Annotated in this window: 45 protein-coding genes (1 of these 45 only partly in view); 3 read left to right on the top strand and 42 right to left on the bottom strand. The window is 54.2% G+C overall.

Annotated elements, in window-relative coordinates:
* Positions 1-321 precede the first annotated feature (321 nt).
* The 14 genes from GXP52_03890 to GXP52_03825 all read right to left on the bottom strand — a co-directional run bounded on the left by GXP52_03890 (position 322) and on the right by GXP52_03825 (position 16,268).
* Positions 322-1,428 carry a hypothetical protein gene (locus GXP52_03890; GenBank protein NOY86426.1) on the bottom strand — a complete coding sequence of 369 codons (1,107 nt, stop codon included), beginning with the start codon at positions 1,426-1,428 and terminating at the stop codon, positions 322-324.
* 183 nt (positions 1,429-1,611) lie between these two features.
* On the bottom strand, positions 1,612-2,076 hold the full coding sequence (locus GXP52_03885) for a cytochrome C (protein ID NOY86425.1): 465 nt from the start codon (positions 2,074-2,076) through the stop codon (positions 1,612-1,614).
* A gap of 2 nt (positions 2,077-2,078) precedes the next feature.
* On the bottom strand, positions 2,079-3,314 hold the full coding sequence (locus tag GXP52_03880) for a hypothetical protein (GenBank protein NOY86424.1): 1,236 nt from the start codon (positions 3,312-3,314) through the stop codon (positions 2,079-2,081).
* Between the two features lie 250 nt (positions 3,315-3,564).
* Entirely contained in the window at positions 3,565-5,634 is a 2,070-nt protein-coding gene (locus GXP52_03875) for a glycine--tRNA ligase subunit beta (GenBank protein ID NOY86423.1), read from the bottom strand.
* 200 nt (positions 5,635-5,834) lie between these two features.
* Positions 5,835-6,743, bottom strand: coding sequence for a glycine--tRNA ligase subunit alpha (gene glyQ / locus GXP52_03870; GenBank protein NOY86422.1), 909 nt, complete (start codon positions 6,741-6,743; stop codon positions 5,835-5,837).
* 192 nt (positions 6,744-6,935) lie between these two features.
* Positions 6,936-7,685, bottom strand: a complete 750-nt coding sequence (gene recO, locus GXP52_03865) for a DNA repair protein RecO (protein NOY86421.1) — start codon at positions 7,683-7,685, stop codon at positions 6,936-6,938.
* 9 nt (positions 7,686-7,694) lie between these two features.
* Positions 7,695-9,047 (bottom strand): magnesium transporter, encoded by a 1,353-nt coding sequence (mgtE, locus tag GXP52_03860; protein ID NOY86420.1) that lies wholly within the window; start codon positions 9,045-9,047, stop codon positions 7,695-7,697.
* Between the two features lie 37 nt (positions 9,048-9,084).
* Complete coding sequence (locus tag GXP52_03855) at positions 9,085-9,975, bottom strand: GTPase Era (protein ID NOY86419.1); 891 nt, start codon at positions 9,973-9,975, stop codon at positions 9,085-9,087.
* Between the two features lie 75 nt (positions 9,976-10,050).
* Positions 10,051-10,725 (bottom strand): ribonuclease III, encoded by a 675-nt coding sequence (gene rnc, locus GXP52_03850; GenBank protein NOY86418.1) that lies wholly within the window; start codon positions 10,723-10,725, stop codon positions 10,051-10,053.
* On the bottom strand, positions 10,712-11,524 hold the full coding sequence (locus tag GXP52_03845) for an HAD-IIB family hydrolase (GenBank protein ID NOY86417.1): 813 nt from the start codon (positions 11,522-11,524) through the stop codon (positions 10,712-10,714). Before GXP52_03845 ends, rnc begins: the two co-directional genes overlap by 14 nt.
* Entirely contained in the window at positions 11,521-13,608 is a 2,088-nt protein-coding gene (gene fusA / locus GXP52_03840; protein ID NOY86416.1) for an elongation factor G, read from the bottom strand. The genes GXP52_03845 and fusA overlap by 4 nt, the downstream gene beginning before the upstream one ends.
* Positions 13,562-14,278, bottom strand: a complete 717-nt coding sequence (locus GXP52_03835; GenBank protein ID NOY86415.1) for a DUF4115 domain-containing protein — start codon at positions 14,276-14,278, stop codon at positions 13,562-13,564. Before GXP52_03835 ends, fusA begins: the two co-directional genes overlap by 47 nt.
* Positions 14,279-14,526: 248 nt before the next feature.
* On the bottom strand, positions 14,527-15,378 hold the full coding sequence (locus GXP52_03830; protein ID NOY86414.1) for a tetratricopeptide repeat protein: 852 nt from the start codon (positions 15,376-15,378) through the stop codon (positions 14,527-14,529).
* A 71-nt stretch (positions 15,379-15,449) separates the two neighbouring features.
* Positions 15,450-16,268: a hypothetical protein gene (locus tag GXP52_03825; protein NOY86413.1), complete on the bottom strand. Its 819-nt coding sequence runs from the start codon at positions 16,266-16,268 to the stop codon at positions 15,450-15,452.
* A 326-nt stretch (positions 16,269-16,594) separates the two neighbouring features.
* Between GXP52_03825 and nadB the strand changes: the two genes are divergently transcribed.
* Both nadB and GXP52_03815 read left to right on the top strand, forming a co-directional pair.
* Positions 16,595-18,220, top strand: a complete 1,626-nt coding sequence (gene nadB / locus GXP52_03820) for an L-aspartate oxidase (GenBank protein ID NOY86412.1) — start codon at positions 16,595-16,597, stop codon at positions 18,218-18,220.
* Positions 18,217-18,516 (top strand): chorismate mutase, encoded by a 300-nt coding sequence (locus tag GXP52_03815; protein NOY86411.1) that lies wholly within the window; start codon positions 18,217-18,219, stop codon positions 18,514-18,516. The genes nadB and GXP52_03815 overlap by 4 nt, the downstream gene beginning before the upstream one ends.
* A gap of 35 nt (positions 18,517-18,551) precedes the next feature.
* Here the strand turns inward: GXP52_03815 and GXP52_03810 are convergent, their stop codons facing one another.
* The 7 genes from GXP52_03810 to GXP52_03780 form a co-directional block, all read right to left on the bottom strand.
* A complete protein-coding gene (locus GXP52_03810; GenBank protein ID NOY86410.1) occupies positions 18,552-20,003 on the bottom strand; it encodes a PDZ domain-containing protein in 1,452 nt (483 codons plus the stop codon).
* Between the two features lie 10 nt (positions 20,004-20,013).
* Entirely contained in the window at positions 20,014-21,006 is a 993-nt protein-coding gene (locus tag GXP52_03805; GenBank protein NOY86409.1) for a sigma-70 family RNA polymerase sigma factor, read from the bottom strand.
* Positions 20,999-22,036: a 23S rRNA (adenine(2503)-C(2))-methyltransferase RlmN gene (gene rlmN / locus GXP52_03800; protein ID NOY86408.1), complete on the bottom strand. Its 1,038-nt coding sequence runs from the start codon at positions 22,034-22,036 to the stop codon at positions 20,999-21,001. The genes GXP52_03805 and rlmN overlap by 8 nt, the downstream gene beginning before the upstream one ends.
* A gap of 8 nt (positions 22,037-22,044) precedes the next feature.
* Positions 22,045-22,467, bottom strand: a complete 423-nt coding sequence (gene ndk / locus GXP52_03795) for a nucleoside-diphosphate kinase (protein ID NOY86407.1) — start codon at positions 22,465-22,467, stop codon at positions 22,045-22,047.
* The gene (locus tag GXP52_03790; protein ID NOY86406.1) at positions 22,464-22,691 is read right to left on the bottom strand and encodes a hypothetical protein; all 228 of its coding nucleotides are present in this window, start codon (positions 22,689-22,691) and stop codon (positions 22,464-22,466) included. The genes ndk and GXP52_03790 overlap by 4 nt, the downstream gene beginning before the upstream one ends.
* Positions 22,692-22,915: 224 nt before the next feature.
* Positions 22,916-25,000, bottom strand: coding sequence for an ATP-dependent DNA helicase RecG (recG, locus tag GXP52_03785; protein NOY86405.1), 2,085 nt, complete (start codon positions 24,998-25,000; stop codon positions 22,916-22,918).
* A gap of 20 nt (positions 25,001-25,020) precedes the next feature.
* Positions 25,021-25,230: a DUF1858 domain-containing protein gene (locus GXP52_03780; protein ID NOY86404.1), complete on the bottom strand. Its 210-nt coding sequence runs from the start codon at positions 25,228-25,230 to the stop codon at positions 25,021-25,023.
* 112 nt (positions 25,231-25,342) lie between these two features.
* On the opposite strand from GXP52_03780, the gene rpmB reads away from it, so the two are divergent.
* Positions 25,343-25,534: a 50S ribosomal protein L28 gene (rpmB, locus tag GXP52_03775; GenBank protein NOY86403.1), complete on the top strand. Its 192-nt coding sequence runs from the start codon at positions 25,343-25,345 to the stop codon at positions 25,532-25,534.
* Between the two features lie 436 nt (positions 25,535-25,970).
* Here the strand turns inward: rpmB and GXP52_03770 are convergent, their stop codons facing one another.
* The 21 genes from GXP52_03770 to GXP52_03670 form a co-directional block, all read right to left on the bottom strand.
* Positions 25,971-26,138 (bottom strand): hypothetical protein, encoded by a 168-nt coding sequence (locus GXP52_03770; protein ID NOY86402.1) that lies wholly within the window; start codon positions 26,136-26,138, stop codon positions 25,971-25,973.
* A 275-nt stretch (positions 26,139-26,413) separates the two neighbouring features.
* Positions 26,414-26,800 (bottom strand): reactive intermediate/imine deaminase, encoded by a 387-nt coding sequence (locus GXP52_03765; protein ID NOY86401.1) that lies wholly within the window; start codon positions 26,798-26,800, stop codon positions 26,414-26,416.
* Between the two features lie 447 nt (positions 26,801-27,247).
* Positions 27,248-29,410: a bifunctional (p)ppGpp synthetase/guanosine-3',5'-bis(diphosphate) 3'-pyrophosphohydrolase gene (locus GXP52_03760; protein ID NOY86400.1), complete on the bottom strand. Its 2,163-nt coding sequence runs from the start codon at positions 29,408-29,410 to the stop codon at positions 27,248-27,250.
* A gap of 97 nt (positions 29,411-29,507) precedes the next feature.
* Complete coding sequence (gene rpoZ / locus GXP52_03755; GenBank protein ID NOY86399.1) at positions 29,508-29,843, bottom strand: DNA-directed RNA polymerase subunit omega; 336 nt, start codon at positions 29,841-29,843, stop codon at positions 29,508-29,510.
* Positions 29,844-29,863: 20 nt separating this feature from the next.
* The gene (gene gmk / locus GXP52_03750; GenBank protein NOY86398.1) at positions 29,864-30,484 is read right to left on the bottom strand and encodes a guanylate kinase; all 621 of its coding nucleotides are present in this window, start codon (positions 30,482-30,484) and stop codon (positions 29,864-29,866) included.
* Positions 30,485-30,539: 55 nt separating this feature from the next.
* Positions 30,540-31,418 carry a YicC family protein gene (locus GXP52_03745; GenBank protein NOY86397.1) on the bottom strand — a complete coding sequence of 293 codons (879 nt, stop codon included), beginning with the start codon at positions 31,416-31,418 and terminating at the stop codon, positions 30,540-30,542.
* Complete coding sequence (locus tag GXP52_03740) at positions 31,399-31,950, bottom strand: DUF4416 family protein (GenBank protein NOY86396.1); 552 nt, start codon at positions 31,948-31,950, stop codon at positions 31,399-31,401. The genes GXP52_03745 and GXP52_03740 overlap by 20 nt, the downstream gene beginning before the upstream one ends.
* Entirely contained in the window at positions 31,940-33,742 is a 1,803-nt protein-coding gene (locus GXP52_03735; GenBank protein NOY86395.1) for a response regulator, read from the bottom strand. Before GXP52_03735 ends, GXP52_03740 begins: the two co-directional genes overlap by 11 nt.
* 14 nt (positions 33,743-33,756) lie before the next feature.
* Positions 33,757-36,312, bottom strand: a complete 2,556-nt coding sequence (locus tag GXP52_03730; protein NOY86394.1) for a response regulator — start codon at positions 36,310-36,312, stop codon at positions 33,757-33,759.
* A 455-nt stretch (positions 36,313-36,767) separates the two neighbouring features.
* Positions 36,768-37,283, bottom strand: a complete 516-nt coding sequence (locus GXP52_03725; GenBank protein ID NOY86393.1) for a chemotaxis protein CheD — start codon at positions 37,281-37,283, stop codon at positions 36,768-36,770.
* Positions 37,276-37,929: a hypothetical protein gene (locus GXP52_03720; GenBank protein NOY86392.1), complete on the bottom strand. Its 654-nt coding sequence runs from the start codon at positions 37,927-37,929 to the stop codon at positions 37,276-37,278. The genes GXP52_03725 and GXP52_03720 overlap by 8 nt, the downstream gene beginning before the upstream one ends.
* A 2-nt stretch (positions 37,930-37,931) precedes the next feature.
* Complete coding sequence (locus GXP52_03715) at positions 37,932-39,932, bottom strand: chemotaxis protein CheA (GenBank protein ID NOY86391.1); 2,001 nt, start codon at positions 39,930-39,932, stop codon at positions 37,932-37,934.
* 369 nt (positions 39,933-40,301) lie between these two features.
* Positions 40,302-40,688: a response regulator gene (locus GXP52_03710; protein NOY86390.1), complete on the bottom strand. Its 387-nt coding sequence runs from the start codon at positions 40,686-40,688 to the stop codon at positions 40,302-40,304.
* Positions 40,688-41,191 (bottom strand): hypothetical protein, encoded by a 504-nt coding sequence (locus GXP52_03705; GenBank protein NOY86389.1) that lies wholly within the window; start codon positions 41,189-41,191, stop codon positions 40,688-40,690. The genes GXP52_03710 and GXP52_03705 overlap by 1 nt, the downstream gene beginning before the upstream one ends.
* Before the next feature lie 52 nt (positions 41,192-41,243).
* Complete coding sequence (locus tag GXP52_03700; protein NOY86388.1) at positions 41,244-42,488, bottom strand: methyl-accepting chemotaxis protein; 1,245 nt, start codon at positions 42,486-42,488, stop codon at positions 41,244-41,246.
* A 49-nt stretch (positions 42,489-42,537) separates the two neighbouring features.
* The gene (locus GXP52_03695) at positions 42,538-43,392 is read right to left on the bottom strand and encodes a protein-glutamate O-methyltransferase CheR (protein NOY86387.1); all 855 of its coding nucleotides are present in this window, start codon (positions 43,390-43,392) and stop codon (positions 42,538-42,540) included.
* A gap of 206 nt (positions 43,393-43,598) precedes the next feature.
* Positions 43,599-44,933: a Trk family potassium uptake protein gene (locus tag GXP52_03690; GenBank protein NOY86386.1), complete on the bottom strand. Its 1,335-nt coding sequence runs from the start codon at positions 44,931-44,933 to the stop codon at positions 43,599-43,601.
* Positions 44,923-46,209 (bottom strand): GAF domain-containing sensor histidine kinase, encoded by a 1,287-nt coding sequence (locus tag GXP52_03685; GenBank protein NOY86385.1) that lies wholly within the window; start codon positions 46,207-46,209, stop codon positions 44,923-44,925. The genes GXP52_03690 and GXP52_03685 overlap by 11 nt, the downstream gene beginning before the upstream one ends.
* Before the next feature lie 17 nt (positions 46,210-46,226).
* Positions 46,227-46,649 (bottom strand): hypothetical protein, encoded by a 423-nt coding sequence (locus tag GXP52_03680; protein ID NOY86384.1) that lies wholly within the window; start codon positions 46,647-46,649, stop codon positions 46,227-46,229.
* Positions 46,650-46,665: 16 nt separating this feature from the next.
* Positions 46,666-47,646: a response regulator gene (locus tag GXP52_03675; protein NOY86383.1), complete on the bottom strand. Its 981-nt coding sequence runs from the start codon at positions 47,644-47,646 to the stop codon at positions 46,666-46,668.
* Positions 47,647-47,653: 7 nt separating this feature from the next.
* On the bottom strand, positions 47,654-47,774 hold the end of the coding sequence (locus GXP52_03670) for an HD domain-containing protein (GenBank protein NOY86382.1). Its footprint extends 1,460 nt past the window's final position; only the last 121 of its 1,581 coding nucleotides appear in the window; its start codon lies beyond the right edge, outside the window — the gene reads right to left on this strand; the stop codon is at positions 47,654-47,656.

Genomic DNA, 47,774 nt, shown 5'->3' with positions numbered 1-47,774 from the left:
CTGACAGCATAGTCCAAAAGGAGCTGAGAGGACTCTTCTTCGGGCCGGCGGACTTCATACAACAGATGCAAAGAACGCATCTGGGTATCTAGATCCGATGATTACAGGCCCCTGAGAGGTCCGGCGGACAGGTCCGCCGGAAACCCTCCCAAAACGGCTCCTGACCGTAGTTCAGGCAGAAAACATCGCCGCCAACACCTCAAATCCCCCCCAAACAACCACAACACAACAGCAAAGCAACGCCAAAATCCCCGGGCCGGGGAAAATAGCGGCACACATACCCATCTTCCAACCCCTGTCTCTGACACAGGGGGGATCTTCTTAGTACCAGGTCCTGTTCATTCTGTGGTTCTCGCCGTGGCAGAGACCGTTACAGGTTACGTTGCCGCCCCCTATGGTGAAGGTGATTCCCGAAGGCGCCTGAAGATTCACAATGTCGTCATAGCCGTGGTTGAGGCCCGTCCCCGACCCGCCGTCGTCATGGCAGTCGGAACAGGAGGTGAAGCTTTGGTGATAGTCATGCCTCCCTTGCAGATTGGGGAAATTGTTGTTTACGGGGGGTTCACCGTCGGGGGGATGCCCGTGGCAGGACCTGCAGTTAGTGTATATGTAGGGGCTTCCCCCCAGGTGGCAGGTGGTACACGCGGGGGCGAATGACTGGGCAGAACCGTCGATACTGTGGCAACCGGAACAGTTCGCATCGAAGTCCTCCTGCAGCGGCGCAACCTGGTTGTGGTCGAGAAAGGGAACGCTATGGGAACTTCCATGGCAGTTGTGGCAAAACGGTGTGGGCATGTTGCCGAACTGATTGTTGGTATCGTGGCAATTGACGCAGATGGACTCGTCAGAGGTTCCCTTGAACTGGCTATGGGTGACCACGGGATCCGTATGGGTGAGGGGGTGAGACCAGCCACCCGGCGTTCTGGCACCCGAGGTACCGAAGTGGCATGTATAGCATTTGCCGCCGTCAGGATCGTTCAGATCGGGCGGCTGGTGGCATAAAGCGCAACTCAGAATGCCGTTCTGGAAAGCGGTCCCGTGGAATGTGCTTGTCCCTATGGCGGTTTTGTTGAGCCAGTCGTCCGGATGAAAAGCCGGGCCGCCAACATGACACGATTGGCCGTTATAGGAAGGAGATGAGCAGGAAACGGTCGATATTCCCCCGTCAAGGTTTTCCCCATGACAGGACTTGCATAAGTCGCCATCCGGCGCAGCGTAGGATCCGTGGGCCTGGATCCACCCCGCCGGATGGTTCCCGTTCTCATCGAGCAGGCTAAAGGGAGAATCCTGGACGGCCGTGGAACACCCGAGTATCACCCCTGACGCCATCAGAAGAAATGCAAAACCGGCAAGTACTCTGACACCGGGTATCGAAAGGCCCGCGGTAATTCTCCGGCCCTTCTTTATCCTGTTTATCCCTGTTTTCATCCCAACCTCCGGAATATCACAGACCGTTCCCCTGGTTCCCGGGTTCTGTATATATAGAGTCGTAAAAAGTGCATCCGTTACATCTTACTCCACGGGAAGCGAAAAATGTCATTTTCGCTTCCCTCACAAATCTTCGATTTGAGCGCCCCTAAGCGGGCGCGGTGATGACTCCTTGTGAAGTCATCACTTATGGCACCTGCCGCATACCTGGTTGTTACGGTTGCCGTGACAAGTCAGGCACAACCCCGGGTTGATCCGCCCCTCCTTCTGGTGCTGTATTATGAAATCCCCCCGGTGAGGCAGGGTCAGGTCAGGGCGATTGCCGTACTTGATCCCGGGCTTGAGTTCCTCGCGGCCGGCATGACACGTCTGACACCAGGAGGGTGAGTGGCAGGCGGTACAGAGGTTCTGGTCCTGAGAGGCGTAAGATCCGTGTTCCTTGAGAAAAACCGCCGTGTGCGGGAAGGAGCCGTACGGTTTGAGGGCACCGGAGACGTCGTTATCGTGACATTCGAGGCAGTTGACCCTGCCCTGATCAAGCTCCTCCGGGTGCTGGAGCGGTATCGACTCTCTGGTGGATATCCCGGCGCAGGCGGCCAGGAGAAACAACAGCGTAAAAAAAAGCAGAAGTCCCTTCACGTACCTCATAATTACTTCCCTCCCCATGATCCGTCCAGGGCAAAGTCCGCCCTGAGCAGTACGGTCAGATCCTCGTCATACCGAGGGCTCTGGGTGTATCTCAGATCGCCGGAAAGGGAAAGAAGAGGGCTGGCCTTCCAGCCGGCCGAACTTACGATCTGGATGGAGGCATCCACTCCGTTGACGGGCACCTCGTACAGATACGTCAGGGCATCGAGGGAAAAACTCCACTTCTTGACCGATCCCATGAGCCACCCCCTTAATTCCCGATATTCATTCTCCGGCTGATCGGCGGTCTGAAGGACTGCCGAAAAACCGAGCAGGTTCAGGATGCCTCTCATCTGAAGGCGAAAACCAAGCTCTCCTTGCGCAGCGTCACCTGGATCATCGGCGTCGTGGCTGATCCTTTTGACGCCGGCATGGACAGACAACCTGTCGGAGGTATGCCACTCGCAGTCAGCGAACAGTTCCCGGACCTTGTCGCTGCTGTTCACCGACGGCGGCAGAAACGCCGGATGAAGGGATTTCTGAAACAGGCCATCGTAGCTGTAACCTTCCGTGCCCAATTCAAGGTCAATGGTGTCGATGGGAACCATGCGGAACGCGACCCGATGGGAGGCAAGATCGCTGGTGGTTAAATTGTAGACGAACTTACCGGTGAGGTCCCATGAATGCGCGAAATGCACCCAAAGATCACCGCCTGCTTCCTCCCGGTTTTCGCCCTGAAAATCCCCCTGCTCGATGAGGTAGCCAAGACCGGCTTCGGCAAGGCCGGGCCGAACGTAAAAGACCCTTCCCCCAACAAGGGAATCACCCCCGTTCGCAGTGATGAGGGAGGTCTCCACCGGGTTTCCGGCGTAGAAAGACGCGCCGAACCCCCCTTTCCATGTGCCCTTGAGAAACAGCCCGTCCAGAGTCTCGGCGGTGGTTCCCTCCGCCAGGAAGAACCTGCCCAGTTTCGCCTGACCGTTTCCGGTGGGATACCGGTATTGGAGGTAGGCGCTGGAAATGTAGCCGCCGGTCCTCCCGCCTACCGATTCATCCGCGAGGTCGAGCCTCCCCCACCCGTACGAGTGAAACGATAAATTCGCCTCCTTAAGGTTCCATAGGTCAAGGGACAGGTACTCGTAAAGCGGCGCCAGATGATCATTCGGATCGATTGCGTTATCACGTTCCTGGAGATAGAGATAGGATCTGGAAGAAAGGCTGTATTCGGCCGCCGCAGCGACGGAAATCATGGATGTCATCAGGACCATCAAACAACCCAAGGCCGTAAAAAAAACCGGAACAATCCGGCGACAATCTTTCCTGGAAGCTCCCACTCTCCCAGCTCCTTTCAAATGTTTGACCAAGGGCAACCTGACAGACACAGTCCCCAAGGCTCCAGAACAAAAAATCTTATCGGGCCTCATCTTGATGTATCTCTATGGTTCCGGTCAAGAACTTTCTCGGTGAGAGCCCTGATCCTGCCGGCCTGGGACGACAGGAGATGATGAACTATTCAGTGACAACCTTTCGGAAGTCGGCGATCCGCTCGAAAAGAGAGGAAACCATAGCCAGGATAGCGAGCCGATTTTCCCTGATCCCCGGGTCTTTATCCATAACCATGACTCCATCGAAGAAACCGTCTACCGGTGTCTTGAGGGCAGCCAAGGCGTTAAGGGCGCCCAGATAGTCCCCGGCACGCAGCATGCCTTCCACCTGGCTCCCGACGGAATCGGCGGCCGCAAGCAGCTCTTTTTCCGCTCTTTCGGACAAAGTATTTCGGTTCAAAGTACCCTCGAAATCAGCCGGGATGATGTTCATCACCCGCTTGAACGACAACATCAGATCGGCGAATCCGGCCTGCTGCGCGAATTCCCCCAGCGCCTCCAGTCGTGCGGCGGCATCTACCGGGTCTTCCCACTGTTCCTCCAGAACGGCCTGCACCAGATCGTAACGGTGGCCTTTCCCGGTGAAGAGGTTCTGCAGACGTCCCCTGAAAAATTCATGGAGTCTGGCCAATACTTTCTCCGATGGAACATCGATCTTTCCCTGGAGAAGATCCAGGGAGCGGGCCATCATGTCGGATATCGAGACCCTCCATCCCCGGTCCATGAGAATGGCGATAATGGCAAGGGCATGGCGCCTGAGACCGTAGGGATCGGCGGTCCCCGAGGGTGTGATCCCGATGCCGAAACACCCGCAAACGGTGTCAAGCCTGTCCGCAATGCTGACCACTGCCCCGCCCACGGTCCCGGGGGTCCTTCCCCCGGACGTCTTTGGCAGGTAGTGGTCGACAATACCCTGTGCGACCTCTTCCCCTACCCCTTCGAGCAGGGCGTATTCCTTTCCCATGACCCCCTGAAGATCCGCAAACTCACCTACCATCTGGGTCACAAGATCCCCCTTGCACAAACAGGCCACCTGGAGGACCTCATCCACCCGGTCGGGCGCCACCGTCTCCGCAAGGGTTCGAGCGATTTCCGAGAACCGCTCCATCTTTTCATAAGAGGTGCCGAGCTTCTCCTGAAAGACAACGTCTTTCAGTTCCTCGACCCTCTTCTCGAGTGGGATCTTCCTGTCCTCCTGGAAGAAGAACATGGCGTCCTCCAGTCTCGCCCGGAGCACCCGCTCGTTTCCTTTGATGACGACAGTGTCGTCGTTCGTCCTGGTGTTGCTTACCGTAATGAAATTGGGCTGAAGGTTTCCGTTGTCGTCGGTCACCGCAAAATATCGCTGATGGGACCCCATGGAGGTGATCAGGACCTCCCACGGCAAGGAAAGATACCTTTTCTCAAAGGATCCGAGCAGCACTACGGGATACTCGACAAGGAAGGTCACCTCGTCCAGCAGTTCCGGGGCCTCGATGGGGACACCATTGACACCGGCAGCGGCTTCGATAACCCCAGCCTCGATGATCTTCCGCCTCTCGTCCTGATCGAGGATAATACCGGCATCCCTGACGATCTTAAGATATTCGCCGGCATTCGGCACCTCAAAAGGTCCGGGAGCCATGAACCTGTGCCCCCTGGTCTTCCTGCCGGACGCGATACCGTCAAGTTCGAAGGGAACAGCCTCGGCCCCGAAAAGGCACAGTATCCATCGGATGGGTCTTGGAAATCTCAGGTTCAGGTATCCCCAGCGCTGGAACTTGGGGAAGTGAAGGGATGTGATCATCCGCGGCATCATCCGGGGAAGGACATCCATGGCAGCTGCGCTGGTCTCCTCCTTTACGGCCGCGACATACTCGCCCTTGGGCGTATCAACGATCTTCAGATCCTCAACCGCCACACCCTGGCCCCCGGCGAACCCTTCCGCCGCCCTGGTGGGCCTGCCGTCATCACCAAACGCCACTCCCCGGGCCGGTCCAAGCACCTCCTTCACGCTTGCCTTCTGCCTTTCGGAGACACCCTGCACTATCAACGTAAGGCGCCTGGGAGTCGCGTAAGCAAAAACGTCACCGTGGGATAGACGCTGTCCTTCCAACTCTTTGACCGCCAGCTTCTTAAGCTGTTCGATGGCCGGCGGCAGATAGCCCGCAGGAATCTCCTCAGTGCCTATCTCCAAAATCAGCTCGCGATTCATCTGTTAAATCCTCACAGTTTTCAAGTTCGATCATTCAGGGTCTTGGATCTAGGGTCTAGAGTCCACTCCTACTACACCCTTTCGTCCCCCGCGTCCGCCTTTCTTCTCTCTGGACTCTGGACTCCCTGTCCGCCATAGCTCGCAGAGCGAAGGTGGATGGACTCTGGACTGTTCTACCCCGCTGGACGTCGGACATGAAGTCACTCCAACCCCTTTTGCTCCGACAGAAGGTTCTTCCCCATGAGGGGGTATCCCATCGCCTCTCGCTGGGCGACGTAGGCCTCGGCGGCGCCGCGACAAAGATTTCTTACCCGGTGGATGAAGCTCGTCCTCTCAGTCACGCTGATGGCCCCGCGCGCATCCAACAGGTTGAATGTGTGAGAACACTTCAAACAGTAGTCGTAGGCGGGCAGAACCAACCCATTTTCAAGGGTTTTCCGGGATTCGGCTTCATACATATCAAACAGATTAAAGAGCATGGCCGTATCCGCGGTCTCGAAGTTGTAGGTGGAGTTCTCCACCTCCCCCTGGTGATGGACATCCCCGTAGGTCACACCGTCTGTCCAGGTCAGGTTGTACACATTGTCCACACCCTGCAGATACATTGTGATGCGTTCCAGTCCGTAGGTCAGTTCCGCACAGACGGGTTTAAGGTCGATACCGCCCGCCTGCTGGAAGTATGTAAACTGGGTAATCTCCATCCCATCCAGCCAGACCTCCCAGCCCAGCCCCCAGGCCCCCACCGTGGGATTCTCCCAGTCGTCCTCCACGAACCGGATGTCATGACGGTTGGGATCGATACCAAGGGCATAAAGGCTCTCGAGATAGAGGTCCTGGATGTTGTCGGGTGAAGGTTTAAGAATAACCTGATATTGATAATAGTGCTGGAGTCGGTTGGGATTTTCCCCGTACCGGCCGTCGGTAGGACGCCTGGAAGGCTCCACGTATGCCACGTTCCAGGGTTCGGGACCGAGGACCCTCAGCAGCGTGGCGGGGTTAAGCGTTCCCGCACCTACCTCCAGGTCGTAAGGCTGCTGAATGACGCAGCCTTTTTCCGCCCAAAACCGCTCAAGATCAAGGACAACCTGCTGATACGATTTTTTCTCCATCATTTCCAATTCCTCTCAAAACAGATGTAAACAGTCTGAGACTTCCCCTTTCACGGAGGATAATTAACCGTTAATACTCCATTATGTCAAGTTTTCCCATGGGTTCCGCTCATGGTCTGCTATTGATAGGGTCGTAAAAAGTCTATTAATGGCTTTTTACTCCACGGAAAGCGGAAAGTGTCATTTTATTCATTACTCGTTCTGCAGAAAGATCCGAAGCGCTTTCGTTTCGAAACCGAGATGGTGTACCGAAAAACGGTTCAGTCCCGGTAGTATCCTGCCTGCCGAACCATCCGCTATGGATAACCTGCCGATGGAATTCATTGGCTTCCCTGCGATAAAGCGAAGAGTTGCCAGATCCCCGGACGTAAGTTCCTCATTCCCCGCTCCGGAGGAACACTCCGGGTGCAGGAGTCCGCCCTTTGGAGGACTGATGAATGACTTGCCGGTGATATCCCTGCCACAGACCAGGCATCTGGATAGTTCAGGCGCCAGCCCAAGTTCTTTTAGAAACCTCATCTCGAAAATGAGGAGCACCCGCATGGAACCCGCGCCGGCGCCAAGCAGGCCAAGACAGGTTGACAGAAGCTCAAAAACGGCGGGAACAGGGTCGGCCTCCTGGATACAGTGCGCCACCAGTTCAGCCATTGCGGAGGCCACGCAAAGTCGCTTAAAGTCATCCCTGATCCCCAGGTAGGACTCCACGACATCAACCGTCCGGATCCGGCACAGCTTTCCCGGTTTGTCCGAAACGTAAAACCGGACGTTACTGAGGACGAAAAGATCAAGACGCCCCGTTTGTCCTTTTTTCAGGCTTCTTGCTCCACCGGCAGCCGCCCTTAACAGCCCGAAATCCCTGGTGAGAAAAGTGAGGATGCGATCCTCCTCGCCCACGTCCGTCCGGGAAAGCACGATGGCATCTGTCTGATGGATATTACCCATTCAGCTACCCTACGTCAGTACGATGGTTGCCATTCCCAGGTAAACAAGAATCCCGAGGCTGTCGATGGTACTCGTAACGAAGGGACCGGTGGCTACCGCCGGGTCAACCCCGGACAGGTGAAGGATTATGGGCATCAGGGTACCAACGGCGGCGGCCATGAGCATGGAGATCAGAAGGCTGGATCCCACCACAAAACCAAGGAAGCTTACGTCGCCGAACTGGAGATATACCAGGACCAAAAGCAGGACCCCGTAAAGCCCCCCGAGAATCAGAGCAACCCCGAGTTCCTTTAAGATAACCTTTCCCAGTTCTTTTACGTTCAGACGGCCGGTGGCAAGTCCGCGGACGACGATGGTGACCGAAGTGCTGCCGATATTGCCCCCCATAGCCAGGATAATGGGAAGGAAGTTGGCCAGAGCAACGATCTGTTCAATGGTTCCGCTGAAATAGTGCAGGAACTGAATACCGATACTCTCGCCGATGAAGGCCGCAAGCAGCCAGGGAAACCTCATCCGCGCACGCCGGAAAATGGACCGGGACAGGTACTCGTCGCCCGTACCCGCCATCTTCAGAATATCTTCGGTAGCCTCCTGACGGATAACATCGATGACGTCGTCAACCGTAACGATCCCCAGGAGCTTGTTCTCATGGTCCACTACCGGGACAGCCAGGAGGTCGTACCGTTCAACGACCCTCGCGACATCCTCCTGGTCGGTCTCGGGCTTCACACTGACTACATTCTGCGTCATGACATTCTTGATCGGGGTCTCGGGAGAAACCAGGAGCAATTGCCTCAGGGAGGAGACACCCACAAGATGATTGCGTTTATCGATAACATAGAGGTAAAAGACCATCTCGGTGGAATCGGTGCCCTTTCGCTGAAGTTCCGCAATGGCTTCAGCCACCGTCACATCCTCAAAAAGGGCGAATTGATTTGTATTCATGATGCGCCCGGCACTGTCGTCCGGATATTGAAGAAGTTCCTCCACCCTCTCGCTGTCGGACGTCGACATGAAGCTGAGGATCTCTTCCCGGATGTTATCATCCACTTCCTCAAGGACGCTTACCTCATCGTCGGGATCCATTTGCCTCAGGATGACGGCGGCTCGCTCGGCTCCAATCTGTGTGAGTATATTGGCACTCGAGGGCGTATCCAGCTGGCTGAGAATTTCGGAGGAGGTCTCAGTGTCATCGATAAGACCGAAAATCGCGGACTGTTCATTATCATTGAGGTATCTGAAGATATAGGCCACATCGGCGGCATGCATCTTCTCGATGATCTTCTTGACGTTCTGGGTGGCTCCACGCCTGATGAGTTTTTTAATACTGTCGATCAGAGTATCAATTTTACTGATGTACATCTTCTAACCCTCTCCTGGACGGCTTCCCGCCAACGATTCATCTGTAGCCGAACTGTCTGAGTATCCCTTCCCGGTCCGTCCATTTCTTTTTGACCTTGACCCTCAGGGCCAGGTACACCTTTCGGCCCAGCCATTGTTCCATGTCGAGGCGGGCGGCCTTTCCTATATCCTGAATCATCCTGCCGCCCTTGCCTATGATGATGCCCTTCTGTGTCTCCCTCTCGACGTAGATCATGCCTGAAACCTCAAGCAGTCCATCGTTCCTTGGTGATACGTCCTCAACAACAACAGCCGCGGCATAGGGAACTTCCTGTCCGGTCAGGTCAAACAGTTTTTCCCTGATGATCTCCGCCAATCTGAAGTCCAGGGGCTGGTCGGTAACCATATCCTCCGGAAAATACGGGACCCCCTCCGGCAGGTTCGCGATGATGTGCTCCCGTAGGCTTTCAATGCCCGTGCCCTTCAGGGCGCTCACGGGGAAGATACCACTGAAAGGGTATGCCTCTTCCAGCATTTTCGCCCGTTCTCCGGCCTTTTTTTCACCTGCCTGATCCACCTTGTTGACCGCCAGAATGACCGGTATGGCCGTCCCGGCGGGCATCAGGTCCAGCGCAAGGGCGTCCTCCCGACCCTGTTCGCGAGTCGCGTCCACCATGTAGATTACCGTGTCCACATCCTTCGCTACCCCTTCGATTACCCCGCGCATGTACCGGTTCAGCGCCTTTCCGAACTCATGCATCCCCGGAGTGTCCAGAAAGACGATCTGGAAACCGGACCCGTGCAGCACCCCGAGGATGCGGTTCCGGGTTGTCTGCGGTTTGGCCGATATGATGGCGAGTTTCTCCCCGCAAAGGATGTTGAGGAGGGTCGACTTCCCAACATTAGGCCTCCCGAGAATCCCGACAAAACCCGACTTAAAAACCGTCACTATTGATAACCCCTCGAAAACCTGTCGCCATGCCCTTTTTCATTAATGGCTTTTTACTCAACGCAAAGCGAAGTTTTATGGATCCTTCAGCTTTCTGAGCGCTCTTTCGGCCGCCGATTCCTCGGCCCTCTTCTTGCTCCTCCCCGAACCTGTTCCAAGCAACCTTTTCCCGTGGTAAACTGCAGCCTGAAACCTGCTCTCCGGAGTTCCATGGCTCAGTTCCTCAACCCTGTAGACGGGGACGTCGCCGTCAAAACGGCCCTGGATGATCTCCTGCAGGAGGGATTTGGACCCTTTCAGACCATCACCCGGATTCGGAAAATCCCCCAGGACCAAAACGGTCGCTTTCCTGGCCGCATCCCAACCACCGTCCAGAAATACCGCGCCAAAAATCGATTCCAGCGCCTCGGCCGCCACCGTCCTGAAGGCAACACTTTCGGCGGACGCAAGGCTGGGCCCCGTAATGATGTGCTCAAGTATCCCTATATTTTCTCCCCTGTCGGCAAGGTTCTCCTTCCTGACAATTTCCGACCTGATGAAACTAAGGTCCCCTTCACCCCGTTGGGGGTAACGGGACATGAGAATCTGGGAGACGACAAGCTGAAGGACCGCATCACCAAGAAACTCCAACCGCTGATAGTCAGGGCCATCGGACCTGCCCTCGGATACGGCCGATGGGTGGGTCAAGGCCTGGGTCAGGAGCCTTCTGTCCCGGAAGCGATATCCCAGCCGGGCCTCAATTGATTTCACTGGAAACGAACCCTTCTATGGCCAGCCGCCATCCCGCCGGACCGGGGGCTGCGACCCTCTCGGCCGCAACCGCCGGGATTCCGGGCGAGTAGGTCGCATCCGGGCGCTGTACCAGAAAGGGCAGGTCCACGGCCTGAAAAAGACCGATGTCGTTTTCGCTGTCACCTATGCCCATGGAAATAATATCTCCGCACTTTCTGCGAAAAAGGTCCATCAGTATCCGGACCGCCTTCCCCTTGTCACAGCCACCGACCAGATGGTAGAAACGCCCTCCACGAATGACCGTCATCCCCCTGGACCGCGCGGATTTCATTAACGCATCCTGATCATAATCTCCATCGACGAGGAAAGGTTCGTCGAATTCACGCCTTTTGCTGTTTTCCAACTCCCGGCCCTGCAGCCCCGTCGTTGATGCTATCTCGCCATATGACATGTCCCCGTATACCCGAATGGATAATCCGAGTTCAACGGCCATATCCCTCAGGGCATTCCGCACATCACAAATCTTCCTGCCCAGGGAAATCCTCAACCCGATCTCCTCCCTGGAAGCCCCCTGGACCTTTCCGGGGAAGTAGTCTTCGGGGATAATGATTCCGCCGCCATTTTCATAGATAAAGGGTCCTTTGATCCCGAGGATACCCATCCACCACCGTACCTCGGTCAAGGTTTTGCTGGTGACCGGCACAATCGCGATATTTCTCCTGAGCAGCATGTCCAGAGCGGGCAGAGCCATTCTGAATCCATAGGTATCATGGTCCAGGAGGGTGCCGTCCAGATCGGTAAACACAACGAACGTCATGATTGTTTTTCCACAGGCTTATAATGTGACAATTCCATGGAAAACACACCCCTTCCCTGGGTAACCGACCTTAAGGATGTAGTGTATCCAAACATCTCCTTGAGGGGCACCTTGGCCCTGACGACATCCACCTGGCCATGTCTGTCCGTGCCCTGTATCACCGCCCGCCTGGCATTGAGGCTTCCCATAACCTCACCCGTAAATTCACCCGGCGTTTCAACCTCCACCGACATGAAAGGCTCCAGAAGAACCGGGACACCTTCCCTTAAACACCTGTTAAAAGCGTTGACGGCGGCGGCACGGTAGGCAATGTCAGTGGAACGCTCATGGTTGTGGGCACAATCCAACAAGGTGGCTTGAATGTCAATGACCGGGTACCCGGCCAAGGCTCCGCTGGACGCCGCATCGTAAATACTCTGAGCGACAAGACCTTTGAATTCGGCCGGAACCTGACCGTCCGGGCATGCATCGACGTACTGGACCTTCCCCCCCCTTGGGAGCGGCTCCACTTTGAGGGTTATGGACACCTCGTGCTCTTTCCCGGCGATCTCCCTGGCAAATCTCTCCTGAGCCGTGACCTGCCGGGTGATGGTTTCGCGATATGACACCTGTGGCTTGCCCACCCTTCCTTCGACCTTGAAATCCTGAAAAAGTCTGTCGACCAGCACCTCCAGGTGAAGCTCACCCATGCCGCTGAGTATGACCTGACCTGTTTCCTCATCCACCTTGACGCCGAAACTGGGGTCCTCCTGGGCCAGCAGGGAAAGGACATCCATCATCCTCTCCTGGTCTTTCGCACTTTTCGGCTCGATGGCGATGAAGATAACAGGCTCCGGAAAGGAGAGTTCCTCCAGGACGATGGGAGTCTGTCCATCGCACAATGTATCCCCTGAACGGGCGTCCTTAAGACCCACCAGCGCAACGATGTCCCCGGCATCCATCTGTTGTATTTCCTCCCTGCGGTTGGCGTGCATCCTGAGGATTTTCAGGGCCCGCTCCACTTTCCCGGACCTGGCATTGAACATTTTCTCGCCGACCCGACGGCTCCCGGAATATACCCGAACGTAGTAGAGGTTGGGTCTCCCGGAGTAGGTCATGATCTTGAACATGAGGGCGCTGAAGGATTCATCAGGATCAGGAGCCCTGAAAATTTTCTCTCCCTTCCAGGTACCTGACACGGCCGAAAGGTCCAGAGGGGATGGGAGATAATCGACGATGGCGTCGAGCAGCGGCTGAACACCTTTATTCTTCAGGGAAGATCCAAACAGAACCGGGTAGAATTCCCTCCTGAGAGTCCCCCGGCGAACCGCCTCCATCACCAGGTCCCGGGGCACATCCTTTCCCTCGAGAAAAAGTTCCATTACCCTCTCATCGGACTCGGAAAGAAGCTCCAGAAGGGAGTCCCTACATGAAACTGCGTCTTCCCTCAGTTCTTCAGGCACCGGGGATCTAATGGGATTTGCCGTCTCGTCGTCTTCCCAGGTAATGAGTTCCATAGTCAGAAGATCCACGACGCCGGAAAACCCGGATTCCTCACCGACGGGCATTTGCAGAGGAAGGGGCGCAGCGTCAAGGATAGATTTCATCTCTTCAAGTGCTTTATTATGTTTTGCTCCTATCCTATCTAATTTATTAACGAATACTATACGAGGAACATGATATTTATCGGCCTGTCTCCAGACCTTCTCGGACTGTGGCTGAACACCGGCTACGGCACAGAAAATAACAACTGCGCCATCAAGGACACGGAGGGACCTCTCTACTTCGGCAGTAAAATCAACATGGCCGGGGGTATCAATGATGTTGATGAAACAATCCCGCCATCGGCAGGTTGTCGCGGCGGAGGTAATGGTTATACCCCGCTCCTGTTCCTGCGGCATCCAATCCATCTGGGTGGATCCATCATCCACCTCACCCATCCGGTGTATCTTGCCGGTGTAGAAGAGGATCCGCTCCGTTGTGGTGGTTTTACCTGCGTCTATATGGGCAATAACCCCGATATTTCGCAATCTTTCAACAGACAATTCAGATTTCACCTTAAAGATTATCCCTGGTAATGACGTAATTGGAGATAACCTGGCCATGGGAACCCGGAGGACCAAACCGCTTTCCGTTCAACTCGAAGAAGATTCCCCCGGCATTCCCGATCAGCAGAACAATGCTCTCATTCGCCCTCAGATGAACGACATCGCCGGGCCTCATCGTCGTCTCCCAGGGTGCGGACCCGTCCGTATGAATCCTCAGCCAGGTTTTTTCGACGGCATGAATAGCGAGGTCAAGATCCTGAAGCGCCTCCGACCGGCTGAGAGCCTGCTCATCGGTATCCATCGGGAGAAGATCGGCGGCAGCCTTCACCTTGCCCTGCTCACTCCTATCGGTCGGACGAACGCCACCGTTTCTCCCAAGGAGGAGATAGCCGCCGATCAAAAGGGTGACGAAAACGACTGAAGCTACGGCTGCCGGAAGGAAAACTCTCCGCGGGCCCCCATCGGCAGGGGGCGGCTCCTCAGGTTCCTCCTCAAAGAACCCCTCATCCAGCATATTGATAAGTTTCTGAGGATTGCGATTCAGTTCGGAGCAGATATTACGAATGTACCCGCGAATGAAAACGATGCCGGGAAGCTCGTCAAAGTCGCCATTTTCCAGTGCCGTGAGCTGCCTGACGCCTATCCTGGTACTTGCAGCCAGTGAATGCAGGTCCACCCCGGATTCTTCCCTGAGAAGCCTCAGATGTTCTCCGATCTCCCGATTCATCGGCGGCACACACTTTCAGCATTGATAAGATCGTAAAAAGTCCATCCATGGCTTTTTACTCAACGGAAAGCGAAAAATGTCATTTCCGCTTTCCTCACAAATCTTCGATTTGGGCGCCCTAAAGAGGGCGCGATGATGACTTCACAAGAAGTCATCATTATTGATAAGGTCGTAAAAAGTCCATCCATGGCTTTTTACTCAATGGAAAGCGAAAAATGTCATTTTCACTTTCCTCGCAAATCTTCGATTCATTTAATAAGATCCAGGTAGCCCCTGGCCAATTGCCCTTCAGCGCTTTTCTTGTCCACCAGTTCCAGGACCTTGTTAAACTCCTTTTTTGCGGCGCGGAAATCCTGCTCCTTATATAAGGCGATCCCCATATTCAACCTGGCATTGGCGTAATTGGGGTGGTTCTCTATGACTCCCGAGAGGATACGCTTGGCTTTATCGACATTTCCATCCTCAAGGTATATCCGTGCCATGGTGTTGGCCGACTGGGGCTCCTTCGGGTCAATGGCAAGCGCCCGCTGAAGGTATTCGATCGCCCTGCCCTTGTCGCCCTTTCTGTAGTAGGCCTTGCCGATAATTGTGAGAGCTTTCTCGGGTGTCTGGTATCCGATGGATTTCAGCGCCTTATTACAGGATTGGATGGCCTTATCCCACTGCCCTAATTTCAGATAAGCAAAACCCATGTTATTATAGGCGTCGGCATAATCCTTGTCGATAGCTACGGTCCGGTTGAACTGGACAATGGCCTCAGCGTATTCCTTTTTGGCAATGTCTACCGTTCCAAGCGCGAAATGGACCTCGGGATTACGGGGATTGAGACGCTCCGCTTTGCTCAGCTCGAAATCGGCCATTTCGATATTTCCCTTCACCAGATAATTGATACCTATCCGGAGGTGAAGATCAGCTTCCTGGATACCTACCGACTTTTTCTCCGGTGTGGAAACACAGGATGCAATAAAAACAGTAAAAAACAGCAGGAAAAGTCCGAGAAACACACTCTTCGGTCGGGTCAACACCTTATCCTCCTTGGAAATGGGTTTCTCACATCTGGTAGGATGGCTTTTTACTCCACGGAAAGCGAAAAATGTCATTTCCGCTTTCCTCACAAATCTTCGATTTGAGCGCCCCTTAAGCGGCGCGGTGATGACTTCTTACGAAGTCATCACATTTTGGACAGAAATCGGAGAATTCTTTCCGCATCAGAAAACTCTTCAGCTGCGGGAGAACCATGAGGGTCCGGCTCTGCCTTGACGACCTCGGCGATTTCCGGAGGTCGCTGTTCTTTCCCGGGATCCGGCCCCCCGGCGGAAACATCGTCCGAGGGGTTGATAAACGCCTTCTTGAGCATCTCGTCGAACTGATCTTCGGCAAAAACTATCTTTCCGTCCCCTCCGTCCAGGGTTCTTTTCAGCTCAACATCATTTTCCTCAGGGTCCTCTTCCGTCTCGGCAGCCCGGACGGGCTCCCCGGCCGACCCGGGTTCGATTTCCTCGCCAACAACATCTTCCGTTTCCACGGACAAGGGTTCCACAATCTGAATCTCTTCTAAAATATCATCACTTTCAACTTCCCCCGGTTCCGGATCCATCTCGGCGAGTTCATCCTCCGGGGAAAACAGGAACTGCTGACCCAGCCAGCCCATTCTGTTTTCGGCGGACATTGTCTCCCACCCTATGTCCTCAAGGATGGCCCCCATCTCCTCAACGAACTCCAGGGCTTCCGTCTCAACGTTTATTCTCTGCGGCGAAGGATAGGGATTTCCATCAAAACCGTAAAGGGCCCTGACCCCCGGCTCTGTCAGGTAGAAAACAATGTAGGTCGAGAGGTTTCCGCCGTCCTGGGCGGTTGCGATATATACCTCCGCCGGTTCAGAATGGTGTTCGCCCACTGAAACTTTAACCATGTTCATCCCGCGGTTGACCTTCACAAGGTCGTCGGGCAGGAAAGGAACCTCATCAAGCTCCGGTTTCAGCACGAACACAACAAACCTCCCTATGGTCTCAGGCGACCGGGCTATTAATACCAAATGGGTCAAGCAGGCGCAAGTCCCATCATGCGCAACTCACCGGAGCATATATCTTTTCCACCCTGAATAAATGTGTTAATTTGGGTGTGAGAGAAGCGGAAATGATACTTTTCGCTTTCCGTGGGGTAAAAAGCCACGAATGGACTTTATTACGACCCTGTCGATATTATCGTTCTGAAACACGACCTGAAAAACCATCATAAGGCAAGTGTAACCTTCTCCGGGCGCCACCCGGCCGGCAACCTCATGAATTTCAAAATCGGAACGAATGGGAGAAAGAGATGGCCAGAGAAAGCGACATCCTGATAATCGGCAGCGGGGTGGCGGGGCTCACGGCGGCCCTGAACCTGTCCAAGTTCGCCAGGGTAACGATTATTACCAAGAAGGAAGCGGATGACACATCAACATCCCAGGCCCAGGGAGGGATAGCGACCGTCCTGGATAGCGCGGACCGTTTTGAATACCACATAAGGGATACCCATACCGCCGGAGCGGGCCTCTGCCGCAGCGAGGCCGTGGAATCAATAGTGCGTGAGGGGCCCCAGGCCATCAGGGAACTGATCGATTTTGGCGCCAGGTTTAATGTTTCCGCGAAGGGCGAACTGGATTTGGGAAGAGAGGGAGGCCACTCCCACCGTCGCATCGTACACGCGGCGGACATGACGGGCAGGGAAGTTGAAAGGGCCTTGCTCCAGACCGTCCGCACCTCGGACCGTATCGACCTCCTGGAAAACCATACAGCGCTGAACCTGGTTACGGCCGGCCTTTCGGGAGGCGTGAAAGGGACGGATGCCACCCCTGAAAACAGATGCATCGGCTGCTACGTTCACAGTGCGGAATCCGGCGAGGTTATCCCCTGGTCCGCCCGTGCGGTAATCCTTGCCAGCGGGGGATCCGGGAAGGTTTATCTGTACACCAGCAATCCCGAGGTGGCCACCGGCGCCGGTGTGGCCATGGCCTACCGTGCGGGCGCCGATGTGGCGAACATGGAGTTCATTCAGTTCCATCCCACATGCCTTTTCCATCCTGAGGCGAAATCATTCCTCATCAGCGAGGCCGTTCGAGGCGAAGGGGCCGTCCTCCGAACCATGGACGGCGAGGCGTTCATGGAGAGGTACCATCCCATGAAAGACCTTGCGCCCCGTGACATTGTCGCCAGGGCCATCGACTCCGAACTCAAGAAGAGCGGGGACGACTACGTCCTGCTGGACAGCACCCATAAACCGGCGAAACAGATCATGGAACGTTTCCCGAACATTTATGAAAGGTGTCTCCAACTCGGGTACGACATGACGAAGGAGTCCATTCCGGTTGTCCCGGCGGCGCATTATACCTGCGGCGGGGTCCTGACCGACATGGACGGAAAAACAACCGTTCCCGGGCTTTTCGCCTGTGGTGAGGTGGCCTGCACCGGTCTGCACGGCGCCAACCGTCTCGCCAGCAATTCGCTGCTGGAAGCCGTTGTCATGGCGGACCATATAGCCGATGCCCTGAAAAGGGACTGGGGGGCAATCTCTTCGGCTCCTATGCCCCACATCCCTGATTGGGACCCGGGTGACGCGGTGGATTCCGACGAACAGGTGGTCATTACACACAACTGGGACGAGATCCGCAGGACCATGTGGAACTATGTGGGGATCGTCCGCACCAACCGAAGGCTGGAGAGGGCCAAGCACCGGATCGATCTCCTCCAGCGGGAGGTTGATGAATATTACTGGAACTTCCGCATCACTCGCGAGCTCATAGAGTTGAGAAATCTGGTCACCGTGGGCTCATTGATTGTGCGCTGCGCTATGGCAAGGAAGGAAAGCCGGGGGCTCCATTTTACCCTGGACTATCCTGAAAGCGACGACAGCCTGAAGTTCGACACGATCATCAACAGGAAGAACGAGGAGACCAGGAGATGACGGATGGCAAACGGCCGAAGACAGCGGATCACCCGGACAGGTTGTCCGACATCAGATCTTCCATCGACGAAATAGACGTCCGGACCATTGCGCTTTTTCAGGAAAGGGCGGAGCTCGCCATAAAAGCGGGGGAGATAAAAACCTCCCTGGGGCTGCCGATCCATGATTCCGTGAGGGAAAAGAGCATCCTGGACACCATCGTCAGATCTGCGTCCGGCCCGCTGTCCACCGACTCCCTCCAACGGATTTTCGAGACGGTCATCCGGGAATGCCGGGCCCTGGAGGAAAAATCGTAGGAGAAAGGACGGAACAGTCAGACCAGCCCTGCGCCCTATTGTGTCAGAATCATGGTCACGCTGTACGTTTTGGTGCCCCTCTCCATTTTGAGAGCGACTTCCGAACCCCACTCCATGGCCTTGAACCGTGTCTGGAAGGCCTTCAAATCGGGCGTATCATGGCCGTTTACACCCAGCACGAGATCGCCGGGCTCGATTCCGGCCCTGTCCGCCTTGCTGTATCTGACCACTGCCGTCACGAGGACCCCTCGTTCATATCTGTATCCAAGCCTGGAGGCCACATCCTCGGTCAACTCCTCTACGGAAAAACCCAGCGCCGTTCTCAGCCTTACCGATGAATCCTGGGGACGGGGGGGGAGGAAGCCTGCCTTGACCATGATCGTAATGGGAATCCCTTTTCTGATAACAACCACCGGCACCTTCTCATCGACAGGGAGCAGGCTGACAACGGTGTAAAAGATATTCACATCCGGGACATCCCTCCCCCTGACCCGGGCTATAAGATCTCCACGAACGATACCGGCCTTTTCCGCTACACTTCCCGGGATTACCTCGTTTACAACAACCCCTCTTCTATCTCCCGCTCCCAGGGCGTCAATGAGGTTTCCGGTAGCCTCCTGTACGCGCAGGCCCAGATCTGTACGGACGACCTTTCCAGTCTTCAGAAGGCTCTCCAGGATCGTCTTGACCATGTTTGACGGGATGGCGAATCCGATCCCCTGGTACCCCCCGCTTCTGCTGAAGATGGCGGTGTTGATTCCAATTACCTCGCCCTGAAGGTTGATAAGCGGTCCTCCGCTGTTCCCGGGGTTAATGGCGGCGTCCGTCTGGATAAAATCCTCCAGGTCGGCAATTCCCACGTTGGCCCTTCCCTTGGCACTGACCACACCCACCGTCACGCTCTTACCCAGGCCGAACGGGTTTCCAATGGCAACGACCCACTCACCTACTTCAAGGGAGTCGGAATCCCCCATCCGTGCGCTGGGATAGGACCCCCGGGGCAGCTTCAGGACGGCGATATCGGTCCGGGGGTCACTTCCGACAACACTGGCCTCGATCTCGGTCCGATCCTGGAGCGTGACCTTGATAAGATCGGCTCCTTTTATTACGTGGTTGTTGGTGAGGACAATCCCTTCGGGCCTGACGATGACACCGGAACCCAGGGAAAGCTGGACCATCCTCTCATCGGGGGTCCGGAAGAAGCGCCTGGTAAAATCATCACCAAAAAATTCCCTGAAAGGCTCCAGCATGTCCCCAAAACCGTGATCGCCCAGTGAGGCAGGCCCACCACCCTTCCGAAAGGTCTTGATATTGACAACCGACGGCGTGACGTCCCTGGCTATCCGAACGAAAGCACGGCTGGTATTTTTCAGGGCGAGGATTTCGTCGTTCTGTACATCGGCTGAGGCGGACACGGTTTTTCCGGTCAGCAACACCAGTGTCAGTGTAAGTATTATGAAGCCGGGAAATTTCTTTAGAGTCGGCATGAGGCCCCTCTCAGCTGAAAAAATCTGAGCCGCTGAGGCCCTCTTTTTCCAGGTACGCCCTAAGATTCTTCATGATTCTGGCCTCCAACTGACGGACTCTCTCCCGGGTAATGCCAAGTTTGTCGCCAATTTCCTGCAGGGTGTAAGGATCGTCCCGCATCCATCGGGAGGTGAAGATTTTTCTGTCCCTTTCGGAGAGAGCTGCGACGAACTCCGAAAGTTTTTCGAGATAGATGGTTCTCGCCTGAACATCCGCTACGATCTCGTCCGCTCCCGGTTCCGGGGACGGAATTGCGTCCAGCATGGTAAACCCGCTTTCCGCGTCTCCCCTGGCGGCCTCCATGGACACGTCCCCGCCGCTCAGCCGCTGGGTCATCTCCTCGACCTCCGACTCCTTGACCTGGAGGGATTTGGCCAGGGCCTTTGTGTCCGGTTCTATGCCCATCTTTCTGAGTCTTTCCCTCTCCTTTCCCATCTGAAAATAAAGGGTCCTCTGGGCCTGGGTGGTCCCAAGCTTCACCATCCTCGTATTGTTCATTATGTAACGGATGATATAGGCCCTGATCCACCAGGCGGCGTAGGAGGAGAATCGCACACCCCGGTAGGGGTCGTATTTCTTCACCGCCTGCATCAGGCCGACGTTTCCCTCCTGTACAAGGTCGATGATCTCTTTCCAGAGCCTGCGGTATTCCATGGCGATCTTGACGACCAGTTTAAGATTGGATGTGACCAGGCTGTAGGCCGCATCGATATCGTTTTCCTCGTGATAACGGATGGCGAGCGCCTTCTCCTCCTCCCGGGTGAGAACAGGGTAATGCCTGATATCGTTGTAAAATGCGGAAAGAGGATCATATCGAACCGGGCGATCCGATGGCGTGGACCCCTTCTTGATGGCCGCTTTCTTCTTCAGGTCTTTCCCTGACGGCAATATCTCCACGGGTTTGACGGCCTTACCGGCCTTTTTTGACCCGGACCCTCTCCCGCGGGTCTTTTTCTCAGCCATCGACGCCTCCCGCCGCGGACGCCGTCAACTGCCCGCAGGCGGCGCCGATGTCCTCTCCACGGCTCCTTCTGACCGTTGCGAGCAGGCCCGAACCGCCAAGCAGGTTTTGAAACCACTCCATGCGCTCATAGTCAGGGGCCGAAAACCCCGCTGAGGTCCTGTTGTAGGAGATGATGTTGACCTTGGCGGGTATGCCATGAAGCAGTTTCACCACCATCGCGGCATCTTCCGGACGGTCGTTGACACCCGATATCAGGACGTATTCAAAGGTGATCCTCTGCCGGGGACGCCGCGGAAATTTACGGATCGAGTTCATAACCGTCCTGAGAGGATATTTTCTGTTGACAGGCATAATCGCGCTTCTGGTCTCGTCGTCCGCCGCATTGAGTGAAAGAGCCAGATTAACACCAAGGTCCGCCCTTCCCAACCGGCGGATACCCGGCACCCAACCACAGGTGGAAACCGTAACCCTTCTTGGGCTGAAATCAAACCCTCTCCCGTCAAGAATAACACCAAGGGCGGGGATGAGTGATCCCAGGTTTAAAAGAGGCTCGCCCATCCCCATAAATACCAGGTTTCGAAGGAAACGCCTGTCTCCAAGATACCGGATGGCATATACGATCTGGGCCAGAATTTCGCCCTGGGAGAGATTCCTCCTGAAACCCTGGGCTCCGCTTTCACAGAACCCGCAACCCATTCCACAACCGGCCTGTGTGGAAATACAGAGGGTATTATGGCCGTCTTCAGGTATAAGAACGGATTCTATGAGTTCGCCGTCGGCCAGCCGGTACAGGAATTTAAGGGTTCCATCGGCTGCCCCAACACTTTTTTGCAGGGACATGGGCTTCAGGTCCATGGAAGCCGAAAGGGATTCCCTGATGTCGCCCGGCATGTCTGTCATCAGGGAAAAGTCATCCACCGCCATCCTGTAGACCCACCTGAGCACCTGTTCGACCCTGTAGGCCCGCGGATCCATCTTACCGATGGTCGCTTCAAGCTGGTCGAATGTTTGATCGAAAAAATTTTTCATCTGGATTTTCACTTCGAATGAATCTCTATCTCCGGGAAGAAATACGGTATCTCGTAGGCAGCGGATTCCGGGGAATCGGACCCGTGGACAATATTCCGTTCAATACTGTCGGCCAGATCCGCGCGGATGGTTCCAGTCGCCGCTTCGGCCGGATCCGTTGCGCCCATGATATCCCTGACGGTCTTTATGGCGTTGCCGCCTTCAAGGACAAGGACGACGATGGGACCGGAGGACACGTAATCAATCAGTTCCCCGTAGAAAGGTCGAGCCCTGTGGACGATATAAAATCCTCCGGCCTGTTCGGGGGAAAGGTGAACCATCTTCATGGCGAGGATACGCATACCGGCGCCTTCAAACCGGGTCAGGACATTCCCGATGACGCATTTCTCCACACCGTCCGGTTTTACGATCGAAAGTGTTCTCTCCTTCATTTACCCCGTTCTCCTTTCATCTCGACCTTCTTCATCGACAACCTCGTAGAAAGTCTCTCCGGTTCCACCCCCGCCCCGGGATGCACGCTTAGCGCACATCCTGTCTGAACATGGGGGAATTCTTTTAAACTACCGTAAAATAACAGTTCCTTTTTCTTATCCACAGAAAATGTGGATAAGTCGTGGAAAACCCTGTGCACAGGTGAGGCCACCTCACCGTTCATCAAGGTTTCCTCCAAGTTGCACAACTTTTAGGCATATTGGTTACCCCTTATAAATCAAGCAGTTATGGCGAATAGTGCTTCTTGTACCATCTTCGGCCCCCGAGACCACAGGGTAAATACCACCCATGCGGACCTCTCCCTTTTCCGATGTTGACAACCTCGCAAAAAGTCTCTTCCTGATGGACTCTTTGCGGGTCCATCAATGTTTTCATGTTGATAAATCATCAACCTGAAGATGCCCGGCCCAACCTGCCGGCCCAGAAAGCCTGCATCTGTTCCGCCAGCCTCTCAGAGAGTTTCCCCCCTGCGGAAAAAAGTTCGTTTGAGGCCTCCCGGGCCTGTGCCATCAGCACCCTGTCCCTGATGGGGTGCGCATATCTGAAATCCGGCATCCCCGACTGCCTGACACCCAGAAAGTCCCCGGGCCCGCGTATGCGCAGGTCCTCCCTGGCAATTTCAAAGCCGGAGGATAACCGCTCCATCGCCTGGATCCTTTCCCTGCCATCCACCGACACGTTTTCGCCGACCATGAGTATGCATTGGGAAGGATGTTCTCCTCTACCCACCCGGCCTCTCAATTGATGGAGTTGGAACAGTCCGAACCGTTCAGCGTGTTCAACAACCATCAGAGAGGCGTTCGGGACATCGACCCCGACCTCGATGACCGTTGTAGAAACGAGAATATGATAATCCCCGCGAAGGAAGGACTCCATGACCTCCTCCTTCTCCCTGGAGGACATGCGCCCCGTGAGAAGCCCTACCTTTAGATTTGGAAAGATCCGCTCGCTGTATTCCCGGGCCATCTCCGTTGCCGCAAGGAGGTCCAGTTTCTCCGACTCTTCAACCAGGGGATAGACGATAAAGACCTGTCGATTTTCCCGGACCTCCCGGGCAATGGAAAGATGCAGCCTGGCCCGGTCCGACTCGGTAAAAATATGTGTCTGAACGGGACTCCTGCCGGGAGGAATCTCGTCGATTGTCGAAATGTCCAGATCCCCGTACACAACAAGGGCGAGGCTCCTGGGAATTGGTGTGGCTGTCATGACCATAAAATGCGGCGCGCGGCCTTTTTTTCTCAGGGCCAATCTCTGCATGACGCCGAACCGGTGCTGCTCATCCACCACAGCCAGTGCGAGAGAATGGAAGGAAACCCCTTCCTGCACCAAAGCGTGCGTCCCGACAACCAGGGGAATCTCCCCCCTGAAAACCCTGTCTCTCAGGTCGGCGCGTTTTTTCGCGGAAAGGCTGCCGGTAAAAAGCGCAACCGGTATATCAAGATCCCGGGCCCACGCCGAAACATTTCTGAAATGCTGATCCGCGAGGACCTCAGTCGGGACCATCATCACCGCCTGGTGTCCGGCGGAAACGCACCTGAGCATGGCGAGAAAAGCAACGACCGTCTTCCCCGACCCTACGTCACCTTGAAGAAGACGGTGCATTGGGACAGGACGGGACATGTCCGCGTTAATCTCATCCAGTGATCTTTTCTGGGCAGCCGTCAACCTGAAGGGAAGTCGGCGCAGAAAGCGATCCGCAATAGCGCTATCATCCAGGAGGGGTATTCCCTCCCTCGCTTTCAACTCCTCCCTTCGGCAAAGCATCCCCATCTGAAAAAAGAGCAGCTCATCGAACTTTATCCTGGAATGATATGGGCTGTCGCCCCGGTTCAGCGCCTCTACGTCCACTCCTTCCGGAGGAAGATGGAGGGACCATACCGATTCGGAAAGAGCGGGCAGGGAATACCTTTCCAGTATACCGGCAGGTATGGAATCTTCCAATCCGGTCCCCATCAACTCCAGGGCGCCCAGGGCCGCCCGGCGTATCACATGTTGGGACACCCCCTCGGTAAGAGGGTATATGGGCACAACGCCCGGCTCGTTCCCATCCTTCGCTGAAACCAACTCGGGATGGTGCATTTCCACGGTACCTGCGAAGATGTCAACCCTTCCAGTGGCAATGATCTCGCAGCCCGGAGGGAAATTTTTCTCCAGGTTTCCCCTTAGCCACCTTCCATACCGGAACCATTTGAGAATCAGAAGGCCGCCCCCGTCGGAGACCATCATCTCAAGGGTCGCCATTCTCCGGTAACGCCGCTCACTGACGGAAAGAACCTGCGCCCGCACGGTCGTAGTCTCGCCGGCTCTCAACGATGTTATGGATTGCGGATTTCTTCTGTCCTGGTATGCTCTGGGAAAAAAGAAGATCAGATCCTCAACGGATTCGACCCCAAGAGACCTGAACCGCCCAGCAACCTTTCCACCTACCCCGCTAAGAACGGTAAGAGGGGTTTTCTGATCGGTCCCGTGCATCACCTCCGGATCAAGGGGATCTAGCCGTTGTTCCCGGAGATGGCGCCATTGAGCTCATCAAGGAGTATATCGAGATCCACCCCATGGGCAACGGCCCCGTATTCAACGGACTCGGCCTCAGCGCCAAGGCATCCGAAACACTGCATGTCGTACTTTCTAAAAACCTTGATCGTATCGGGGTAGGCCCGAAGGACCTCGTTAAATGTCATATCCTTCGTAATTTTCGCCATTTTCCCGCCCTTTCATGAAATGCGGATCTTGCTTTTTAGAGGGGATTATGTTAGCAATCCAAATCTTTTACCGCAAGTTTTTTCATTTAAATAATTTACCCCGGAGGGCATCATGGCACGAACATGCGACATCTGCGGCAAGGGGCCTATGGTTGGCAACAACGTAAGCCACGCACACAACAAGACAAAGAGACGATACCTTCCAAACCTGCAGTCGGTGAGGATCAGGGAAAACGGCGCAGTCAGGAAGGCCATGGTCTGTACCCGCTGCATACGTACCGGCAAATTCGAGAAAGCCGTTTAGGACACCTTCAACCTGGAAACAGGTACCTGGAACCCAACGTTCAACGTGATAAAAAACGTTCAATGTTCAAAGTTCAACGGAATGAAGAACGTTCAAGGTTCAACGTTCAAGGTTCAACGTTCAAGGTTCAACGTCCAAAACCCATTTACCACAGCGTGACCACTCCCAGGTCACACCACCCTTCGACGCACTCCGCTTGCTCAGGACAGGCAGGGTTATTACACAGGGTAAAACCAAAGATCAGTAGTTTTAAACCTTATCTTAACCTCTTTTAAACCCTGTGGAGCAGCCTTTAAGCGGCTGCACTGTGGTGAAATAACGCGCCCTGTCGCGGCAAGCTGCTCTTTAACCCAAAGTTTTAAGGTTTTATCCGCTTCCGGTGTTTGCCTTATCCCTTTGAATCATCCGGGAAATGAGTACCTGGATGTGGAGTGGATCATACCCCACCATTCGTCATCGCGAGCCGTAACCCATGCGAAGCGATCCCATAGCGGCCGGAGGATGCCGTGACAAGCTTTTCAGCTCCGCACGGGATTGCCGCGTCACTCTCGTCTGCCTCGATGCTCCTCGCAATGACAGCAAAATAATAATATAAGGTGCGCATTAACCGGATGAACCATCCCTTTAATCCCCTTCATCCCTGTTAAATCAGAATTTTCGCTGCGGCTCCCCATGGTCGCCCTACGGGCTATGGCGGACAGGTCGTATAAGTTTCAGCTTCCGCTTTTCCCCTCTGGACCCTGGACTCTGGACTCTGGACTCCGCGACTCTGGACTGATTTTACCCCTGTTGAACTTTGAACGTTGAACGTGCTTCACCCTATAGCCTGCTCTACCCCGTTGAACCTTGAACGTTGAACGTTGAACGCTCTTTAATTATTTATCTTGAAATCGCGGCGATAGCCGCGATCTCGATCTCCGCTCCCATGGGAAGCCCTGCCACCTCCACCGTCACCCTCGCCGGAGGATTTTCCGGGAAAACACCTTGGAAGAATTCGTTGACGGTTGAAAACCGGCGCAGGTCGGTCATATATACGTCCAGCCTCAGAACCCGTTCGATACCGCTTCCAGCCTCATTGAGAACCGCCTTCAGATTCCCGAGGGCCCTCCCGGCCTGCTCGGTAATGTCCCCTTCCACGAGCTTTCCGCTTTCCGGATCCAGGGGGATCTGGCCTGCGGTAAATACCAGGTTTCCCAGCACGGTTCCCTGGCTGTAGGGCCCGATGGCCGCCGGGGCATCCTTGGTTTGGATTATCTTCCTTTTCATTACGCTCCTCCTGAGAGAATCAGGTTCAAGGTTCAAGGTCAAAAGATCAAAAGTTCAAAGGTTCAACGGTTCAACGTTCAAAGGTTCAAAGGTTCAAAGGTTCAAAGTTCAAAGGTTCAAAGGTTCAACGTGCCCAGGTGCAGTCAGGACATGGGTTACGGAAGGTTTGGTCATTGCGCTTGTCACACCATAGCCCATAGGGCGAAGGCAGGAACAGATTCCATGGGACAGGCGCAATGACATCTCTTTGCTTCCACATTGAACGTTGAACGTTCTTTATCCCGTTAGACGTTGAACTTGTTTTACCCTATAGCCCATCGCCTGTTCTACCCCGTTGAACATTGAACGTTGAACCTTGAACGTTGAACCTTGGACTTTGGACTTTCTTCATTCCGTTGAACATTGAACGTTCTTTATCCCGTTAGACGTTGAACCTGTTTTACCCCTTCACTTGGCCTTGATCCTTTGCACCGAAATGACCCCTTTAACGGCCTCGAGGCTTTTCAGGAGACCCTGGAGCTGCCTCAGGTCCTCCACCTGGATCTCGAAGATGTTCTCCGCCCTGTAATCCGACATTGTTTTGATATCGGCGTGGGTAATATTGATATTCCTGGAGGAAATTACGGCTGTCATCTCAGCCAGAATTCCCCTTTTATCCTCCGAGTACACCTTGATCCTGACAAGTCTCGGGACCTTGGCCTTGGTGTCCCAATTGATCTTTACCATCCGGTCATGGTCGTACCCTTCGGCAACGACATTGGGACAATCCACCGTGTGGACGGATATCCCTCTGCCGCGTGTTATGATGCCCACAACCTCATCTCCGGGAAGGGGATTGCAGCAGTTGGCGAATCGGACCATAAGTTCATCGACTCCATCGACCACAATCCCGTCTTTTTGCGCCCGGTCCTTGGCCTGTTTGACCCTGGCCTTTACCTCCTCTTCATGACCGAGCATACCGTCGATTTGCTCCGCCGGGAATAGTCTGCCGAGGATCTGTCTTGGGGAATATTTTCCAAACCCAACCGTGGCGATCAGGTCCTGTACCCTGTGAAACCCGAACGCTGAAGCGACCTTTTCAAGCGCATCGGTTTTGAGCACCTTCTTGAGGCTTGTGCCCATCTTCTTGAGTTCGCGGTCCAGCAGTTCCTCCCCTATCCCCAGGCTCTTTTCCCTTTCCTCCTTTTTAATAAAACTGCGGATCTTGGACTTGGCACTGTTTGTCACTGCAATCTTCAGCCAGTCCTTGCTCGGCTTGTGATTTTTCGATGTGGTGATTTCGACCATGTCCCCGTTCTTCATTTTGTACTTCAGGGGAACAATACGGCCGTTGACCTTGGCCCCGACACACCGGTGACCAATGTCGGTATGTATACTGTAGGCAAAGTCGATGGGGGTAGCGCCATGGGGAAATTCCTTGACCTGTCCCTTCGGGGTAAAGACATACACCTCGTCAGGGAACAGATCAGTACGCACCGTCTCCATCAGTTCCCTGGGATCCTCCAGATCCCTCAACTCCTCCAGGATATGTTTAAACCAGGTAAATCGTTTGATATCCCTGTCCGGAACGAACTGTTCGCCGGCCTTGTACCGCCAGTGGGCGGCAATCCCGTCCTCGGCTGTCCGGTGCATGTCCCAGGTGCGGATCTGAACCTCCATCTGCTCGCCGAAGGGACCGATGACCGTGGTGTGAAGGGATTGATAACGATTCGACTTCGGAACACCGATGTAGTCCTTGAATCTTCCCGGGATCGGTTTGAACATTGAATGAATGATCCCCAGAACACCGTAACAGTCCCTGACCGTGTTCACGAGTATCCTGAAGGCAATGAGATCGTATATCTGTTCGAAGGTCAGGCCCTGGGCCTTCATCTTGCTATGGACACTGTACAGGTGTTTTGTCCGCCCCGTCACCTCACCTTCGATGTTATGGTCTGCAATGGCCTTTTTCAGGATCTTGATGGCTTTCCTGATGTACGCCTCATACTCTTTGCGCCTGGCATGGACCTTGGCCTTCAGGGTCCTGTAGGCCTCAGGATGGAGATATCGGAATGAGATGTCCTCCAGGTCCACCTGTATCCAGGAAATACCGAGCCGATTCGCCAGGGGCGCGTAGATATCCATGGTCTCCCTGGCAATCTTCACCTGTTTTTCCGGACTGAGGTATTCAAGGGTTCGCATGTTGTGGAGCCGGTCTGCAAGCTTCACCATGATGACCCGAATGTCCTTGGCCATTGAGATGATCATCCGCCGAAGGTTTTCCGCCTGCGCATGCTGCGTAGTCGCGAATTCCAGCCGGCTGATCTTTGTCAGGCCCTCAACCAGAAAAGCGACCTCCTCACCAAAATGGCGCTTGAGGTCTTCAGGGGTAATCTCCGTGTCCTCGACGGTATCGTGGAGCAGCCCCACCACGATAGTGGTTACATCCATCTTCATCTCGGTCAGAATCGCCGCAACCTCGATGGGATGGATAAGATATGGCTCCCCCGATTGGCGGACATGCCCCGCATGGGCCTTGGCCGAAAAAACGTAGGCCCTGTTGATCAGTTCCAGGTCCGCTTTCGGGTTGTAGCTCTGGACCCGATCAAGTATGTCGCCCAGCCTTATCATCTGCTTGGTCTCTGTGAATTCCCCACACGCGTGAAAAATCCCCGTCCGTAATTCTGGCGGGGATACAGTTTGGGAAGCGGGTTGAAAGGGGTGGGGATCAGGTAGCCTGAGAACCGTCGGCTGATGCTGTGTTCAGGCTGTTCATTCCGCCTTCTCCCTCTGCCTCGGCCTCCTCCATGGCCTCCCTCCGTGCTTTCTCTCTCCCGATTCTTGCCTCCTCACGAATACGCTCCATCTCCTCCATGGTAGCCGGGACAAGAAGGCCGTCGGCCAGTTCCTTAAGAGCCACGATTACCGGTTTCTCGTCTTTGTCAATCTGAATCAAAGGTTTTTCCCCGGCGATGAGTTCCCTGGCTCTGGCAACAGCCATCATTGTCAACTCGAATCGATTAGGGTGCTTTTTAAGGGAATTTTCAAGGATTTTTAAATCCATGCTGTTATCTACCTCCGTGGTTAGACTTCGTTAGTTGCACGCCTGGATACCCGGCAACGTTCGGCCGTTACGATAGAACGCATGGCATGAAACGCATCCTCCAGATTATCATTTCGAATAGCATAATCATAATAAGGTATTAAGGCAAGCTCATCGACCTCCGCGGCAAGGCGCCTGTTTATCTGTTCGGGTGATTCGGTCCCCCTTTTTCTGAGCCTCCTTTCAAGCTCGTCCCTTTCCGGAGGTACAACGAAAACCAGTATGGCTTCCGGGAAGCGTTCCCGGATCTGTTGTCCCCCCTGCACGTCTATATCCAGAAGCGCATCCTTCCCCGCTCCGGTTATCCGGTCGATCTCCTTCCTGCCGGTACCGTAGGATCTCCCATGGACCTCAGCCCACTCAACAAAACCTCCCTCTCTCCTGATACGTTCGAATTCTTCCACAGATACAAAATGATAATCTGAACCGTCAACCTCCCCCTGCCTGGGTTCCCTGGTGGTATGCGATATGGAAAGGACGATCCCGGACAAGGAGGCGATCAACCGTTTGGCAATGGTGGACTTACCTCCGCCGGACGGGGAGGAGATAACGAAAAGTATCCCTTTTCCCTCCCGTCCGTTTTCATCCGGGTAAATCTTCATGGCCGGCAACCGGCCCTGGAACGTCTTATCACCGTAAGACCTCCATGCTTTAACATTATTCTATGTTCTGGATCTGCTCGCGGATTTTTTCCAACTCCGATTTGAAATCAACTATGAGGGAGGACACACCCATTATCCCCGCCTTGGAACCGATGGTGTTTATCTCGCGCTGTATTTCCTGAATGATAAAATCCAGCCGTCTCCCCACGGCCCCTCCGGCACGGAGTGTATCCGTCATGGCGTCCAGATGGGTAGAAAGGCGGGTCAACTCCTCCGAAACGTCCACCCTTTGAGCCAGAATGGCCACTTCGGCCTCAAGCCTCTGGGGATCAATCCTACCGTTGAGTTCGATGCCCTCCATGAACTCCGTGATCTGACGCCTTGATCTCTCAGGTACGGAACGGGCGAGTGGATTTATCCGGTCCATGATCTCCCGCATGAGGGATATTCTCGGCTCAAGATCCTCCACAAGCGCCTTTCCTTCCTCCTCCCTATGGGAAACAAGCTGGTCAAGGGCACCCCTTGCGGCATTTTCAATGGCCTCCGCAGTACTCTCCCGGTCCCCGTCATCACCCGGCCTTATGATATCGCCAAAAGCAAGGAGATGTTCCAGGCCAACCCTGTCATCGACTATTTCCGCTACGTCCGCCAGGAACCTTGCGATCTCCTTCGCCCGCTCAATATCCACGGTCAGGCCGGATAGACCCCCCTTAATGGAGACAAAAATTTCCACCTTGCCGCGTGAAAGCTTTTTTCGCACCATCTGCCGGATACCGGGGTCCAGGTAGAGATATTCCCTTGGTGCCTTGAACGAAAGGTCCAGGAAACGGTGGTTAAGGGAACGGATTTCCACCGTTACACTGCCATTGGAGGTGTCGTACACATCCCGGCCGTAGCCGGTCATGCTTCGCAGGCTATTGGGCTTGATTGTCATTGGTCGTTTCCCCAATCCTTCGCTTCATGGAGTGTCTCGCGGCCAGGAAAAATTCCATCGCCCAAACATCCCGGTAATCAGGATATGTCCAAGGCAACGGTTCCATCCTACCCCCTTTAAAAACAAGCGCCAGTTCGGCGTAAATACCCTTCGAAAGGTAGATCCGGTGGTAGTAGGGCTTGGTGGTGGCCAGCACCAGGGAATCCAGGGTCAGCAGGCCTGGATCAAGGTTAATCCACCGCTTTCCTCCGCTGGAACAGGTCCGCTCCAGATGATTGGTCGCCAACTTGGCCTCCTGAAGACCTCCCATGGGAAAAGGATCCGTGAAGACCCAGAAACACCTGCTTATTCCAGCGCCCATCTCCCATTCGTAATAGTGGGTGTACCGATCGAATGGTACCGTTCCGGACTCCTCCCGGATGGACCCGAACAGGCCGTTGAGCCTGTCCCTCACGACATCCAGGGCTCCGGCGGCGGACCAGAGGACCCCCATAGTCAGCCGGCCATGAGACGGAACCGTCTCAGTTCCCACCTGTATCCTTTCCTTTACCCCCGGCCTTGATGGCCTCGAGTTCATCCTCAAGCTTCTGGATTCTTCCGGTGTAGTAGTGTTCCAGCTGATATTGGCTCTTTAATACCCTCTCGACCTTGCTTCTGATCAGGGCCTCCATACGTCTTCCCTCTGCCCTGATTTTTTTCTCTGTCTCCTTCAGAGCGATACGCGCCTGAGCATTCCTGTGCATCCGGACGATTGTATTCAGTGTGTCGGAATTAACAGGCTCCGAGACAGTGTGATGAAAGTCGGCGGAATCCCACCCATGGAGGGAGGGACTTTCGGTGATGTGCACCCTGGTGGTGGATTGGATTCCCAACACCTTTTCCACGAGCCAGGAAGCCGCAGGTGGAGCCAAATCACGCAGTTGATCGGTAAGCAGCAGGATGTCCGGCACCGTTTCCTCAAGGAAGGAGATCATGGATTTGGCGTCCTGAACGACCTTGAAAGTGCAGCCTTGCCGGTCGCAAAAGGCCGCAACCTCGGGAAGAAGGTCCTTGTCATCCCCTGCAATCAGAAAAAAAAGGCCTTTAGCGAGGTTTGCCCCATCATCAAAGGCAGGCTTTTCAGGGGCCGGCCGGTCATATACCGCCTCGGCCATTTTATATAAGGTGTCGAGAAATTCCGTGATCTGGAAAGGTTTGTCCAGATACTCGTCAACGCCGTATTCCTTCTCTATCTTGCCCTTGTATTTGTACTTTTTGTACACCGCCGTGAGGATCATCACCTTCGTGGATTCGCCGGATTCCTCCTTTATTTTCCTGCACAGTTCAAATCCGTGCAGCTTGGGCAACATCGCGTCTGAAACCACCAGATGAGGTCTTTCACTCATAAAGATATCGTACCCCTGCCGGCCATCCCTGGCCGTCAGAACCTGAAATCCCTCTTCCTTGAGTATCTGTTCGAGCAGAAGAATAATTTCCCGTTCGTCATCGACAATGAGAACCTTCATGCCGGAGTACTTACCGGAAAACGATTTTTTGTGCGGAGCGGCTTCCGCCCCCGCCTTTCCGCCTTTTCCCAGCCTTTCACACATCTGTGCGGCCATGACGGCAAACCGCTGTTCCCCTGAAGCGCTCTCCAGCATGGAAATGATGGTCAGGGCCTGTTCCGAATGGCCATCTCTATCCAGTTCCTTCGACAGAGAAAACAACTCCTCCATATCATATTTTTTCCCATGGCTCTCTTTTATAAGGCGCCCTATCGACTCAAGTGCGGCATTGTTCTCCGGATCAACCTTCAGTGCCCTCAGGGCAAGATCGTACTCCTCAGACGATTTGCCCATACCGGAGCTCAGGGACGCGGCCCGCATATAGGAATGGGAGGCGTGAAAAGGCATACCCGCCTCTTTATTCAGGTCCGCAAACTTTATCCATTCATCGATATTTTCCGGATCAGAGTTGGTTATCTTGTCGTATACCGAAACCGCCATGAGAAGTTTTCCGTCCCGCTGGTATATATCGGCAAGGGAACGGTATACGCCGACCGCCGATTCCGTATCTTCCATTTCCAGGTAAAGATCGGCCAGCAGATAATGCGAGTCATGATTTTCCGGAAAATCGCGGATCAGTTTCTTCAGGGATGCCACGGCCTTATTGATATTACGGGACAGACTTCTCCTGTCCGCAAAGAGCTTGGCCGAGGACAGAAAGTGTTTCGAGGCAGCAACCCTGTCGCCCTTCTGAAGATACAGCCTCCCAAGGCTGTTGTGCAGGTCGGGCCGGTTGGGGTTTTTCCTTATCTGCCTGAGTAGATCCTGTATTCTGTCCATGATATCATCCATCCCTACCCCGGGCCCGGGCCGGGGCCAAGCCGCCCTGGGCCATGGGGTAATATCATGGTTTGTCCCTGAACCCTTCCATGGCCGGCGGGGAGTTTTCTCTCCGGCAATCGCGAGGCCACCAGATAACCAAGCAGAAGGGCTATCAGCAAAAGCAGGCCGATTAGAGCAAAAGACCCAAACCGGCGGCCTGGACGAACCACCTCAAGGGGGCGCTGTGTTCTTGCGGCGGGAATGGGGTACAGACGCGACAATTCCTCCCCCATCAGTCTGCTGCGCTCCTCAAAAAAATCCTCCATGCTTTTTTTGAGGTCGATTTCACGGGAGCGCCATTCCTCCCTGTCCTTTCCATGTTCTACCCGTTCAGCCTCAAGGGTATTCACAAGAGTGTTGATCTTCTCCTCAAGCCCCTTTTCCTTTCCTTTTTGATCCATGAGAGCGGTTTGGGCATCACCTACGGTTCGCCTGAGGACCTGCTCCAACTGGTTTAATCGGTTGGAAAGAAGGTCCTCCTGACCACCGGCCTGCCCCATCTGAAGTGGGACGCCGCCTGATTGAACACTTGCCTGAAGGCGCTCTTGAAAAAGACGGTTCTCCTTTTCCAATATCCGGCTTTGAGCCTGCAATGTCTCCAGCCTGTCCTTCTTCTCCTCAAGTTCTCTTTTCAGGGCGGCGGCGCGTTTTCTTTCTTCCTGCGCACCTTCCAACTCCTTTCGGGCAAATTCGGCCTCCTTCTGAGCGATGGACCGTTTCTCACGTTCATGCTCCAGGCTTTCGGACAGGACCGCGGAGGATCGCCTGAGTTTCTCTGCCTCGGCACGCAATTTCCCATTGAGCGCCCGCATCTCCTCGGCTTCCTTTGCCGCCATTCTCAGGGAATCCACCTCTTTCCTAAGGGTCTCCGCTATCTTTTCAGCCGTCCTCGCCCCCTCTTCCCGAATTTTTTCTTTCTCAATGTTCAGCAAATCAATGGTGGATTGAAGCCCAAGTCTCTCCTCATTTCCGGCGGCGACCCTGGTATTGGCAAGATTCAACTGCTCCTTGAAATCTGCTATTTCTTCCATCAATTCCGTGCGGTCCGACATGGAGGAAATGGATTCCCTGAGCTCACGGTTTTCCTCCCTGACCTGTTCCAGATCGGATTGCAGTTTCACAAGGCCCGCTGCTCCAGCCTCTGCCTCCGCCAGACGGCTCCCCAACTCGATATTCTCCCTGCCAAGACGAGCAAGGTCATCACCGAGGCTTTCACCACCCATACTCTTCTTCATACCCTCAACCACAGCCTTGGCCTGTTCCTCTATTTCGGCCTTGGCCGTCAGGGCGGCTTCCAGATCCATTTTCAGCTTCAGGTTACTGTTCTTGATCTCCTCGGCTCCCCTGACGGCCTCCTCAGCACGTCTTGCGGCAAGGGTAGCTCTTTCCACAAGCTGCCTTCTCCGATCGTCCCGTTGGCGAAGCTCCTCTTTCCGCTCTTCACCCAGTTGATCATTATCCCTGCGAAGGTTATCAATTTCCTCCAGGAGAGCCTTCTCCCGGGAACGATATGATTCCAGAGACCTGATCGCCTCCTGGAGTCTGCGCTCATTTTCCGCGAGCCGGCCGGCTAACCGGCCTTCCTTCACCGATTGCCCGTCCGCGAATTCGCCTTCTTCCTGGAGAACAAACGCGGTCTTGTCCTGCACACCGTCAGGCACTGCATCCATGGCCAGGTGCCCGAAAACCAGGTCCAGCAACTCCGCCCTCTTGAAGGGCTTCTGTAAATAGGCGTCGGCATGGTATTTCAGCTTGGAATGACGTTCAAATGAATCGCCATCGACGACTGCCGACATGAGTATGATTGGAATTGTTCTCGTATCCGGGTTTTTCTTGAGCGTCTCACATACGGCGAAACCGTTTCTTTTGGGCATCTGGACATCCAGGAGAACGATGTCCGGTCTGACCTCCAGGCACTTCGCCAGGCCGGCATCCCCGTCCGTGGCGACATCGACATCCAACCCGGCGTTCTTCAAGAGGTCACCTGCCTGCGTTAGAACGTAAGTGGAATCATCGACCACAAGGACCAGCGGTTTGGACCTTTTCTGAATCCCGACCCCTTCCAATGGAGGGTTCTGGACGGGGATGGGCGCCTCAGGTAGAGATCGTTCAGTGGGAGTATCGACGGGAGCTTTGAATGCCGCCAGGGCATCCGTCCCCATGACTCTGGTGATCGCTCCATGGAGTTCAGCCAGGGAGAAGGGCTTTAGCAGATATCCGTCAGCATGGACACTCAGCCGCGAATGCTTATCAAGAAGATCCCTTTCCACCTTTCCTGACATGAGAATCACAGGGACGTCAGCTGTCTGCGGCATCTCCTTTAACTGGTTCAACAGGACAAAGCCCTGGATTTTGGGAATCTCAATGTCGGTCAGGATCAGGTCAGGTTCCACGGATTGGGCAAGGAGAAGCCCTTCCTCGCCATCCATGGCGTTAACAAGTTCAACGTCAAACCCCTGAAGGAGGTCGTTGACATATTGCTGGAAAAACTGGTCATCCTCGATGACAAGGATCTTCAACCCGGCCATTTGATCCCCTTTATCGGTTCAACGCCCGGTCGCCGGCCCTTCGGCAAGCTCAGGCCGGGGGAGTCCAGAGTCCAGAGTCCAGAGTCCAGAGGGCAGAGTGGAAACAACCTTGAAATTCGAACGCCAAACTTGCTTTTATTGTCCATTGCCCATATCTCGATTAAGAGTTAACACGCGACCGATGGGGTGTCAAGAAAAACAGGCTGGGCTTTCAGCCGTAACCTTTCAATATAATTAAACTTTTCATTAATTGCCCCATCTCGGTGCAGGGTTGCGGATTAAAATAATGATGACTTTGCAAAAAGTCATCAACGCGCCCACTTGGGGGCGCGCAAATCGAAGATTTGTGAGGAAAGTGAAAATGACACTTTTCGCTTTCCGTTAAGTAAAAAGCCATTCATGGACTTTTTACGACCCTATATTAAGGATGACTTTTTACGACCCTGTTAATTGTTTCAAATCCTTACGACGGCGCCCTTAAGTGTCCTTACCAGCAGATCTCCCGAATCCAAAAAAAACTCCACGCTTCGTCCCAAATTCCCCCCTGCATCCTCGGACAAGATCTTTATACCATAGAATCCGAGGGTTTTTCGCGCAGACAGAGCATTCCGGGCCCCGATTCTTCTGGTAATACCCCCTGGAAACATCTCCGCCCCGCCGGCCAGCTTTGCCACAAGGTCCTGCGGGTTAACTCCCATCCCGTTCATCCCCTTGAGCATTGCCAGCACAGCAGTGTCAGCGTATTTGCCGGGCACAAGAACATCATTACCGCCAAAGGCCACAGGGAGCATCACATGGGCCATGGACCCGATCAGGTCCTTATTGCTGTAGAGTGTTATTGCCAGACACGAACCAAGGCCATAGGTAATAATTTTCGCGGGAGCTTTTTCAATGGCATACTCGGAGATACCAACGGCAACCGAATCCATCAACCGGACCCACCCCTGCCGGGGGAGTTTTTTTTCATTCAACCCCCCCTTGAGGGACCTTCTGCAACTCCATCAACCTTTTTCCCGCTTCGAGAAAAAGATCAATGCCCTTAGGGTCCGGGATAATGACCACTTTCACCAGATGGTTATCGGAGCTGTCCTTCATGCTCGATGCTAGGGCCATTATCCTATTGGACGTGGAACCTATTTCCGCCAGGATGGTGTCCAGAAGCGCCCCCGCCATATCCCTGGCAAGGATCGGGGGGAGGTTGAGGATGATTCGCCCCGAAAGCCGGGAAAGGATCGTCAGAAACACCCCGGACAGTATGTTGCCGATTTCCCTGAAGGCCGAATCCACCAATTCCCCGTTCTCCACACTCCCTTCGGGAAACAGGATTCTTGTCAGTTCTCCAGCCCCCTCATCCGGAAACAGGAACAGAATATTTCCCTGTACATCTCCATGGAAGGGGATAAGCACCCCCACGGCGGAGGCATCCATCTCCCCAAACAGGGATGGGATACCATTCAGGGAAAGGACGTGCAGCTCGGGAACCGACATGGTCACGCCGATATCCATCAATTCCGACAGGGCACCGGCTGCCTGGGCGGCGGCTATGGAACATATCTCTCTGATTGTGCTGATTTCCTTCCGGGTAAGGGAGGAATGGCTATCTATGTTATCGCCCATTTTTAGAGAAGATTGCCGAGATCAAGAACGGGAACGATCATCCCGTTACCCAGAACGGTCATACCGGAATATCCCACAAGGCGATCGAGAGGATAGCAGAGCGGTTTAACAACGATATCCGCCTGCCCCGACACCCCGTCCACCGCAATCCCAACCATCCTGTTTGTAACCTCCACTATGACCACAGTGAGAAGATCATTGCCGTTATGAGAGTTGGGAAGAGACAGCATCTTTCTGAGAAAGTAAAGCGGAATGAGATCTTCATCAAAGGTAAGATAAAAACGGCTCTGGCTCTCCTTCACATCTTCCCTTGCGATTCTTGTGGTGCGGACCACCCGAGTAATAGGTATTGCAAAGATATGCTCCTGAGCCTGGATCAGGAGCATCTTCACGATGGCGACAGTCAGGGGAAGCTTAAGGGTGAACCTGCTCCCTGCGCCGCTGGTACTCTCAATGGAAAGGGTACCCCCGAGGGATTCTACCACAGCCTGGACAACATCCATTCCGACGCCCCGGCCCGACACATCCGTAACCTCATCGGCTGTAGAGAAACCCGGCCGGCAGATAAGCATTACCGTTTCCTCCTCGCTCATCACCCTGGCCTGTTCCTCTGAGATGATCTCTTTGTCGACAGCCTTGGACCTTATTTTTTCCAGGTTCATGCCCCGGCCATCGTCCACTATATTAACATAGACCATGTCCCTTTCACGGGAGATACTGATAGTTATGGTTCCAACCGGAGGCTTGCCGGTTTTTTGCCGTTCCTTTGCGTCCTCAATACCGTGATCCACTGCATTCCTCAGGATATGGACCAGGGGATCTCCAAGCTCTTCCAATATAGCCCTATCCAACTCTATCTGGGCCCCTTCGATCACAAGGGAGATTTCTTTGCCCTCTTTTCTCCCCAGATCCCTCACCATTCTTGGAAGCCTTTTAGTTACAGACTCCATGGGATCCATGCGTACTTTCATCACCTCACCATGAAGGGTACTGACAAGATGGTCCAGTCTTGTCAACACCTGGTCGGTCACGGTGGACCCGGACTCCTTTGACAGCTCTCTGAGCCTGCTCTTGGTAACGATGAGCTCGCCTACCAGGTTAATGAATGTGTCAAGAAGGCGTGTGCTGATTCTAACGGTCTGGGAGGCCGGTGGTGCCGGGGTACTCTGGACGGTTTTCGGGGAACCAGGTCTGGAAGCCACCGGGGAAGGTTTGGGCTTTTTCCCCGGCGTTGGGGAACTGATAGTGAATTTCCCCATTTCCGTAGAATTTTTCAGGAGTTTCTCAACGAACGGTCTATCGGTTCCGGCGATAACCATTGAGACCTCGCCTGCATACCCGCCCGATTTTATCTCCTCCGGCGAGGGGACAACAGAAATTATTTTTCCCAGTTCACTGAGCCTTTTGATTACCAGGTAGGCACGTACCGCCGGGACGGGGCTTTCGTTGGATATGCTGAAAACGATGGCGAGTTCTCCTTCCCCAGGCTGTGGGGCGGGTTCAACGGAATTCGGTTTCTCCTCCATGGGCTGTGGGGCTGGTTCAATGGAAGGTGGCTTCTCCTCCACGGGGACAGGCTCTATGACATTTTCACGGCTTTCACCCGCATCCCCCGGGAGGCGGCCCTCAATAATCTCCTGGACATCATTCAGGTACCCGGCTGTATCGAAGCCATCGAGTGAAGAACCATCCTCGACGGCCGTTACCATCCCATCGAGGAAGTCAATGCCCTGGAAAAGAATATCAACAACAGGTGGGGAGATCCGGGCCTTGCCCTGTCGAAAGATGTCCATCAAATCCTCAAGGCGATGGCTCAAACGAGCAATGGCGTCATATTCCATTGAAGCGGCCATCCCCTTTACCGAGTGGGCGTGACGGAAAAGTTCGTTAATACTATCGGCATTTACGGCATCTTTTTCCAGCACCAGAATACAGTCGTTGATTCCCTGGATGTGCTCCCTGGCCTCCGAAATGAAGAGGTCCCTGTATTTGGACATATCCATGTTGTCTAATGATCCTCCAGAAAATCAGCTTAAGGTTTCAGGTTTCCGGAACCAGGGTCTGGGATCTGGTGTCTAGGGTCTAGAGTACTTCGATACCTCGATACTTTCCTGCCTCCATTCACCCGCATCCCCGCGTCTTTTCTTTCCCTCTGGACACTGGACTTCGGACTGATTTACCCCGTTGGACGTTGATAGGATCGTAAAAAGTCCATCCATGGCTTTTTACTCCACGGAAAGCAAAAAGTGTCATTTTCACTTTCCGCCCAAATCAATGACTTGCAGGGCAAGTTGTTGATTTGGGCGCCCCTTCATGGGCGCATTGATGACTTTTTTGCGAAGTCATCAACATCGGGGTTTTGATTATCCATTTTATCTGGCGTCCGAGAGAATCCTGATGACCACATCGAGAACCTTCTCGGGTTGAAACGGTTTTACGATAAAATCCTTGGCTCCGGCATCCAGGGCTTCCATGACCAGGCTGTCCTGTCCCAATGCACTGCACATGATGACCTTGGCAGACTCATCGATTTTGATGATCTCCTTAAGAGCTTCAATGCCCGTCATCTCGGGCATCACAATATCCATGGTGACAATATCGGGCCGGAATTCCTTATATTTTTCCACCGCTTCAATACCGTTCTCGGCTTCGGCAACGACCTCGTATTCCTCATCGGCGAACTTTTTTCCCTGAAAGATGTCCCCTATCATGTTTCGCATGAACATCGCGTCATCGACGATCATTACCTTTATTGCCATCATTCATCCCCTTTCGCCAATGCCTCGTCGATCCAGGCACACAATTTATCCGGGTTGATCAACGATATGAGGTTATCTCCGCTCCGGAAGACCCCTTCAACAATGTGGACCTTTCCGGATGCAGATTCCTGGGCCACTGCGACCTCCTCGAGGAGGGAATATCTGACCATGCCAAACGTATTATCCACCCTGAGGGCTATCCCCCCACGCTCAGGGATCAGCCGAATCAGGAATCGGCCATCGCCGGTTTCCTGGACATCCAGTATAACGTCGAGGTTTATGACCGAGGCCAGGATGCCGTGGACATTAATTACACCTCCAAGGAACGGGGGCGAAAGGGGAAGAACGGAAATTTCCTCCATTTCATGAATCTCCCCGACGTCCTCAAGTGGGAGCGCCAGGTATTCATGACCTACCCTAAAGAGGATTGCGCCATGCCCCTCTTCCTCCTTCAGGTTCTCCGCCCCGTTAACCTGACGAGCGGCATCTACGGCTGACGTCATCCCTTACAGCCCCTCAAAACGACGTCAACGTCTCTTTCCCGGGAGAGGTCCATCAGGCCTTGAACTCCTCGGACAGTTTATTCAACTTGTCCGAAAGCGCCGTAAGGTCCTGTGCGGCCGCCGCGAGTTCCTCCATGGAGGCTGTCTGTTCTTCCGTAGCTGCCGAAACCTCCTCCGTCGAAGCGGCATTATCCTCCGCAACCTTTGCGATCTCGTCCATAGCTCGGGTCAGTTCCGCCGCGGCCTTGCTCTGGGCTTCAGTAATCTGTGAGACCTCCTGGGCGCCGCTCGTGGTTTCCATGACGATCTTCACGATATCCTCCAACGCTCCGCCCATGGTCTGAACAATCTCCTGGCCTTCGTCCAGGACCCCCCCGACATCTTTCATAGAGAGAAGAACCTGTTCCGTCTCATTCTGGAGTCTTCCTACAATACCGGAGATTTTTTCAGCGAACTGTCCGGTGTTCTCCGCGAGCTTACGAACTTCCTCTGCCACCACCGCGAATCCGCGGCCGTAGTCACCGGCTCTTGCAGCCTCGATGGTGGCATTCAAAGCCAGGAGGGTTGTCTGTTGTGCAACCCCGGTGATGATGTCGACGATTTCACCGATCTCTTTGCTCCGCTCGCTGAATCCGGTGACCGTCCCACTGGCGCGGGAAACGGTGTCAAAGACCTGCTTAAGCTTATTGACGGCGCTTTCCGTATGCTTACTGCCCGCTTGGGCGGTATAGCCTGCCTCCGTGGAAATTTTGGCCGATTCCCTGGATTTTTCGGCCATGGACTCGAGGCTGGACGCCATCTGCCGAATGGTCGTTACCATCTTCTCCACCTGGGTTGCCTGAGTTTCCGCACCCTTGCTGATCCCGTCAATAGCCGCGGCTATCTCCTCGGTGGAGGCATTCATCTCCTCCGCGGTTGCCGAGAGTGTCTGGGCCGATTCATGGACTTCAACGGACGAACCGGTCACCTCCTTGACCATGAGGGCCAGCCGCTGGACCATAACACGAATAGCTGCCCGGAGATCGGTTATTTCATCCTCAAAGTGTTTCTCCAGCGGGGATAGATCCTGCGTGAGATCGCCCCTGCTTATCTTAATGGCCACATCCCTCATTTCACGCAGGTCGCGGGTTATACTGGTAGAAACCACGCTTCCCAGGATAAGGCCGACTGCGATTGCCGCTGAAGTTGAGCCGAGCTGGCTCCATCCCCCCTTGACGTTTAATAGGTCGAACAGAAAGGGAACAAAAACCACCACAGCGATCACCATGAGGAAGGACAGGATCAGTTTGTATTTCATTTCCATTCTCATGCCTGGAAGCTCCTTTGCCTATGGGCCCCTAACAACATCAGGGGGTGGGATTGTCCCCTTCAAGAGGGACGTCACGTTTCCGATAGATCCTCTCCGTGGGGGAGATATTCTGGTAATATAACCGGCTCCGGCCAATGAGCGTTTCGGCCTTTCCCAGCATCAGGTATCCGCCGGGCCGCATATCGCCGGCAAAGTTTGAGATAACCTTTTCCTGCTTTTCTCTGGAGAGATATATCAACAGGTTTCTGCACAAAATCAAGTCCTGTTTTTCCCCTGGAGGATCTACCAACAAATTCGCGGCCCTGAATGTTACCAGCCCCTTCGGTTTTTTTCCTATCAGGTAGCCATCGCCGTCGGGAATAAAATATCGGGACTTTTCCTCCTCGGTGGCGTTTTTCAATGCGTCAGCGGAATATCGGCCGGTCTCGGCCCGTGCAAGCACTGCCACGTCCACATCCGTCGCAAGTATATGAAAAGCGTTGCGCACACCCAGGTTTTTCATTACCTCGAGGACCAGAATAGCCAGGCTGTACGGCTCCTCACCGCTTGAACAGCCGGCGCTCCAGATGTTAATTACGCCCCTTCCGACCCGTTCGGCAAGCAGCGCCGGCAGAATCCGTTCATAAAGGTAACGGAAGGCTGAAGGGTTACGGAAAAACTCGGTAACGTTGATAGTCAGGTACTGAAAAAGTCTTTCCAGTTCCTCCGGGTTCCTGTTCAAAACCTTGAAATATTGACCAAGGCTGGGAAACCCTTTCGAACGCACACGAAGATATATCCTTCGTAGGATGCATCGAACCTTGTACGCCTCCAGGTCAAAACCCTTCTCCCCCATGAGAAGTTCCTTGAGCGCCTCAAAAGCCCAAACATCCTCAGAAGGGAGTAAATCCATTCCCGGGGTGTCGCCTTCTGTCAAAATATCATCCTGAACAACCTTGGCGGAAAAAGGCACCGGATTTTCTGCAAGCCCATCAACTTTGTAACTATTCGGGAACTCACCGTTTTTTTTAGCATAACAAATTTAACAATGTCAACTTTGACGACCTCGTAAAAAGTCTCTTCGAGCCATTTTGCGAGGCGGGGGATGGCTCTCCCCCTTTACCCGATGGGCAGCTGCTGCTCAGGATACACGATCTGCGCCCTGTCGGGTTTCTGGGCAAGGGCCAGGATCAGGCTGAGGGGACCTACCCGCCCTGCAAACATCGTAAGCGAGAGGATAACCTTCCCCGCCACGGTGAGGGATGTCGTCAGCCCCATACTCAATCCCACAGTCCCGAAGGCGGATATCGTCTCGAACAGAATAGGGAGGAAGGTGGATGCCCCCCCGGCAACACCGATCATGGAGAGAGCGAAAACAGCGACAAACACCCATCCAATGGAGGCCAGAAACACAGCGTGGGCCCTGCGGACTACCGTCTCCGGCAGAGTTCGTTTCCTGAGTTCGACCTTTTCTCTACCGGTCAGAACAGCCCTCATGGAAGCCAGCATAACCGCGAAGGTCGTGGTTTTTACACCGCCTCCGGTGGACCCTGGAGACGCGCCGATAAACATCCAGGCCATGATCCAGATGAGGGTTGGAAAGGAAAGCGACGCGATGTCGACAGTGTTGAAGCCGGCTGTTCTTGTCGTAACGGACTGAAATGCCGAGATCCAGAACAGATCGAGGCCGCTGGCTCCGGACCGACTCCCTTCGAGAACCATAAAAAGGATCGTTCCAATCAGGATAAGGGCAGCGGTCATCCTGACAACAACCTGGGTCTGAAGGCTTGAGGGATGGATTACATCTCCCCTGATCCGTGACTTGAAACTCTCATAGAAACCGTAGATCACCCAGAAACCTATGCCCCCTCCAACAACGAGGACCATAACGGTGACATTGATCACCGGGTCAAATCGGAACGCGGACAGACTGTCGGAATAGAGAGTAAATCCTGCGTTGCAGAAGGCCGACACGGAATGAAAAACCGCGGAGAAAATTCCCCTCATCGGATCATCCCCCAGTCCGGTTCTGGCCGCGAAGATTATCGCTCCCGCGGTTTCCATCCCAAGAGTGTAAAGGATAATCCTCCAAATAAGATGCTTGATGTGAAACTCTTCGACCTGATTGAGGGCCTCTTTAATGACAATCCTGTTCTGAATACGCGGATGGATCCCCAGGAGCAGGCCGAAAAAGGTGGAGAGGGTCATCAGTCCAAGCCCGCCCACCTGTATCATGGCCAGGAGAACACCCTGCCCCATGGGCGTCAGAATTTTCCCGATTACCACCGTAGAGAGACCCGTAACACAGGTCGCGGATGTCGCTATAAAGAAAGCGTCATCCAGGGGAAGACCTCTCCCGTCAACCGTGCTCGCGGGGAGGGAAAGGACAACGGTCCCCAGGATGATCACCACCGCGAACCCCAGTAGAATGGTAATATAGGGATTATCCCGCATGGAAATCCTTCGCTGGAATATCAAAAAGGATTCGACATCCTTTCGGATGGTCCCTATCAAACCAGAGATGCCCACCATGACGGACAATAATGGCCTTGGCAATGGGAAGGCCCAGCCCTGTCCCCGGGGGTTTTGATGTCATTATATCCCCGCCCTGCTCAAAGTATTCGAAGACCCGCTCCTGCTCACCTGCGGGGACACCTGATCCCGAATCCTCAAAGGCCACCGTAACCCAGCCTTTTTTGGCTGCGGAACAGGAAACCCGCACATAACCACCGGCGGATGTGAACTTTATGGAATTATCGATAAGTTTTTCGACAACATCCCCCATCTTGCCAACGTCGATGGAAACCGGAGGCAGGGTTTTCTCAAGGTCCATCTCAAGCTTAACCCCTTTTTCGGCTGTCCTGTCGGCATGCTTGTAAAGAGCCTCCCTGAGAAATTCCCCCATGTTCTCGTCGTGGAAAAAGAAGGGCATGGAACCCGAATCCAGCCTGAGAATATCGGTGCTGTCGTCAACCAGCTTCGCCAATCTGTATGAAGCATCCATGGCGATGTTAACCTTCTCGACCTGTTCCGGCGTCTCGACGCTTCCTTTAAGGAGCTCCAGGTAACCCAGAATAACCGTGACCGGAGTTCGGAATTCATGGGAAACGTTGGTTATGAAATCCGCTTTGATCCTATCAAGTACCTTCAGTTGGTTATAGGCAGCGCTCAGCTCGTCTGCCTGAAGTTCAAGACTGCGGTATAACCGCGCCCTTTCTATAGTCACGGACGCCTGGGAAGCATAGATGCTCAGAAGCCTGAGGTCGTGCTCCGTCAGGATATCCGAGCCCTTCCTGTTATTTCCGTTTAGTACGCCTATAATCCTTTTCCCCACCTTTAGGGGAACACAGATGAGGGATTTGGAACTGTAACGACCATGGCTTCGAAGTTTTCCGAATCGAGGATGCGTTTCGATATTATTTACAAGGAGAGGTTCTCCTTCCTTTGCCACCCAGCCCGCGATGCCTTCCCCGACCGCGGGCCTCGATGACGCTACAATATCATCACCCAGACCCCGGGATGCACTAATGGACAAATAGTCCCCCCCATCGGACAACAGCATTATGGAGACGATCCCGAAACCCAGTTCTTCGTGAATCTGCTGTACGATTTTCTCCAGTACATGTTCAACGTTGAGTTCCACCCCCAACTCAAGGCCAAGCCGTACCACGGTGGAAAGTTCAGTATATCGATCACTGATTTCCCGATACCGGGCCGCTTCTCTTTCCATGGCGTTGTGAGTCATGATCAGGTTGTGGCGGCCAGGAGCCTCTCGTGCTCCTCAAGCAGAGCCAGGAGAATCCTCTTGGATGTGGCCTTGTCCATCTCCTTCCGATCCCCTATGACCCAGGTCTTAACGGGAATATTTTTCCCGATCTCCAGGAGCCATTCCGAAAGACGTTGGGATTCATTCCAGGACCCTTCATCACCTGAAGGGAGGAGGAACAGAATACCGTTAATGCGGATATTTTTCGTAACAAGGGTCTGAGCCGTTGAACAGAGGCGCGAGGGTTCGCCGGCCCCGATGATCTCCAGACTTTCCCCGGTCCCGAGAGGGAGTTGGGCCTTTTCCCCCTTTCCATTTGGCGACAGTTCGTAAGATCCGAACAGTTCCTCCAGGAAAACCCCCCTTTTTTCGCCTGAGGGGGAAAGCACCAGATACCGGATCAACACCGTGTCACCTCCATTAAAGATCCCGGACAGCGGCTTTGACACGCTTAAGAAGATCGATTTCGGTTTCCCGGGCGGTGGGTGCCTTTACCTTCAGACAACCGGCGGCAACAGTTTTCGCCACAAGAGGATAAAAACGGTAACATGGAAAAGGGGCTTTCCCGCGAACGCTCGCTACCGTGGCTCCGCCAATAAATAAATTGCAGACCTTTCGCATCTCATCCGATGGGGATTTGCCCTCGACCACCGGGATGAGGACAGTCCCTGCCGGGGGCAGTTGCCTTATGGCTTCCTCCATTTCATCCATGAGCCTGACACCTTCCATCAGCATTTCCTGGCCCCGACTCCGATCCATGTTCGTCTGGACCCTGACGGGGGCAGGATCCAGACGGAACTTTCCTTCCTTCCACGACAGCAGGGTAAAAAGGGCATCCGGCCCGGTCCAGTGACCCGTCTGAGCAAAAAGAGCCTCCCCCCTTTCAAAATATATTTTCCCGGTATTTTCCAGATTGTCCAGAATGAGCATCCCGGTCTTCCGGCCCATATCAATCAGTTGGATGATCTCCACCAGGTCGATCTCGTTAAGCAGGCCCTCAAGACTCCCCCGGACATTCAGATCGCCCATCTTCTTTATGATCGAACGAACCTTGGCCTTAAGTTCCTTTATGGAAAAAGGCTTGGTTATGTAGTCGTCTGCGCCCATCTCGAGTCCGACAACCTTTTCGTCCACGTCTTTCTTGGCTGAGAGGAAGATAAACGGGATCGAAGATGTTGCGGGCATGTTCTTTAGTTTTCGATAGAGAGAATACCCGTCAAGCTTCGGCATCATTATATCGGAGACGACCATATCCGGATTCCATTGCCCGGCAATTTCGTACGCTTCCTGTCCATCCCGGGCCTCCCGGACCTCGAACTCGTCCTCAAAAGCCAGTCGGAGGAGATGGCGAATGTTGTCGTCGTCATCCACTATCAGAATCTTTACCATGTCAGGAGCCATCAGTTTCTCATTTCTCAATTCCACGAATAAAGGCCTGCACCAGCACCGGATCGAACTGTATACCGGAGCAATTCCGCAGTTCCTCCTTGGCCTCATGGGCCAGCATCTGTCGTCTATAAGGTCTGGTC

The organism is Deltaproteobacteria bacterium, from assembly GCA_013151915.1.
GTDB lineage: Bacteria > BMS3Abin14 > BMS3Abin14 > BMS3Abin14 > BMS3Abin14 > BMS3ABIN14.
This window is presented reverse-complemented; position numbering and strand designations above follow the sequence as displayed.

Coding starts and splice junctions, on each gene's coding strand:
- GXP52_03890 (NOY86426.1), bottom strand. CDS start 1,428: ATGAAAACAGGGATAAACAGGATAAAGAAGGGCCGGAGAATTACCGCG.
- GXP52_03885 (NOY86425.1), bottom strand. CDS start 2,076: ATGAGGTACGTGAAGGGACTTCTGCTTTTTTTTACGCTGTTGTTTCTC.
- GXP52_03880 (NOY86424.1), bottom strand. CDS start 3,314: ATGACATCCATGATTTCCGTCGCTGCGGCGGCCGAATACAGCCTTTCT.
- GXP52_03875 (NOY86423.1), bottom strand. CDS start 5,634: ATGAATCGCGAGCTGATTTTGGAGATAGGCACTGAGGAGATTCCTGCG.
- glyQ (NOY86422.1), bottom strand. CDS start 6,743: ATGGAGAAAAAATCGTATCAGCAGGTTGTCCTTGATCTTGAGCGGTTT.
- recO (NOY86421.1), bottom strand. CDS start 7,685: ATGGGTAATATCCATCAGACAGATGCCATCGTGCTTTCCCGGACGGAC.
- mgtE (NOY86420.1), bottom strand. CDS start 9,047: ATGTACATCAGTAAAATTGATACTCTGATCGACAGTATTAAAAAACTC.
- GXP52_03845 (NOY86417.1), bottom strand. CDS start 11,524: ATGACGTTCGTTGTGTTTACCGATCTGGACGGCACCCTCCTGGACCAT.
- fusA (NOY86416.1), bottom strand. CDS start 13,608: ATGGCCAGGTTATCTCCAATTACGTCATTACCAGGGATAATCTTTAAG.
- GXP52_03835 (NOY86415.1), bottom strand. CDS start 14,278: ATGAATCGGGAGATCGGAGAACATCTGAGGCTTCTCAGGGAAGAATCC.
- GXP52_03830 (NOY86414.1), bottom strand. CDS start 15,378: ATGACATTTTTCGCTTTCCGTGGAGTAAAAAGCCATCCTACCAGATGT.
- nadB (NOY86412.1), top strand. CDS start 16,595: ATGGCCAGAGAAAGCGACATCCTGATAATCGGCAGCGGGGTGGCGGGG.
- GXP52_03815 (NOY86411.1), top strand. CDS start 18,217: ATGACGGATGGCAAACGGCCGAAGACAGCGGATCACCCGGACAGGTTG.
- GXP52_03810 (NOY86410.1), bottom strand. CDS start 20,003: ATGCCGACTCTAAAGAAATTTCCCGGCTTCATAATACTTACACTGACA.
- GXP52_03805 (NOY86409.1), bottom strand. CDS start 21,006: ATGGCTGAGAAAAAGACCCGCGGGAGAGGGTCCGGGTCAAAAAAGGCC.
- rlmN (NOY86408.1), bottom strand. CDS start 22,036: ATGAAAAATTTTTTCGATCAAACATTCGACCAGCTTGAAGCGACCATC.
- ndk (NOY86407.1), bottom strand. CDS start 22,467: ATGAAGGAGAGAACACTTTCGATCGTAAAACCGGACGGTGTGGAGAAA.
- GXP52_03790 (NOY86406.1), bottom strand. CDS start 22,691: ATGAACGGTGAGGTGGCCTCACCTGTGCACAGGGTTTTCCACGACTTA.
- recG (NOY86405.1), bottom strand. CDS start 25,000: ATGCACGGGACCGATCAGAAAACCCCTCTTACCGTTCTTAGCGGGGTA.
- GXP52_03780 (NOY86404.1), bottom strand. CDS start 25,230: ATGGCGAAAATTACGAAGGATATGACATTTAACGAGGTCCTTCGGGCC.
- rpmB (NOY86403.1), top strand. CDS start 25,343: ATGGCACGAACATGCGACATCTGCGGCAAGGGGCCTATGGTTGGCAAC.
- GXP52_03770 (NOY86402.1), bottom strand. CDS start 26,138: ATGCGCACCTTATATTATTATTTTGCTGTCATTGCGAGGAGCATCGAG.
- GXP52_03765 (NOY86401.1), bottom strand. CDS start 26,800: ATGAAAAGGAAGATAATCCAAACCAAGGATGCCCCGGCGGCCATCGGG.
- GXP52_03760 (NOY86400.1), bottom strand. CDS start 29,410: ATGATAAGGCTGGGCGACATACTTGATCGGGTCCAGAGCTACAACCCG.
- rpoZ (NOY86399.1), bottom strand. CDS start 29,843: ATGGATTTAAAAATCCTTGAAAATTCCCTTAAAAAGCACCCTAATCGA.
- gmk (NOY86398.1), bottom strand. CDS start 30,484: ATGAAGATTTACCCGGATGAAAACGGACGGGAGGGAAAAGGGATACTT.
- GXP52_03745 (NOY86397.1), bottom strand. CDS start 31,418: ATGACAATCAAGCCCAATAGCCTGCGAAGCATGACCGGCTACGGCCGG.
- GXP52_03735 (NOY86395.1), bottom strand. CDS start 33,742: ATGGACAGAATACAGGATCTACTCAGGCAGATAAGGAAAAACCCCAAC.
- GXP52_03730 (NOY86394.1), bottom strand. CDS start 36,312: ATGGCCGGGTTGAAGATCCTTGTCATCGAGGATGACCAGTTTTTCCAG.
- GXP52_03720 (NOY86392.1), bottom strand. CDS start 37,929: ATGGGCGATAACATAGATAGCCATTCCTCCCTTACCCGGAAGGAAATC.
- GXP52_03715 (NOY86391.1), bottom strand. CDS start 39,932: ATGGATATGTCCAAATACAGGGACCTCTTCATTTCGGAGGCCAGGGAG.
- GXP52_03710 (NOY86390.1), bottom strand. CDS start 40,688: ATGGCAATAAAGGTAATGATCGTCGATGACGCGATGTTCATGCGAAAC.
- GXP52_03705 (NOY86389.1), bottom strand. CDS start 41,191: ATGACGTCAGCCGTAGATGCCGCTCGTCAGGTTAACGGGGCGGAGAAC.
- GXP52_03700 (NOY86388.1), bottom strand. CDS start 42,488: ATGAAATACAAACTGATCCTGTCCTTCCTCATGGTGATCGCTGTGGTG.
- GXP52_03695 (NOY86387.1), bottom strand. CDS start 43,392: ATGGATTTACTCCCTTCTGAGGATGTTTGGGCTTTTGAGGCGCTCAAG.
- GXP52_03690 (NOY86386.1), bottom strand. CDS start 44,933: ATGCGGGATAATCCCTATATTACCATTCTACTGGGGTTCGCGGTGGTG.
- GXP52_03685 (NOY86385.1), bottom strand. CDS start 46,209: ATGGAAAGAGAAGCGGCCCGGTATCGGGAAATCAGTGATCGATATACT.
- GXP52_03675 (NOY86383.1), bottom strand. CDS start 47,646: ATGGCTCCTGACATGGTAAAGATTCTGATAGTGGATGACGACGACAAC.